Origin of the sequence: Actinomyces ruminis, assembly GCF_002154335.2 — a bacterium.
In the GTDB taxonomy this organism is placed as follows: Bacteria; Actinomycetota; Actinomycetes; order Actinomycetales; family Actinomycetaceae; genus Actinomyces; species Actinomyces ruminis.
This window is the reverse complement of sequence record NZ_MTPX02000035.1, coordinates 57,672-112,139: the sequence shown is the minus strand read 5'-3', so window position 1 is coordinate 112,139 and position 54,468 is coordinate 57,672. Positions and strand designations below refer to the sequence as shown.

Here is a 54,468-nt window from a genome sequence, read left to right as displayed (position 1 = left end):
CGGCCGGGGCCAGGCGCAGGGCGGCGACGGCGGTGCGGGCCGCGCGGGCGTCGTGCTCGGAGGCGATGGGGGCGAGCTCGGCCAGCGGATCGGCGCCACCGCGGGCGAGCAGCATGGTGGCCTCGGCGTCGGCGTCGGGGTAGCCCATGGTAAGGCGGGTCATGAAGCGGTCGCGCTGGGCCTCCGGCAGGGCGAAGGTGCCCTCCATCTCCAGGGGGTTCTGGGTGGCGATGACGATGAACGGGTCGGGCAGGGGCAGGGAGCGGCCCTCGACGGTGACCTGCCCCTCCCCCATGGCCTCCAGCAGGGCGGACTGGGTGCGGGGCGTGGCCCGGTTGATCTCGTCGGCGACGACGACGCCGGCGAACACCGGGCCGGGGTGGAAGCGGAACTCGCGGGTGGACTGGTCGTAGACGCTCACGCCGGTGACGTCGGCGGGGAGCAGGTCGGCGGTGAACTGGATGCGGGAGGAGGACAGGTCCAGGCAGCGGGCGAGCGCCAGGGCCAGGGTGGTCTTGGCGACGCCGGGGACGTCCTCGATCAGCAGGTGGCCGCCGGCCAGGAAGGTGGCCAGGAGGAGGTCGATCGCCTCGGTCTTGCCGACGACGACGCGTCCCATCCGCTCGCGCAACGCATCGGTCAGTTCACGCAGGACGGCGGGGGCCATCGGTGTGTGTGCGTCGGCGACGCCGCGGCTGTCAGCGCTGGTCATGCGCCGATTCTGGCAGAGGTCTCCGAGCGGTGGCAGGGGGTGGTGGGCCCTGGCATCGCGGGACCGGGAGCTTCCCGCAAGGGACAAGTTTGTGTGGCCTGAGCATTGACCTGTGTGCGAATATCGCGCATCCTGAGACTACCGTCACAACGCGGCTCGCATTGCGTGGATGCACGCACAGCGCGCCGCAGAAGGAGCGTGAGTCCCGTGTCCCCGACTGTCCCATTGGCACTCGCGGCGGGTCGGATCCTGATCGGCCTGCTGCTGACCGTAAGCGCCTACGCGAAGCGCGCCGCCCCACGGGAGCTGCAGGTGGCCGACGTCGCCGGTTACCGCCTACTCCCCGGACGAGGCCCGCGGGCCGTGGCGATCGCCCTGCCCGCGGTCGAACTGTTCTTGGCGGGCTGCCTGGTGCTGGGCGGGCGCCTGCCCATCACGGAAGTCATCGCCGCAATCCTGCTACTGGCGCTGGCCGGCGCCTCGGCCAGTGTGCTCGCGCGCGGCATCGAGGCCGACTGCGGCTACTTCGGCTCGCGGCTGCGGTGGCGGGTGAGACCCGGCGTCGTCGTAGCGAATGTGGCGCTGGCCGCGGTGCTCGTGGCCGACCTGCTTGTCACCCCGCAGCGCCTGGTGCTGGCAAGCCCCGGCAGCAACATGGTGGTCATCGTGCTGGGTATCGCCGCGGCCTTCAATCTGCTGACGAGTTGGGACAGGTTCCGCCAGCCGCAGCCGGCCTGAGGACCACCCGCCGGGTCGCGCTCTGTACTGGGCGGCCGGATGGCGCAGTGGCCGTACAGGGCCGCATTCATACTCCGCCCGCATCGTGGCCCACTTCAAACGCCGTTACTGCCGGCACACCGTGGCGAATGGTCACTCCGGCAAGATCGGGATCGAGTAGCCAGCTTGCGAACTGAGGCATGTTGTCCGAGTCGGACAACAGCACCGCGGCGTCGAGATGAGGAGCCCCGGTGGAGTCCTGTTTCATCCATGCGTAGATGGTGTAGGGCTTGCCATCTACGTTCTCGTAGGCGCCGGGTGGAAGCAGTTCTCGTTCATCGAGCTTGGAGTACGCCTCCACCAGAAAGTGCAGCCTCACCGCCTCTGACATTCCGAACTCCTGCACGTCACTCCGGTCAGGTGCGCCGACAATGGGATTCTGCAGCGCGGCCACAGCGTAGGACTGCGCGGTCTGCCGCGCCATACCGCCCCAAGCAGGCCCGGCGGTGCCGGCAACGGCATCGGCGGTGGAGTACACCCCGTCGTCGAAGGCATTGAGGAGCATCTGGTTTGTCGCATCCAGCTGCTCTCCCTCATCACCGCGGCCTTTCTCCGCGGCGCCCTGAATGTAACCAAGCAGACGGCCGTCGGGGTGAAGCTTCTGAAGGACCAGGGCACTCGCGTCCTTCAGAGTCGACTTGCCCGCGTCTTGCGAGTCATCGGAGTCGGCGGGCAGCGTATCCAGCGCATCGTCGAGGCGCAGTGAGGTATATCGCCCCGCCGCGGCGGAGACGGTCTGCAGCGCGACATCATCCTTTAGCGTCTCCTGCAACAAGGACCGAACCTCGTATCTGTGACCTTCCTCCCAGCCCGCAGGCATGGAGGCGTTGAAATCGGACGCCTCCGCAGATCGTTGCCCGCCTTTATTGGCGGCCTCGTCTACCTCCTGCATGGAGTTGGCCAGTACCACGGCCACGTTCTGTCGCGAAGTGTCCGTCCACAGGCCGTCCTTACGCCCGGCCATGTCAACCACAGCCTGCTCCGTGATCCACGCAGCACGCTCATCCTTCGTCCCCGTGGTCAGCTGCCGACGCTCCGACGCACCCGCAAAGGCTGCGCTCAGTGCCTCAAAACTAGTCGAGTCCCACTCGCGTCCCTGCAGCCACTCCCAAGTAGTCCCGTCAACCTCTACCGTCTGCTCGGTAGCACGGCCATCAACCGCCGGCGCCAGGAAATCCAAAGCCGCATCAGGCTGCCGCCCCATCGCAGTCAGAATCCCGGCCATCGGATCCCAGGCGCCCCAAGCGCCTTCGGGAGGTGACGCTTTCATCCGCTGCGACTGCCACGCCGGCAGATCATCGCTGGCCTGCTCGTGTGCTCGTAACGCATACCCCAGGTCCTGGAGGAAGTAGTCATTGAACACCCCGCCAGCGGTCGCCAGCGCCCCACCAAGGTCAGTATGTTCGTCGCCGACCGGTTGGCTCCCGACAGCAGCAGGTTGAAGCCGAGCGGCATGTAGTAGGCTGAGCCTCGTCTGTGACTAGCCCGCTCAGTTTCTCGGCGTAGTCCGAGCGATGCTGTGGAGTCCAGGCCGAGGAGTTCGTCGCGGTGCCGAAACAGATCGACAGCGTCGCCTGAGCGGACAACCACGCATCGTTGGTCCGGTCCCAACGGGTCGCGTATTCGGCGTCGGGATCATTCGGATCGTAAGCGGAGAGGTTCTCAGTCTGCTGCAACCGCCGCTGATTGATCGCATAGGCCAGTTCCGCCATGCCCTCAGGCCCCATGACGTCGGAGAACGCTGCGGCGTAGACCTCATCATTCTGATGGTCTGCCACCGAGCCATTAATCAGTTCCAGCAGTTCATCGGGCTTGGCGTTCTTCGCATCCTCCGCTTCGCTTCGAGCCCGGTCCGATGAATCCGCACTCGCCGCGACCGCTGCGGTCTGCTCAGCAGTGGCGAATGCAGTCGGTTCAGCGCTGGGAGCAGCATCGGCCGGATCATTCCAGTTGGGACCAGGGTCCTCCGTACGCGATGACACCCCATCCAGCACCTGCGACGCGTACTTAATCACCAACTCCTCCAACGCCGCCACCGTCGACTCATCAGCATCCTCGGCAACCACGGTGTACATCGTGAACCCGGAACGACCCTCCAACCAATAAGCATAAGCATCCGGATGGTTTGGGTCGGAGTCGAGATAAGAGAAGACACGCGCATCCGTCCCCGGAATCTCACGCCCCTCGCCCCCAGTAATCGTTTCCAACGTAGTGAACGCATTATTGCCGTTCTGACCGAACCCGACCCACGAGTCAGTAGTACTGGAAGCGACAAGTATGCCGCGCTCACCATGAATCCGACAGCCCATCACGCTAGAACGTTCATCTTCAACACTTTCCACCCGACCCACGATAGACGTGACATCATCCTGCTCAAAAACACCACAATACGGACCCACAACCGAATCACCAGCACATCCGCTCACGCAACCCACCGATGCAACCATAAGCAACACCACTAGAACCGAGCGAAGCGGCACCAAACGGCTTAACCTAGGCGAAAACATTGTCAGTGCTCGGGCGATTCAGTGGACATGGGCACAGCCCCACTGGACGAGTCTGCGGTCGGTGCGGCAGACGGCTCGGGACTGGGAGTGCCCGTAGCCGGATCATCACGGTTACGACCGGGATCCTCAGTACGCGAAGCTACACCATCCAGCACCTGCGGCGCATACTTGATCACCAACTCCTCCAACGCCGCAGCCGTCGACTCGTCAGCATCCTCGGCAATCACCGTGTACATGGCAAACCCGGCGCGACCCTCCAACCAATACGCATAAGCATCCGGATGGTTTGGGGTCGGCCCAAGATAGGAGAAGACACGCGCATCCGTCCCCGGAACTTCGCGCCCCTCACCCCCAGTGATCGCCTCCAACGTCGTAAATGCGTTATTGCCGTAACGCCCAAACGAAACCCACGAGTCGTCCGTACCGCTCGCAACCAGTACAGCCCGCTCACCTTCAATACTACAATAGAACACCCCACTAACCCCTTCCTCGACCTCCGTCACACGACCCACAATAGGACTCACATCCTCCTCCGCAATCAACCCACAGTACGGGCCCGCAACCGAATCACCGCTACAACCACTCACGCAACCCGGAACCCCAACGGCTATCAAAACCAGCGCCAAACGAACGAACTTCCGCGAACCGCCATTGAGCGACTTTTGCATTATCCTTTCCCCCTTTTCACTCCTTCATTAAACCCCGCCGTGGATTCTCGAGCATCACGTGAAACCTTGGAGACGTCCGGATCATTGTTGATCCAGCCGGTGAACTCTCTCATGTTGTCAGGGCTTGAATATATAGTGTCTGCGTCAATATGTAGTTTTCCCTCACGGTCCGGCTTCATCCAATCCTTGTCCGTGTACGGCGCGCCGTCTTCATCCTCATACGCACCGGGCGGCAAGAAGCCCCGTTGATCTAGCTTGACATACGTCTCTACCATAAGACGCTGCTCAGCCTCTTTCTGCATGTCGATCGCCTCGTTCTGGGCCTGCTGCGCATTTGACGGTAGAGCATCGCCAGCCGCATCGAGCGCGTAAGACTCCGCTATGCTTAGAGCCTTCCCGGCCACCGCGGACTGCGGTCCCGGAATGAAGCTCAGCCCTTTGCCGAAGGCGTTTAGGATCATTTGGTTTGTCGCGTCCTTCTCGGCAGCAGCGTCGCCGCGCCCCTTCTCTGCAGCACCCTGGATATATCCGAGTAGTTGGCCGTCAATGCGTCTCGTTTGTGCAACCTGGTCATATGCCTCTTGGTATCCGGCATCCGCGGCGAGCTCATCCAATGAGCTATCCATTCGCGAAGACGTGTATCTGCCTGCCGCGTCGGATACGGTCTGCAGCGCGACATCATCCTTTAGTGTCTCCTGCAGGAGCTTCTTTACCTCTTCCGGATGGTAGCCCTCCCAACCGGCGGGCAAGCTGCCGTTGAATGCCGAGTCCTTTCTCGAATTCTCAGTTTCATTGGCGGACTCGTCTATCTCCTGCATGGAGTTGGCCAGTACCACGGCCGCGTTCTGCCGCGAGGTATTAGTCCACAGGCCGTCCTTGCGCCCGGCCATGTCGACAACTGCCTGCTCCGTGATCCACGCAGCGCGCTCGTCCTTCGTCCCCGTCGTCAGCTGCCGATGCTCCGACGCACCCGCGAAAGCTGCGGTCAGCGCCTCAAAACTAGTCGAGTCCCAGGCACGTCCCTGCAGCCACTCCCAAGTAGTCCCGTCAACCTTCACGGTCTGTTCAGTAGCACGGTCATCAACCGGCGGCGCCAGGAAGTCCAAAGCCGCATCAGGCTGCCGCCCCATCGCAGTCAGAATCCCGGCCATCGGATCCCAATCACCTATACTCCCCTCGGGCGAAGACGTCTTCAGCATCATCTCCCGCCACGCCGGGTAACCTTCGCTGGTCTTCTCATGCGCCTGTATCGCATTCCCCAGATCCTGCAGGAAGTACTTGCTGAACACCCCACCGGCCTGCGCAGCCTCGCCATCCAGCTCAGCCGTATTCGCCGCCGTCCGATTAGCCCCTTCCAGCAGCAGGTTGAAGCCGAGCGGCATGTAGTAGGGCTGATCTTCATCCGTGACTAGCCCGGCCAGTTCTTCGGCGTAGTCCGAGCGGTGCTTCGGAGTCCAGGCCGAAGAATTCGTAGCAGTGCCAAAGCAGATCGACAGCGTCGCCTGAGCAGACAACCACGCATCGTTGGTCCGGTCCCAGCGGACGCCGTAGTCGGTATCGGGATCGTTCGGATCATAGCCGGGAACACTCTCAAGCTGCGACTGCCGCTGCTGATTGATCGTATACGCCAAGTCCACCATCCCCTCAGGCCCCATGCGTCGGCGAAGGCAGCGGCATATACATCGTCATCCTGATGCTCCGCCACCGATCCGTTCATCAGGTCCAGCAACTCATCAGGATCCGCATTCTTCACCTTCTCCGCATCGATCTCCGCCTGCACCACCGAGCTGAGATCCTCAGACGAGTTAATCGTCACGGTGTCCGGCAGGTCATAAGTAATGACGCCGTCCGCGTTCATGCTCGCAATGCCGGACTCATTCAGGCGCACGATCTCATTCTTACAGGACTCAATCTCGTCTGCCCTGAGGTTCAGGTTTTCAATAGCAGACGACGCGTCCGGACTGAAGTTGCTCTCGGAGAGAGTGACTTCAGCACTGTTAAACTGGAAATTGATGGAAGTCCTGGCACCCTCGGCGTCAGTGGCAACCTTACGGATTTTAGCAATGGCTGTTTCTAGTTTCTCAGCGTTGAGGGAGACCTTCGTCATTATTGCCCTTCCCCTTCCTCGGTAGCGACCGGTTGGAACCTCTGACATTCCGACTGTATGTCAGCTGCCCTCATCATCGCTTTCCGCGTTCGCTATTGCTGTCGCGAGATCGTCACTGAGGCCGGCGAATACTGCAATCAACGCATCGATATTGGTCTTTGTTAATTCAGCCTCTTCATCCGCCAGCGGGCCCTCCCAGGTGTCGGACGCGTTTACCCAGCCGTGCAGCCCCTCCACAATAGTGCACGCGTACGGGTTCACCAGGTCTATGTCACAGTTCTTACGATCAACATATTCCTTCAGCTCTGTGAGCTTTTCCTTCTCAGACACTTCTTCCTCCAGGGATCCGCGCCATCTCGGGTGTGACGTCGCATCGCTATCACTGTACCGCAACGAACAGGTGACAGCACCTCCGGATGAAGGCCCTTCGGCTCGCGGGATGCTCGGCGGTCTGCACGCAGCGTGTCAGGACCCCGCCCCGCACGTGCCGCACGTTGCCGACGTCACCAACGCAGCAGCCGGCCTGAGGGCTGCCCTGCCCCACCCAGCCGGTGTCTCGCCTCAGACGCCCGAATGCTCCCTACTACGAACTTTTGCACCCTGGTGTGCGGGAAACTGCCGTACACCAGGGTGCAAAAGTTCGTATCAGGAGGCGAAAGCTCGAGGTCACTCCGCCGTCGGCGCCAGCACCGCGGCTCGGCCCGCCTCCAGGCGCGCCACCGGCACGCGGTAGGGCGAGCAGGACACGTAGTCCAGGCCGGCCCGGTGGAAGAAGGCGATGGAATCGGGGTCGCCACCGTGCTCGCCGCATACGCCCATCTTCATGCCCGGCTTGGTAGACCGTCCGCCGTCGACGCCCAGCCGCACCATGCCGCCCACGCCGTCGACGTCGATGGACTCGAACGGGGAGGTGCCGAAGATGCCCGCCTCGATGTAGCGGCCCACGAAGGAGGCCTCCACGTCGTCACGGGAGAAACCCCACGTGGTCTGGGTCAGGTCGTTGGTGCCGAAGGAGAAGAAGTCCGCCTCTTCGGCGATGTGTGCGGCGGTGACGGCCGCCCGCGGCAGCTCGATCATGCAGCCGATCGGGAAGTTCAGTTCGTAGCCGGACTCGGCGGAGACCTCCGCCAGCACCGCCTCCGCGCGCTCCCGGGCCAGCTGCAGCTCCCGCACCGATCCGATCAGCGGGATCATCACCTCCGGGCGGGGATCGCCACCGGCCTTGAGCCGCTCGACGGCGGCCTCGGCGATGGCCCGCACCTGCAGCTCGATCAGGCCGGGCATGGTCAGCAGCAGCCGCACGCCGCGCAGGCCGAGCATCGGGTTAGCCTCGTGGTTGCGGCGCACCACGTTCAGCAGGTCCTCATCGGCCGGGTCCAGGGTGCCGCGCTCGCGGTCTACAGCGACCTTCACACTCAGCTCTGTCAGGTCGGGCAGGAACTCGTGCAGTGGCGGGTCGATCAGGCGCACCGTCATGGGCTTGCCGTCCATCGTCTGAAGCATCTGCACGAAGTCGCTCTTCTGCAGCGGCAGCAGGGCGGCCAGGGCAGCCTCCCGCGCGGCGTCGTCGGTGGCCAGGATGAGATTCTGAACCAGCTGCTTGCGCTCACCGAGGAACATGTGCTCGGTACGGCACAGCCCCACACCCTGGGCGCCACGGTGGATGGCATGGCGGGCGTCGTCGGGGGTGTCGGCGTTCGCGCGCACCTGCAGGCGACGCACCTCGTCTGCCCGCCGCATGATGCGGTCCACACTGGTGATCAGTTCGCGCGTGTCGACGTCACCGGCCGTGTCCAGCGCCTCGTCCAGGCCGCGGCGCAGGTAGGTCATGACTGGGGAGTCGACGACGGCGACCTCGCCCAGGAACACCTCACCGGTGGCGCCGTCGATGGCAATGACGTCGTCGCTGGTCAGCGGGGTCTCCCGCCCGGCCACACGCACGGTCCGGGACTCGACGTCGATGTCCAGGGCCTCCGCACCACACACGCAGGTCTTGCCCATGCCGCGGGCGACCACGGCGGCGTGGGAGGTCTTCCCACCACGGGCGGTGAGCACGCCGACGGCGGCGACCATGCCGGGCAGGTCGTCGGGGTTGGTCTCGCGGCGCACCAGGATGACGGACTCGCCGGCCTCGGCACGGGCGATGGCCTCGGCGTTGTCGAAGGCGATGTGACCGACGGCGGCGCCCGGGGAGGCGGGCATGGCGCGGGTGATCAGGTCACGGCCGGAGTCGTCCCCGAACTGCGGGAACATCAGCTGGTTGAGCTGGTCCCCGGTGACGCGGGTGAGGGCCTCGTCCATGGTGATCAGCTTCTCGTCCACCAGCTGGGTGGCCACGCGGAAGGCGGCCGCGGCGGTGCGCTTGCCGACGCGGGTCTGCAGCAGCCAGAGCTTGCCGCGCTCGATGGTGAACTCGATGTCGCACAGGTCCCGGTAGTGGGTCTCCAGGCGGCGCATGGCGGCGCGCAGCTCGTCGTAGCTGGTCTGGTCCAGGCGCTCGAGGTCGGCCAGGGACAGGGTGTTGCGGATGCCGGCGACGACGTCCTCCCCCTGGGCGTTGACCAGGTAGTCGCCGTACACGCCGGAGCGGCCGGTGGAGGGGTCGCGGGTGAAGCACACGCCGGTGCCGGAGGTCTCCCCCATGTTGCCGAACACCATGGTGCACACGTTGACGGCGGTGCCCAGGTCGTGCGGGATCTTCTCGCGGCGCCGGTAGATGTGGGCGCGCTCGGTGTTCCAGGAGCGGAAGACGGCCTCGGTGGCCATGTCCAGCTGGGCGCGCGGGTCCTGGGGGAAGTCGATGCCGGCGTGGGCGGCGACGATCGCCTTGTACTCCTCGACCAGTTCCTTCAGCGCGTCCACGTCCAGCTCGTAGTCGAGCTTGACCCCGCGCTCGGCCTTCTTGGCGTCCAGGGCGTCGGAGAAGTGATCGCCGTCGACGTCGAGTACGGTCTTGCCGAACATCTGGATCAGGCGACGGTAGGAGTCCCAGGCGAAGCGCTCGTCGCCGGAGGCGGCGGCCAGGCCCTGCACTGAGGCATCGTTCAGGCCGATGTTCAGGACCGTCTCCATCATGCCGGGCATCGAGAACTTGGCGCCCGAGCGCACGGAGACGAGCAGCGGGTCCTCGGCGGCGCCCAGCTGGCGACCGAGCTCCTCCTCGACCTGCCGCAGGGCAGTGGTCACCTGCACGGCAAGCTCGTCGGGGACGACGCCGTCGCGCAGGTAGGCGCGGCAGGCGTCGGTGGTGATGGTGAAGCCGGGTGGCACCGGCAGGCCGAGGCGGGTCATCTCGGCGAGGTTGGCCCCTTTACCGCCCAGGAGGTCCTTCTGGTCCTTGTCTCCCTCGCTGAAGCGGTATACGTACTTGGGCATCTTCGCCTCTTTCTGGTTCTAGTGAGCTGTGCGCCCGCGCGCGTTGACAGCGCACACTCTAATGTGACTTCAGTCCTAATGCCACTACCTGGCGACGTGTCCTCAGACCGCTCATATTTGTACTGACAATACACGCGTGCATCAATCACATGGGCGCGACGCCACTTCTACCGATCTCGGCGGTAACTTCTACCGATCTCGGCGGCAACTTCTACCGATCTCGGCACGTTACTTCTACCGACCTCGCGAGATTAGGGGACCAGAGCGATAACGCCCTCATGGGGACGCAGCCGCAGCCGCCGGGGCAGTGGCTCGCCGTCGGGCCGGCCCTGCGCCCCCGGACGCACCGCGCCCGGGGGCAGAGTGACCGTGCCACCCGTCTCCCCGTCGAGGACTGCCGCCGCAACGCCGCCCTCGAAGCGCCGCCGCCACACCCGGCCCGACTTGTGCACGGGTCCGCGCGGACGCCCGAGATCGGCGTCCATGGCCGAGAACCAGGCCGTGCGCGAATAGTCGTTGTGGCCGGTGGCCGCATAGGACAGCTGCGGAGCACCGGCGCGACGATCCAGAAGAGGGCCAACCCATACAGCCCTTGCTGTGACCCATCCCACACCCGCCCACGTCCGCCCGACGGCGTGCGCAGCAGGCCCAGTCCCGGGCCGCCGAGCTGCTCCGTCTGTGCAGCCGCCGTCGTCGCGTCGAACATGGCATCGTCGCCCCAGCCCAGCCAGCACTCCTCGAAGCCACCGCCCCAGGCGGCGTGCTGACGCCAGCGTCCGGGTTCGCGCCGCGCCTCGGCGATGTTGGGGACCAGCAGCCGGCCAGCCTCGGTCAGAGCCCGGCCTGCCGCCTCCACCAGCTCGCCCAGCGCCTTCCGCAGGCCCGCGACGTCCACCGGGGCGTCCGGGTCACCGACGGCGATGGCGGGCAGCCCCAGGCCGTAGTAGTCCTCGAAGACGTCGTTGTCCGCCATGACACCGTCGAAAGCTGTGCCGTCAAGGGAAGCAGTGACCCGCTCCGTCCAGGCAGCCCGGTAGGCGGGATCCCAGACACGTGCCTGGAAGTGCCCCGGGTAGGAAGACCACTCCACCGGCTCGCCCGCACGCCGAGCGATCCAGCCGCGGTTGCGGGCCTCACTCCAGCCGATGCCCGACGCGCGCCGCTCCGGCGGCTCAAAGATGCGCACCGAGGACAGGCAGCGGTAGGCAAGCACCGTCATGTCCGGGGCGGCGTCCTTCAACCGGGCGGCCGCCACAGTCTCCCAAGGCTGGAGAACAGCCGTGCGATAGTGGGCGATGGCAAAGTCCACTTCTGCGGGCGCAAGCGGCTCACCGTAGCGCAGCCAGGCACCAACACCCGGTCTGGTGCCAGTCATTTGTCGGCCGCGTGCCTGCTGAAGACGCGGCCGGCCCAGCGCCTGGGGCGCCGCGGGGCCCGATGACGTCCCCGCCTCGGCGCCAGCGGCTGGTTTCCACGAGTCCGCTGCTCACCCGCGGTGCGGATGTGGTCGGAGCGACGACGAGTACCGACTCCACCCTCCAGGTACAAGTCGTGGTAGGCGGCGTTGACCTTAAGCAGATTGAAGGCAGCCTCCGCACGGGCCCGGGCGGAACGGCTCATCCGCTCGAACAGGTCCATGTCACCTGTAACCTGTTGGATCCGGTCGGCCATGAGCGTCGGGTCCCCCGGAGGGATGATGAAGCCGCTCGGGTCCAGCACTGTGCCGTCCTGGGCAGTGATGGCCTCCAGGACGATGGGACGCAGGGCACCCACATCGGTGGAGACGGTGGGAATGCCCGCGCCCATGGTCTCCAGGGACACCATGGGCAGGCCCTCGTTGTAGGACGGCAATAGGAAGAGATCCCAGTCGCTCAGGTGCTCGCGCACATCAATGGTGCCCCGCACCGTGATGAAGTCTTCCAGCCCCAGTTCCCCGATGCGCGCGGCGCAGCGCTCGTAGTACTCGGGAACGTGCTCGGTGGGGCCGCATACATCCAGATGGAAGCGCAGACCGCGCTCGCGCAAAATCCGCATGGACTCGATAAGGTCGAGCAACCCCTTGATCGGCACGACCCTGGCGATGTACACCAATCGCCACCGATGGGAGTCCGCTCCTCCGCCACGCAGGGTAGCGATTGCAGCCTGCCGCTCGGCGTAGGCCGCGTCGAACTCGTCGATGACGATGCCGTTGGGAATGACGCGGACCGCGCCCGAGTTGAGTCCCAGGCCCCGCGCCTCTGTCACGGCGTCCGGATACAGGTAGGTGGTGACATAGGCCTCCGGATAGCACAGGTGCCCCATCTCAATCCACCAGGCCATCCACATGCGGTCTCGTCCGCCGACGTCGAAGGTCCGATAGTCCTGCGAGGTAACTGGTTTGTCCATACGTCGTCCGAGCAGGGTGTTGATCGTGTCGCGCACGTAGAGGTTGTGCTCGGTCAGCAAGAAGGATCCGCCGTTCTCCCGGGCGGCATTGGCCGCCAGGAGGGAAGCGTAGCCGGTGGTGTGAGCGTGATATACGCGTGCCCGCGGCATGGTCTCGCCCAAAACGGCGTACGCCAGGGAGAAGAACTCGCGCAAGCACCAGAACAGCTCGCTCAGTGACATTCCCAGTGTGGGCATACGATCGCGATACGTCTCCATGAACTCGGCGGACCCGAGGAGCGCCCACAGCGGATAGCGGCGCGTTGAAGCCGCCATGCCCTCCGCAATCAGATCCCACACTGGCTTGCCCTCACCGGCCGCCAGGGCCTGAAGGGCGTCGATGAGCCGATGCGCCAGGACGAGCCGCTCGCGGTGATTCATGCGCAGGTCGGCGGGCCGACTGGAGGTGAACTCCGGGTGGTCGGCCATCGACAGATACACGACCTTGACCCAACGCACATTACCCGGCATGCCGTATAGGTCGGTGCGCGGGCAGTCATGATCCCAGGTGATGTGGATGATCCCGAAGGTGAGATCGGGGTTGCCGGTGATGATGTCATGAACCACCGCGGACACCCCGCCCTTGAGGTAGGGGTACGTCGACTCCATGACGATGGCGACGTCGACCTCCTCGTAGCGTCCGTCGGCGGGAACGCCATCCGGCAGAACCGCGGATGCGGGAGTTGCGCCGGGCATTGCCTGGTCTTGAGTGCTGCTCACCATGACAGAGCCTTTCGCCAGAAGAAGGAGTACTCGGGTGAGGACCACCGCGCCTGGTAAACGACCATCGAGACGGCGATCAGAGGGACGTCGACCAGCGCGGTCACGGCGAAGGACGCGGTCAGGCCGCTGACCAGCGTGAATACCACCAGCGCTGCCAGCAGATGCGCGCCGGACAAGGCCATCGCCAGAGCCGGGTCCCCGGCGTGGTCGATCTCGTATGCGAGCAGGGTCAGCACCGCCAGCAGCGCCGATCCGAGCGCAACGGCCAGAGCGTCGGCCACAGATGCCGGATCGACCACGGCGATTACCACCACCACGGCAAGTACCCCGAGGACCGCCACGAGTCCGGCACGCACGAGCGCGCGGTTCAGCAATCTAGTGAGATAGCGGCTGCGGTCGTGCAGTGAGTCAATGCTTTCCGACTCCAGTCCCCGATGGAATTCGGTGAGCACGCCTGTGACCCTGGGGGTGGCAATGGCGAAGTAGAAGCTGTAGCCGAGGACCGCGGGCTGCAGGCACAAGTAGGCCAGGGCAATGCGCCACTGTGTGCCCAGGGTCAGGAACAGTAGGAGTTTGTCCGCCCACAGCACACCGCCGAGAATGAGGCCGCGCCCCATGTCGGCCACATAGTCTCCGAGGCGTACCGGGAGCGGGCGGAGCAGGCCGGACAGGGCCGACCTCATCGGCACGATTTGCGTGAGCGCGGCCAGCAGCGGTGGCAGGTACCAGGCTGTCGGAAGCAGTAGAACCGAGGCGGCATAGGCAAGCCAGCCCAGCGCCCAGTGGTGCCGGCGCCGCAGCAGATCCGCCACCATGAGGGATTGGGCGAAGACCATGTTCTCCAGCAGCAGTAAGAAGTGTGCTGCGATCGTCAGCGCTGGCCAGTGCGTGGACGCCGCCACCAGTGCGCTGACCAGCAGCACCGAGACAACAGAGAAGGCCAGCACGGTCGGCCACAGCCGAGCGAACTGCCGGACGCACTGTCTGGGCTCGGCGTCTGCGACCGGCCCCATGAGCCGGTAGACGGGCCCACAGGTGACCTGGCTCAGCCAGGGGACCGCCACCGCAACGCTGACGATCAGGGAGGCAATGGGTACGCCGGCGACGGTATGTCCCACCATCCGGCTCATGGCCAGCGGATAGGACAGTCCCAGGAGGATGGCGGGCGACATGGCCAGAAACAGGGTCTTGACAACCCAAGTGGCCTTACGTCTCAAGAGGGGTTCATCGGGGCCGGTCAAGGGCCTGATCCACCCGGGAAGCGGAGACGCTTGCCGGGTCGCAACAGGCGCGTTCGCAGTCATGAGAAGTATTTCCTTGGTGCGGGAGGCGGCCTGCCGCGTCAGCGGGCAACGAACCCACTAACACGCGCATAGCCAAGTACCTGCGTGCTATCACTACGCGGAACACATTAGCCGAGAACGCACCGGCCAATAGTGAAAACCGGCAAGTACCACAAAGGTCACATCGTCTTCACAGTCATGTCATAACAAGCGTCACTTGACGCCCACACCGGTGTTCCACCAACCAGCACGGCCAACAACTACAACCTCATGCACAAGCATGAAGGCGGGGCCGCCCTCTGCGGGACGGCCCCGCCTCGTGGTGGAGCTCGTCAGCGACTACGCGCTAGCACACCGGACCGAAGTACCCGGCCGGCATGCCGGGCCCCGGGTCACTGTGCCGGCTCGGCGGCGGCGGAGGCAATCTCCTCGGCCTCGCGCACGGCCTCCTCGGCATCCTCGCGGGGCATGCCTCGGAAGGTGAACTCGCCCAGAATGCCCTCGCCCTCGGCGTCGACCAGGACCTTCTGGCCCCGCTCGATCTCCCCGAAGAGGATCTTCTCGCTGAGGGCGTCCTCGATGTCGCGCTGGATGGCGCGGCGCAGCGGGCGGGCACCGAGCACCGGGTCGAAACCGCGCTCGGCGAGCAGCTCCTTGGCGGCAGCGGTCAGCTCGATGCTCATCTCCTGCTCAGCTAGACGCTCCGACAGGCGGGCGATCATCAGGTCGACGATCTGACGCACCTCATCCTTGGTCAGCTGCGGGAAGACGATCAGATCGTCCACGCGGTTGAGGAACTCGGGCCGGAACTGCTGCTTGAGCTCCCGGTTGACGTGAGCCTTCATCTCCTCGTAGTCCATGGTGCCGCCCTCGGTGGACTGGAAGCCCGTGGCCACGGACTTGCCGATGTCCTTGGAGCCGAGGTTGGTGGTCATGATGATGACGGTGTTCTTGAAGTCGACCACGCGCCCCTGAGCGTCGGTGAGGTGACCGTCCTCCAGGATCTGCAGCAGCGAGTTGAAGATGTCCGGGTGGGCCTTCTCCACCTCGTCGAACAGCACCACGGAGAAGGGGCGCCGCCGCACCTTCTCGGTGAGCTGGCCGCCCTCGTCGTAGCCGACGTAGCGGGGGGCGCGCCGAACAGCCGGGAGACGGTGTGCTTCTCGGCGAACTCGGACATGTCGAGCTGGATCAGGGCGTCCTCGTCGTCGAAGAGGAACTCCGCCAGAGCCTTGGCCAGCTCGGTCTTACCCACGCCGGTGGGGCCGGCGAAGATGAACGAGCCACCGGGACGCTTGGGGTCCTTCAGGCCGGCGCGGGTGCGGCGGATCGACTTGGACAGGGCCTCGATGGCCTTGTCCTGGCCGACGATGCGCTTGTGCAGCTCGTTCTCCATGCCCAGCAGCTTGGCGGACTCGGTCTCGGTGAGCTTGACCACCGGGATCCCGGTGGACATGGCCAGCACCTCGGCCACCAGGTTCTCGTCGACTTCGGCCACCTGGTCGAGGTCGCCGGACTTCCAGGCCTTCTCCTTGGCGACGCGCTCCTCGCCCAGGCGGCGCTCGTCGTCGCGCAGGGAGGCGGCGCGCTCGAAGTCCTGGTCGTCGATGGCCGACTCCTTCTCCTGCTTGACGGCGGCGATCTTCTCGTCAATCTCGCGCAGCTCCGGCGGAGCGGTCATGCGGCGGATGCGCAGGCGCGCGCCCGCCTCGTCGATCAGGTCGATCGCCTTGTCCGGCAGGAAGCGGTCGTTGATGTAGCGGTCGGCCAGCTTGGCCGCCGCCTCGATGGCCTCATCGGTGATCACCACGTGGTGGAAGGCCTCGTAGCGGTCACGCAGTCCGCCGAGGATCTCAATGGTCTCCTCGATGGAGGGCTGCTCCACGGTGACCGGCTGGAAACGGCGCTCCAGAGCGGCATCCTTTTCGATCTTGCGGTACTCGTCCAGGGTGGTGGCACCGATGGTCTGCAGCTCGCCGCGGGCCAGCATCGGCTTGAGGATGCTGGCGGCATCGACGGCGCCCTCGGCGGCACCCGCCCCGACGAGGGTGTGAATCTCGTCGATGAACAGGATGATGTCGCCGCGGGTGCGCACCTCCTTGAGCACCTTCTTCAGACGCTCTTCGAAGTCACCGCGGTAGCGGGAGCCGGCCACGAGCGAGCCCATGTCCAGTGAGTACAGCTGCTTGTCCCGCAGCGTCTCGGGCACGTCCCCGTGGACGATCGCCTGGCTGAGCCCCTCCACGACCGCGGTCTTGCCGACGCCGGGTTCACCGATCAGAACCGGGTTGTTCTTGGTGCGCCGGGAGAGGATCTGCATCACGCGTTCCATCTCCTTGTGGCGGCCGATGACCGGGTCCAGCTTGCCCTCGCGCGCGGCGGCGGTGAGGTTGCGGCCGAACTGGTCGAGGATGGCGGAGCCCGACGGCGTGCCCTCCTTGTTGGAGCCGCCGGCGGTGACGGTCTCCTTGCCCTCGTAGCCGGAGAGCATCTGCATGACGGTCTGGCGGACGGTCGACAGGTCGGCGCCGAGCTTGGTCAGCACCTGAGCGGCCACGCCCTCGCCCTCGCGCAGCAGGCCGAGCAGGATGTGCTCGGTACCGATGTAGTTGTGGCCCAGCTGCAGCGCCTCGCGCAGGGACAGCTCCAGCACCTTCTTGGCGCGCGGCGTGAAGGGGATGTGGCCGGAGGGGGCCGACTGCCCCTCGCCGATGATCTCCACGACCTGGGCGCGCACGGCGTCCAAGGAGATGTCCATCGACTCCAGCGCCTTGGCGGCAACACCTTCGCCCTCGTGGATCAGGCCCAGAAGGAGGTGCTCGGTACCGATGTAGTTGTGGTTGAGCGCGCGGGCCTCGTCCTGGGCCAGGACGACGACGCGGCGGGCGCGGTCGGTAAAGCGTTCGAACATCGCTGATTGCTCCTCGGCACGTGCGGTTGGTGATCGCGTTGCCCGGGTTCGGGCACTGCCCGGATTGGGGGAACGCGGGGCACGCGCTGATAAGGCTAACGGCGTGCGGCCGGCGCCCATGCCCCTGTTCGCAGTGGGCGTGAGCAGGGTTGAGTCGTCCCGACTCAGGAATAAGGGAGGGCGGGTGCACAGGGAGGGCTCTCAGCGCAAGGGCCGCCCGCCCCTGGGCCTCTGTCCCCTCCACGCACACAGTGCGCTCTGCCACGTATAGGCTGACTGCGTCCGCTGTTTCGGCCCGCTCCACGTCTCGCACCCGAGGGAGGCCCAAATGTCTGTCTACACCCGCACGCTTGTCGGCCCCTTCGATGAACTCATGCCCTTCCTTACATCATCCATCACCGGCCAGTCCGTCTCCGCATCCGAGGAGCCCTCCGCCGACGTCAGGACCGCAGCAGGGCGCGTCGCCGTGCGCGCCTTCGAGCGCTTCTCCTGGACCGGGAGCAATCGCGTAGGCATGACAGTCACCGCCGTCGAGGACGGCGGAGCCGTCCACGTCGTCGGTATCACCGTCGGCGGCAGTCAGGCGGTCTTCATGAAGATCAACACGTTTGGCGAGGAGGCCTTCCTCGAGACCCTCGTCAACGCCTGCGCCGCGTGGGAGTCCAAACGTGGCGCTCTCCCGCAGCGCTGACGCCGGACTGCTGTGCAAGGACCGAGCAGGAAGAGCACGGGACGCGGCTACCGCTATCCCCGTGCCTGAAAGTGAGGCCATCTACTACGCCACTTCGCCGTCTACAACGCCACTTCGGGGTTAACAACGCCGGTTAACGGTCTGCTGAAGGGCTCTGAGGCATACAGCAGAACGTTAAGTAGCGTTGTTAACGCCCAACCCGCGTAGCAGCCCCCACCCACCACACACCCGACCCGCCCGACCGGCCTCGTGTGCATCAACGCCTGGCAGGTCTAGCTGGAGCGCCGTCGATCACCGAGCTTCAGGCGTCCAGGGCCGCCTGGAAGGCCCGCAGCAGCCGGTCTGAGAAAAGCACGAAGCGCACCAGTTCCAGCCCGCGCGCCTGCTCCGCAGCGGCGTCGACGACGTCGGTTCCGCATACTTCCACGCCACTGGCCGTGTCCGCTCGGGCCGCGAGCGCGCGGGCCTCGGCCACGGCGGCATGGGCGACGGCGTCGGCATCCCAGCCGTACACGCCGGCGGAGATGGCCGGCACGGCCACGCTGCGGCATCCGAGTTCCTGCGCCAGTTCCAGGCTGGAGCGGAAGGCGGCGCGCAGCAGGGCAGGGTCGCTCTGGCCGGCGTGCCGGTTGGGACCAACGGTGTGGATGACCCAACGGGCGGGCAGGTCGAAGCCGGGTGTGGCCACGGCCTCCCCCACCGGCAGCCCATCGGGCAGGCTCGTGGCACGCAACTCGCGGCAGGCCTGGAGCAGGCGTGGCCCGGCGGCGCGGTGGATGGCGCCGTCGACCCCGCCGCCTCCGAGCAGCCCGGAGTTGGCCGCGTTGACGATGGCGTCCACCTCCTGGGTGGTGATGTCTCCGCGTACCGCTTCTATTCGCATCATGGCTCCATTGTGGCAACGGTGTCGGCGGGGCGGCACCCATCCGGGCGTCGCCCCGCCGACACCGTTGCCTTCGCCGACGCCGGACGCTACTTGGCCAACTGACTGGCGACCTCGAAGCCGTCCCAGATCGCGTACATGATGTTGGCGCACCGGCGCGCATCGCCGATGACGTGGTACGGGATGCCGGCGGCCTTCACCTCGGTCTCCAGTTCGTGGCGCGGGGTATAGCCGATCGCGGTGACCACCGTCTGCGCCGGAATCAGCCGCTGGTCGCCGTCGACGCTCACCAACAGGCCGGCGGCGGTGACATGTTCGGCGCGGGCACCGGCGAGCACCTCAATCCCGCGGTAGGAGACCAGGTCGTGGAGCATGACGTGGTTGGCCATGCACAGCGGGGCGTTCTTCTCCAACACGTCCGCCAGCGCCTCCACGATGGTGACCTCGACGCCGCGCTCGCGCAGCGAGATGGCCAGTTCGCAGCCGGTCAGGCCACCGCCGATGATGACGACCTGTTTGCCGAGGGCATCCTGGTCGAGCAGCGCATCGGTGGCCTCCACCACGGGCACGCCTTCACCGAGGTCCAGCAGCCGCGGAGTGGACCCGGTGGCGACCAGCACGTGGTCGGCCCCGGATGCGCGGATGACCTCGGCATCAACGGGTGAGTTCAGGTGCACCTCGACCCCGAGGTCCTCCAGTTGGCGTTCATACCAGGCAATCAGTGCGAGGTCGTCCTCCTTGAAGGAGGGCTGACCGCCGGCTATGACCACGCCGCCGAGGCGGTCGGAGGCCTCGTGCAGCACCGGGGTGTGGCCTCGTTCGGCCAGGACCCGAGCCGCCTCCATGCCGGCCACGCCGCCGCCGATGATCAGCACGCGCATGCGGGTGCGGTCACTCGCCTGCGGCAGCGGGCGCTCGGTCTCCCGAGCCGCCAGCGGGTTGACGGCGCAGCGCAGCGACGAGTAGTGCTCGATGCGGCCGATGCAGCCCTCCTGGCAGGAGATACAGGGGCGGACCAGATCGCGCCGGCCGCGCTGGAGTTTGTTAACGATCTCCGGGTCGGCCAGCGTGGGGCGGGCCAGGGAGATCAGCGTGGCCGTGCCGTCGGCCGTGGCCGCGGCCGCCAACTCGGGATCATCCATGCGCCCGGCCACGATCAGCGGGATCTCGGGGCAGGCCTCGTGCAGCTGGCGCGCGTAGGGGACGTACAGCCCCTTGGCCTGGTACATCGGCGGGTGGCTCCAGTACCAGGAGTCGTAGGAGCCGACGTCGACGTCGAGCGCCTCGTACCCATAGGACACGAGCAGTCGGGCCGCCTCGATCCCCTCGTCCATATCCCGACCCATCTCGGTGAAGGTCTCACCGGGCATGGCACCCACGCCGAAGTCCTTGATCATGGACTTTGGAGAGAAGCGCAGCTGTACGGGGAAGTCGTCGCCGGCACCGGCGTGGATGGCCTCAACCACCTCGCGGGCGAAACGCAAACGGTTTTCCAGGGAGCCGCCGTACTCATCGGTACGGTGATTGAAGAATGAGATGGCGAATTGGTCGAGCAGATAGCCTCGTGGACGGCGTGCACTTGAATGCCGTCGAATCCGGCCGCGCGCGCGACCGCTCCGGTGACGCGGAATTGCTCGACGACGCCTGGATCTCTTCCACCGTCATTTCGCGGCAGGTGATGGAGGGGTCCCAGCGGTAGGGGATTGCGGACGGCGCCACTGGTGTGCGTCCCCCGAGGATCGCCTTGGTGATCACCCGGCCGAAGCCCGCCCCCGCCTGGAGGACGATCTTGGCGTCGTAGCCGTGCACGCGCTCGGTCAGGTCCCGGCTGGTGGTCATGAACAGGCCGGGGGACTGCGTCGGATTGGGGATGAGGCCCGGCGGTACGCCATCGGCGGGGTTGGTCACCTGGCATACGCCGGTGATGATCAGGCCGACTCCACCCCGCGCCCGCGTCGCGTAGAACTCGATCGCCCGCTGGTTCCAGCCTCCCTCAGGTGTGGCGAATCCGAGAGGGCCCATAGGCCCCATGGCGTAGTGGTTCTTGACCTCGATGCTGCCCACCCGGGTGGGCTCAAATAGCTCCGTGTGTGGTAATTCGGTTTGCAGGGACGTCGACATACCGGTTCCTCCTTGAACTCGGCGCACACATAATTCCGCGCAATTTCAAGGGTAACACCCGGATTTGCCGGCGACCAGACCCGCCCGCGCGCCGACGCCCCGATATTCCGCAGAACCACGGAGCAGGTAATACCAGAGCACACTCGAAAACTCACCGAAAGCGCCGCAGTAGTTGAGCCTTTACTTATCCAATGGTGATCCTGAATACATTAGAGGCGTGTCCGGGCGTCCCTGTACGGTGAACCAATCACCACGACGGCGCTGACCAGCAGGCCCCGGTCCGCGGCCCAGCGGCCGGTCGGATCCGCGCCGTCGGCATTGTCGTCGGTTCCCGCCGCGAGCCGGGTCGCGAAGGTGCCGTCGAGCCGGATGTCCACGACGGCGTCCGCGAAGCGCAGGGGGTGGCGCGCCTGGGGAAAGCAGGCCTTGTAAACCGCCTCCTTGATGCTGAACAGCAGCCGGTCCCCGGCCACGTCCGGCAACGTCGCGGCCAGCTCGTCAACGTTCTCCCGCTCCGTCGGGGAGCCGATCCGTTCCAGCACGCCGCGTGCGAGCGGCCGGTTCGGTTCGGCGTCGATGCCGAGCGCGACCACCTGGCTCGCGCGGGCGACCGCGGCCGCCCGGTAACCCGCACAGTGGTCAGTGAACCGACGACGCCGTCGGGCCAGGTGGGCTCCCCCATCGGCCCCGGCACCATGGCGGGCCGGGCCACCCCCAGTTCTGCCAGCGCCCGCCCGGCCAGGTGGCGCACCGTGGTGAACTCAGCGCGACGACGCACCGAGGCACCCGAGATATGGGCACACTCCGCCGGCAGCAGCGGAGCGTCGATGTCGTGTCGCGCCTCGGCGACAATCACCGACGGCGGGACGAGCCTTGCCAGCAGGGGACCCTGTGCCTCCCGCACCTCCGCCCTCGGCATCAGGCCTCGACGAGGATGGTGACCGGACCATCCAATTCGGCGTCGATGTCCATATGGGCGCCGAAGCTGCCGGTGGCCACCTCCAGGCCGCGGCCGCGTAGTTCGGCAATGACTGCCTCCACCAACGGTTCGGCCACCTCACCCGGAGCCGCACCGTTCCAGGAGGGGCGGCGTCCCTTGCGCACGTCGGCGTATAGGGTGAACTGGGAGACAACCAGCACCGGCGCCCCCAGGTCGGTGATCGAGACCTCCTGGCCCGGGGCGCCGTCGTCGTCGCCGGGGCCGTCGAAGAGCCGCAGCTCGGCGATCTTGCGGGCCACGGTGGCCACCTGCGCGGGACCGTCGCTGTGAGTGACGCCGACCAGGGCCAACAGCCCGGGGCGGTCGATGGCACCGACCACCTCGCCGTCAACGCGCACCGCCGCCCGGTGGACGCGCTGCAAGACGGCGCGCATCAGCGGCCGGGAGTCCAGTCGCGCGGACCCCGACCGCCCCGAGATCCGCGGCCGTTGCCGGGGAAGCGGATCGAGGAGCGCACCCGCACCGGCGCGTAGTACCGCAGGGCGGGACGGACGTCGGCCAGGTAGACGGCGTTGGCGACCACGCCGAGCAGGCCCAGCATGGAGGTCGCCCCCATCAGCAGGACCACGGCGACGCCGGCGGCGTTGGCACCGAGCCAGAAGCCCTTGGTGCGCTTGCCGGCCGCGATGAAGTGCGACGGGTCATGGGTGAGGGTGTCGATGAGCGCCCAGATGCCCAGGCCCACGGCGGTGAACTGCGCGGCCCGCCAGATCCAGGAGACGGCCTGCGCGAGGTAGGAGGCGATTAGCACCAGAATGTCCACGAATCAACTGTAGCCGTCGCCCCGACGCGCTGCGAGCACCATTCCCCGTGGGCGAAAGCGCACCACCGCCACACATGCATGATATGGTTCAGGTCACACTTGGTGGTCACTCCCCTGTCGAACCGCCCCGCCACCCACCTCCACACCTCACCCCGACGCAGACCGCATCACCGCCGATCCGGGAGCTCCTATGACGGCCCTGCCCGAAACGAACGAATCAAACAAGTCCGCATCCCCCGCCTCCACCAAGATCCTGTATCCGGGCGCCACCATGCTCCTGGTCGCGGTCATCGGCTGCTTCACCGCCTGGGGTATCGCCGCGGACCTGACCACCCCCATGGTCTCCGGGTTCAAGCGCATCTTCGACATGTCCTCCTTCCAGGCGTCGCTGGTGCAAATGGCCTACTACGGCGCCTACTTCCTGCTGGCGATCCCCGCGGCCTGATCAACTCCCGCTGGGGCTACAAGGCGGGCATGGTCTCCGGCCTGGCCCTCGCCTCCCTGGGTGCCTTCGGCTTCTGGCCCGCCTCTCAGGTGATGACCTACGGGGCCTTCCTGGCCGCCCTGTTCGCCATCGCCGCCGGCTGCTCGCTGCTGGAGACCTCCGCCAGCCCCTATGTCATCTCCCTGGGGCCGGAGGAGACCTCCACCCGGCGGCTGAACCTCGCCCAGGCCTTCAACCCACTGGGCACCAACATCGGCGTGTTGATCGCCTCCACCCTCATCCTCCCCAAGCTCGACACCCCGGTGAACCTGGCCGACGTCAGCCCCGAGACCGAGCGGGCCATCCGCGCCGAGCAGCTGCGCGCCGTCACTGGCCCCTACATCGGGCTCGGCGTCCTGCTGGCCATCATCCTGGTCATCATCTTCGTGCAGAAGGCGCCGCCCACCGCCGTGGTGGAGGACGACGCCGCGCGGCCGGCCAGTCCGCTGGCCACCCTGTGGCGCTCCAAGCGCTACCGCTACGGGGTGATCGCCCAGTTCTTCGACGTGGCCGCCCAGGTGTGCTGCTGGACCTACATCATCCAGTACACCCAGCAGGCACTGAACGGCTCCCTGCAGCTGGGCTCGCAGATGCTGCAGATCAGCCTGATCGTCTTCCTGATCGCCCGCTTCCTCATGACCGCCGTCATCGCCCGCATCCGAGCCACCAAGGTGATGGCGGTGCTGGGAGCGATCGCCGTGGGCCTGTGCATCTACGCCTCGTTGCGCCCCGACATCACCGGTGTCATCGCCATTATCTCCGCGTCCTTCTGCCTGTCGCTGATGTTCCCCACGATCTACGGCGTGGCTCTTTCCGGACTCGGGGACGCCACCAAGTTCGGCGCCGCCGGCCTAGTCATGGCGATCGTCGGCGGGGCGATCATGCCGATGGTCCAGGGCCGAGTAATGGACGCCACCAGCGCGTCCACCTCATTCATCGTTCCGGCGGCGTGCTTCGCCATGGTCACCGCCTACGCGATCTACGACCTGCGCGCGCCCACCCAAACAGCCACCGCTGCTGCGGCGTCGGACACGGCCTCCGGCACGGCCTCAGCCAGCACAGTCTCCGGAAGGAAGGCCCAGTCATGACTTCCCTGAGAAAACGCGCCGCCGCCCTGATCGCGGCGGCCAGCACCGCCCTCGCCCTGACCGCCTGTGGGGGCTCCTCCGCCCCGTCCGACTCCATCGAGGTGCTGTCCTGGTGGACCTCCGCGTCGGAGTCCGTCGCCCTGGACACGCTCGTCGACGCCTACCAGGAGCGCAACTCCGACGTCTCCGTGGACCAGTTGGCCGTCGTCGGCGGTGCCGGCTCCCAGGCCCACGTGACCCTGGCCTCCCGCATCGCCCGCGGCGACGCCCCCGACGTGTGGCAGTCGCTGACGGCCGGGAACGTCACAGCCTGGCGGGACGCCGGCGTCGTCGGCGATGTGTCCTCCCTGTTCACCGATGAGGTCACCGCCCAGCTCCCCGAAGAGATCCTCGCCTCGGTCACGGTGGGTTCCAGCCAGTACGCGGCCCCACTGTCCGTGCACCGGGCGAACATCCTCATGTTCAACCGCGACGTGCTGCGGCAGGCGGGCATTGACGAGCCGGGGTCGGGCTACTCCCTCGACGATCTGCTCGCCGACCTGGACACCCTGCAGGAGCAGGGGACCACGCCGCTGTGTATCGGCGGCGCCGACTCCATCACCACGGCGGGCCTGTTCGAGTCCGTGCTGCTGGCCACCGTCGGCGAGGAGGGATGGGCCCAGATCGAGGCAGACCGCTTCGACTGGTCCGGTCAGCAGGTGACCGACGCCCTGGAGACCTTCGGGAAGCTCATGGATTACACCGATCCCGACGACGCCGACCGCACCTGGGATGAGGCGGCCGGCCGGCTGGCGGACGGCGAGTGCGGCTTCTACCAGATGAACGACGGCGCCCTGACCGAGTCCGAGGCGCTGGCCGGATCCACCACCGGGGAATCACCCGTCTCCTCGGTGGTCTTCCCGGGCACCGAGGGAACCTTCCTGATCGTGGTGGACACCTTTGTCCGCTCCTCGACGTCGGCGAACGGTGAGGATGCCGACGCCTTCCTAAGCACCGTGCTCGACCCGCAGGTGCAGACCGCCGTATGCGAGGTGAAGGGCTGCGTGCCGGTGCGCAATGACGCCGACGTCTCCACGCTCACCCCCTACCAGCAGCAAGCCGCCGAAGACCTGCGCAGTCAGACGGTGCTCAATGCGATCTCCTACGGCGAGGTGATCTCCCCGGCGATGCAGGACGGCTTCTTCAAGGCCGTCAAGAACTACCTGTCGACGGGCGACGCCTCGGCCTCGACCTTCGCCCGCATCCTCGCCGAGCGGGTCAACGAGGGCGCGGCCGGCCCCAACCTCTGATCAGGACAGCCCGCGCAGGTAGGTCGGCTCCTGGCCCGACGCCAGATCGCCGCGGGCCCATCAAGAACAGGGCCGTCAACCACCGGCGGTGGTTGACGGCCCCGCCCGTTCCGGCGGCGCAGACGGTCTCAGCCGATCTGATCCAGGAAGGTCAGCACCGAGTGCGGCTCCTCGATGCGCTCCTCCAGGCGGGCGTTGAAGGGGCCGCCGTAGGGCATGCCCAGGTGGGTCTGGAAGGCCTCCTCGTCCACGTAGGCCTCCATAACGAAGAACTTCGCGGGGTCGTCGCTGTGGCGGTAGACGTCGAAGACGCGGTTGCCGGGCTCGGTGCGGACCTTCTCACCGAAGTCGCAGATCATCTGGCGACCTCATCCTCGTAACCGGGCTTGGCGGTGAACTGTGAGTGCAGGATCTTCATGGTTTCTCCTCAGGGAGTACGGGCAACACCACGGCGATTCTATGGCGTGCATCACGCTGGCGGTAGAGGGGGTGTAAGCACGGGCCCGGCCGCTCCGGCAGCGCCGGGATATGTTCTGAGTCGGCGCACCGATGATCCTCGTCACGGCCCTCGCCTCAGCCCCGGGTACGACGCCGCAGGCCGTGAAGCATGCCGTGTGTCATGAGCCGGGCCACCGGGCGAACGGCCCGCACCATTCGGTACGCGGCCAGCGTGTAGGGCATGTACCGCTCACGCACCGTTAGACGGCAGGCATGCAGTCCCGTCGGGGTGAGGACGAATGCCCAAGTGAAGTCGAAATCCATACCTGCCTCAGCGGGCGCACGGCCGCCCTTGGATGACAGGACCAGGCAGCGCTCCGGCTCCGCACGCACGACCACCAGGCGACCTCTTCGGCTAGGTGCACCACTTCGCCCTCGGTGAGGTTCTGCCACGCCGGGTTGATCACATCCGCATTGGAAATGCTCACTCCGGCCAACCGCTCAAGCACGTCGAAGCTGTAGAAACCGCCACGCCCATAGCCCATCTGGACCAGCCAGGGCCATACGTCGGCCACAGGCGCCTGCAGCACCGTCTCGTGCGTCTCGACGATCTCGGCGTCGGGCAGGAGTTCGTCTCCGGGTAGGGGCTCTGCGTCGTCGCCGCGCGGACGCAGGCGCCCATTCACATAGGCGATACCAGCGGCCCCGAGGGCGATGGGCACGATCCAACGGCTGCGGTCGCTCATGCGCCCATACTTCCACAGCGGCAGCATTCCCACAGAGACCACAACACCAAGTCATGGCGGGCGCCGTACACTCAAACTCCGCGGCCCCACCAAGGGGTACGAGGCGAGGGCACCGGCGAGGCCGCCCCGGCTAGCCGCACTTTGCCGTTCCCCCGCCCCTGCCTCTACGAGTGTCGGCGTGAATGTGGTGCTTCGGATCAGGGTTTTGGCTGGTGTGATGCGGGAAAGTCAGGGCGATGGTCCAGCAGGCTAACCCCGGGGGGGTGTGTCAAGCCCTGGGTTTTGTGGAGGGTGTATTTATCTGGCGCCGGTGGTTGCCGGCTGGGGTTGGTTGGTGGTCTGCTCGCCGACGTCCACGGCCTCGGGTTCGGTCTCGGGCTCGGCGATGGTGTTGGTGTCTTCCCGTGGTGGTGGGGTGTAGGCCTGCTCGTGCTGGATAGGGGCGTGCATGCCTGTGGCGGAGTGAGGCCGGACGGTGCCCGACCAGTTGCGCCCACTCGGCGGTGGCGAACTCGACATCATCAATGCCCTCCCAGGGCCCGTGCTCATCCAAATACTTGTGATTGCGGATGAGCTCCGCCTTGTACAGCCAGTATCAGGGCCTCGGCCAGCGCGTTGTCATAGGAGTCGCCCTTCGACCCCACCGAGGCGACCGCATCGCAGTCCGAGGGGGCCTGCCCGTAACGTATCGCCCGGTACAGCCGCACCCCGGTCGGAGTGATGAATCAGCCCCTTCAGGTCAGTGCCCTCACGCCGGGTGCTGCCAGATCCCCATCCTCAGGGCGCCCCTGGGCCAGGTCGGTGTACAAGCTCGTGGACGTCTGCCAGCCGACGATCCGACGCGAGTACACGTCAGCGGGCGAAAGCCACATACACCCAGCCCGACAGGGTGCGCACATAGGTAATGTTCGCGACCCACAACTCGTTGGGTCTGAACGCGCTGAAGTGCCGATTCACCAAATCCGCCGAGCACTGCTCCCTTGGGAGCCGAACGGGTCGTCCTGGGCGATTTGGCGCGGCGAATACCATGCAGGCCCATGGCCCGCATCAACCGCACCCGCGGTACAGCGGGCACCGCATGCCCCAGCCCATGCCGCTCACAGGCCTCAGGACGGCCCCGCATCGCATGCATCTTCCTGGCCCCAAGCACGCAGTAGTTGTTCTCATGCACCCGCCTGATCTCGGCCTTCAAAGCGTCATCGCGTCTACTCCTTGCTGATGGGGGCCGGGCCTTGGCCGCGTAGTAGGTGCTCGGGGCGATCCTCATGCCTGACTGTGTCAGGACCTGGCAGATCGGCACAGGCCCCGCAGCTCCTCCCTGTGTGGGAGTCGATGTACTCACAGATCAGCGGGACGGGCGCTGCGGGCACCGGCCGCGAAAAAAGCCGACGCACTCCTCAAGATGGCGTTCGCCCTGCGCAGCTCGCGGCTTGTCGGCCTCCAGCTGTCTGATCCGCTCGGCATCCTCGCTGGTGGTCCCCGGCCTGGCAGCCGCGTCAACCTCGGCCTTCCTGTGTCCCAGGTACGCAGCGCCTCGGGGCGGGGCACCCAGCTCATCGGCGATCCTGCGGATCGCTCCCTTAGACCGCTCGGGGTCCCGGCGGGCCTCCACAGCCATCACAGCCATCCTGGTGGCCCGCTCCCGCAGCTCCTCGGGGTACTTCCTCTGAGCACTCATGACAGTGATCCTTCCGTGTATTCACTGCCTCCATCAAACCCGGTGCAGTTCACGGTGACGTACCGGTCGCCCTTGCGGGTGTGCCGCCAGACGTGCCCGTCCACCCCTATGACCTCTACACCCTTCAAACGGTCTGGGTCCTTCAGGAGCGTGTTCTTAGCGTGCTCCAGGACCGCGCCGTTGGCGGTGTCCCACGACACCCCCGGAGCTGCTGCTACGCGCGAGATGGACATGAAGTCCACCCCCACAGCCCGCAGGCCCCAGTCCACGGCCGCCCGAGTCAACACAGCCCGCTTGGCGGCGGGTCGAGAGGCATCCTGCCACCCGCACGCGTTCGCAGCCCTGGCAGCGCCACCGGCGCAGCCGCACCAGCAAGTGGGTTGGCCGCCAGCCCACCGGAACATGCGCCAGGCGCCGGGCCGCGGTCCCCACCGAGGCGCCCTCGGCCCCGCAGAACGCATCCTCCTCCGAGGCTTCCAGACGGCACTCCACCAGCGCCCGCTCCTGCTCCAGGCACACGCCGGTGGCTGTCAGTCCCAGGGCGCCTCTGGCCTAGGAAGCTAGCAAGGTCAGGGGCAGTGAAGGTAGTCTCGGTCATGTCGAGGTCTTTGTGATCGGTCGTGTTTAGTAGCCCATCAATCATCGGGGACCTCGACCCACACCCACCACCCCGACACGCGCACCCCGCGCTACCCCACCACCACACCCTCAAACGCGAAGAGCCGACAACCCGTGCCGGAAGCGGCTGGCCCGGCCCCGGACAACCCGGAACCACCAACAAAGTAACGGGCGAACCTGCAGGATCGCCGAGGAGCTGGGCAACCCGGGGCTTGACATGCCCACCCAGATCTGCGCGACAATGCGGGAACAAACAGATGCGGAGCGGGTGTAGTGCGCATGCGGCACCGCCCTGCATTGTCCTGGGCCTTCCCAGGTCATCACACCAATTCTGGCCAGCTCGGGGGCTTCCTGGCGAGAAACGCTCGTTCCCCTTTCGCAATCGAGCTCCACCACACCCGGAGGGGACGAGCTATCACCGTGCCAAGCGATACAGTCATACGCAACTACTAACAAACAAAGAGCCTCCATCTATTTATCCACTATACGGACTCCCTTGACACATTGCGATTCCTCGCAGGAAGATGCGATTGCTAGCTATCACTAGCAATACCCTGACAATCTGAAGGAGCTCTACACATGACCTCTTACGATAAGGCACGCACGATCACTGCAACCATTAGCGAGTCCAGATCCGCTATGTTCGGCGACATGACGATGGTGTGGAACCACATAGTTCCGGTAGCACGCTGACGTCAACAACGCAGGCGAACGCCGGGGAAGGACATGGTCGATACCTGATGGATACCGATTACCTCATCGAACATTTGGACGAATTGCTAGATCGGATCAACGGACGTCCAACTTCTCCGGCGTTCGCTGAACGCTACAACGTCACATCCGCTCTTCTATTGGGCCACACACCCCCTCCCGTCAGGACCGTAGCAGCCCCTCTCTACGTAACAGATTTAGGAATTCGCTTCGCGCCAGACCCAGCAGTCTTTTATTCGACACATATAAAGATCGCCGGTATGACGCCATTAAATCCGGTCGATATTCGCGACTACCTTGTCGCTTCCGAACTGACCAGCCTCGCCGAGCGACTCGACGCGGTAACGCTGTTTTTCGGCGATTACGCCAGCGCATTTCAGGCGATCACGGCACGCAAGGCCGACGTAATAGGGTCCAATGATTATCGGTTGCTTATTTACAGTGGGGTAATTGCTGGGGCGCTAGGCAACCACGACGCCCTAGAGTACTTCGCAACCGCCACGATGTGCACAAACTCTAAGACCGACCGCTACGCGGCCCAACACCGCGCCGCTACATTCGAAATCAAACGTCAATCGTCTTTCGAGGCTGGACTTAGACGCTTATTTCATGCCGAAAAGGCATACGTAGATTCTGGAACTTTAGAGGGCCAGCTGGACCTCGCAATCATGTATAATCTCGTGGCGCTAGCCTATTCACGGTTGCGGGACAGGGATCCGGAGTCTGCACTGCGGAGCGCCGATGAGCACTTGGTCTCGTTTATGCGCAACGCATCGGGTGACATTGAGCTAATGTCGAGAGCTGGTCGCTACCGTAGTCAAGTAGCAATCAATGCCGCTCAGATTAAGGCGTTTTCCTCAAACAATGCCGAAGCTAGCAAGATCCTCAAGACGAATCTGGAAACAACAAGGCGACAGGCATTTGAATATCTCCCGGAAGCGATGGGCGAATATGCGTACAGTCTATACCTTGACGGACGCTACGATGCTGCGGCACGGCATGCTTCGGACGCTTTTTGGCGCTACTATCAAATTGGCTCGACTCAGGGCATCCGAGCGTCACGAGAAATTGTGACTGCGTGCCTGTACAAGCGGCGCTTGTTTGACGACGCGGAACACATTGCTGAACTTTGCGAGTCTGATCCTATAGGAATTCGAGGATTCGACAATATTGTCTGACAAGACCAAAGTTCTAATGGCCTCCGGCCTGCGCCGCGTCTTCGGCAAGGAGGAGTTCGTTGCCGTCGACGACGTCTCCTTGAGCGTCGAGCCCAGTCAGGTGCATGCACTGCTCGGCCCCAACGGCGCCGGCAAGACCACCACCGTGCGCATGTGCGCTACCCTGCTGACGCCCACTACTGGCGAGATCCAGGTCGACGGCATGGACGCCGTCCGCCACCCCGAGGCGGCACGCGCCCGCCTGGGACTGGTGCTCGGCGGCGAACTCGGTTTCTATCCGCGCGCCACCGCCCGGGACAATCTGCTGTTCTTCGCCGACCTGCAGGGGCTGGCTCGACGCCGCCGTCGACAGGCGGTGGACGAGGCACTGGAACGGGTGGGCCTGGCGGATGTGGCCACCCGCAAGGCCGGAGCGTTCTCCCGCGGCATGTTGCAGCGCCTGCACCTGGCACGCGCCCTGCTCGGTTCTCCCCCGCTGCTCCTGCTGGATGAGCCGACCACCGGTTTGGATCCCGACGTGGCCCTCCAGGTACGCAACCTGATCCGGGAACTGGCCGCAGACGGCACCGGGGTGCTGTTGACCTCCCACTCCATGCCGGAGGTGGAGGAGCTGGCCGACACGATCAGCGTGATCGGGGCGGGGCGGATCGTCACTCGCGGTGCTGTGAGCGACGTCGCCGCCTACGCGGGCATCGCAATGACCAGTGTCTTCTCCCTGCCTGCCCAACTGGCCGACGCTGCCGCCCGGGTGCAGGAGCAACTGGGGGACGTCGCCGTCGTCGTGCAGCGTCCCGCGTCCGGCCGCTGGGCGGTGACCGTCTACTGGGCTGCGGACGACTCACACGCGGATCGGGAGACCCACGACACCGCCCTGGCCGGGGCCCTGGCCGAGATCGGGGCGGATGCGCCCGCCGATCTGGTCACCCGCCCGGCGTCGCTGGAGGAGGCCTACCTGGCCCTGGCCGACAGGCTCGCACGATGATTCGGCAACTGCGCATGACGGCCTTCCACGTACGCCAGTTCATGTCCGTCCCCTACTTCATCCAGCTAATGGTCTTCACCACCATCGCCACAACGCTGGTGCAGTTCCTCGCTGCCCGCGCCTGGGGCGGGATCACCCCCACCCAGGGCTGGGTGCGTGGCGGCGTGATCGGCATGTGGGCCACCGCTACCTGCGCCGCGGGCATCATCGGCTTCGAGCGGCACAAGGGGACTCTCGCGCACCTGGTGATGGCGCCGATCGGCGCTCTACGGTCTCTAGCGGCCGTCGTCTGTGCCGCCGGCTCCTTCGGGATGGCGGCACTACCGGTGGCCTGGTGCACGTGGGCAGTGGCCTCCGGATCGGTGGACTTCACCGTCCCCGGGTGGATGGGGGCCGGGCGCATGGTGGCGGCTGCGCTCCTACTGCTGGCGGGCTGCCTGGCCCTGAGCCTCGTGATCGCGGCGCTGTTCGTGCTCACGCCCAACGCGATCGCCTACGAGGAGTTGCTGCTGGTGCCGGTGTTCATCGCCTCCGGCATCCTGTTCACCTCCACCGCGCCGCCGTCCTGGCTGGCCGGGATCAGCCGATTCCTGCCCCTGTCTGTGCCCTTCGACATGCTGCTGGGGCGCGCTGTATGCCCCGCGGACGTGGTCGGCTGGTGCGTGTGCGTGGCCGCCTGGCTGGGCCTGGCAGCACTGCTGGGGCGGCGGGCGCTGTGGCTAGCCACGCGCGCTGGCACCCTGGAGGTGATCTGATGGAGCTGTTCATCCGGCGCCTGGCCTCGGGGGTGCGCGTGACGTGGGCGTCATCAACTGCCTTCGCCACATTAGGCACAGCCGTAGTGACGCTGCTGGTGCTGCCGCTGCTGAGCATCATCTACGACGTCCTGCTGGGCGCAGACCTGTCCGCACCCAACCTGGTGCGCACCGGCTACGCCGCCGCGCTGGTGGCCCTGGCGAGCTCCGTGTGCGCCGGGGTTGTAGGCACCGTCGCCACCGACCGCAACCTGGGCGTCTTCCAGGAGGTACACACGCGCCGCCGTGCGGACCTGGCCTACTGGCTGGCAGTCGCGGTCGTGCCCGCGCTGCTGGCCGTGCTCACCGGGGCCGCCGCCATCGGCGCGGTGTTCGTCCTCTCCCCCGCCCATGACGCCGCCATGCTGGGGCGGGTCATCGCCCTGGCGCCTATCGCCGTCGTCTGTGGGCTGCTGCTGGGGGTCGGCGCAGCAGGCATCGGAGTCGACCTACCCGACCCCTACCTGGGCGCGACCATTGTCTCCACCTTCCTGCCGCTGCTGGCCGGTGTGATTGTGCCGCTGTCACTGTGCCCGGCATGGCTGCGCGTGCTCGGCGGGATAGTGCCGCTAAGCGGCACCGTGACAGTCCTCGACTCGGGGGCCGATGACGTCGTACCGCTTCTGGCCCACGACCTGCTGGTCGCGCTCGTGTGGGCGGGAGTCGGCCTGGCTGCCACCCGGCACGCCGTCACCCGGCTGCGCGCCGGACTGCGCCGGGACGTCGTGTGACCCATACCGGCCTCTACTGCGACCCCTTGCGCCCTGGTACGAGCTTTTGCCCTCTGGTGTGCACTAATTGGCCGCACATCAGAGGGCAAAAGCTCGCAGTAGGCGAGGCGCCACACGCCACGCATAACGCCCGAGCGGTTCCGCCGCATCGGGCGGCCGATTCTCAGTTCTCGGGCGGCTGCTTGTCAGTTGGAGGCCTGGGCCATCGCGGTTGCGTACTCGCCGGATCCCGACGAACTAACGGGCTCGTTGTCGTCAATGGCGATGGAAGCGGTGATGTCCGTTCCATCCTTGGCCTGAGCAAGGATGTTCGCGTTCGAGGCATCGAAGACGAAGGACCCATCAATCTCAACCGTCTTGCTGAACGGAAGCGCTTCATCGCTCAACTGTTCCTGGCTGATGTTGCCATTCGCATCCAGGCTGGTCAGCGTGATGTCCGCAGTGCTCGCCGTGTCACTGGTGACTTCAAATACGATCGTGTGCTTATCCGCGTTGCTTCCAGAGGAGGCATCGGATTCCTCGGTGGTCTCCTCGGAGGCAGGCGATGCCTCCGTATCACTCGTTGATCCTCCGTCAGCGTTGCTGGAGGAGTCCGAGGAGTCCGAGGAACCGCATGCGGAAAGCGCGACGGCGGCGACGGCGCCCATGGTTCCCAGCGCGAAAACCCGGCGCGATATGGCAGTCATGGAAGTGATTCTCCTATGAATCAGGATTGCTAGGACGGGCTGTACTGTGCCACCCCCCCCGTTTTGTCAAACGGTTTCAGAGTTCGTTCACGCCGGGCAGCCAGCATCACACCCGTAGACGGGCAACAGTCACCACGCCATCGCTCCGCCGCCGCTTCAACCGACCTCGGTGTGTTACTGGTGCCGGTCTCGGTGGAGGGAGACGCCGCGCAGTCCGGCACCGGGGCGCTCGGAGGGGCTCGCCTGGGCTCGGCCCTCGGGGGACACCAGAGGCTCCTGGGCCGCAGCAACCCGGGTGACCACCTCCTCGGATGCCGCAGTCGCGGCCTCCTCCGCATCCGCGTCGGTGACCTCCACGGTCAGCGGCGCATCCGCGGGCACGCCCCGGCGCAACAGCGCCAGCGCCATGGGGCCGTAGTCGACATGACGCACCACAGAGGTCACCGCTCCGACGATCCGCTCCCCCAGGTACACGCTCGCACCCGGCGCTGGTAGCTGCCCGGTGAAACCGTCCAGCTGCAGAATCGTCAGTCGCCGCGGCGGACGACCCAGGTTGAGGGTACGGGCCACGGTCTCCTGCCCCGGGTAGCAGCCCTTGTTCAAGTGCACGGCAGTGCGCAGCCAGTCCAACTCATGCGGGATCGCGCGCGCATCCACCTCGCGGCCCCACCGTGGCCGCCCCGCCTCCACGCGCAGCGCCTCCCAGGCCAGCGAACCGGCCAAGCACCGTCCCGGCGCGACGCCACCGGCCAGGAAGGCCTGCGCAACCTCCCCCACGGCCTCGGCAGCCACCAGCACCCAGGTGGCCTGGTACCCCGCACCCGGGTGTTCCCGATCCACGCCGACGTCGTAGCTGGTGCCGCCCTCGGCCACACCCGGCCAGGGGTCGCGCCAGGTGGCCACGTGGGCGCCCGCGGCCCATGCGGCCTCCTCCAGAGCCGCACCGCCCTCGCCCAGCGCCGCCAGCACGGCCACGTCCTCGCGCACGGTGACCTCCACGCGCAGCATGAAACGCATGGACTGCAGGAACTCGGCCAGCGCCCGACCGCGTCCGACCTCCGTGACCAGCAGCAGCACCTCGCCGTCGTCGACGCAGACCAGGGCGTGGGTGATGTGCCCCTGGGCGTCCAGCAGCAGTGCCTCCACACCGCCGTCGCCGGGGAGCAGACCGGTCAGGTCCTGGCTGGACAGGGAGGTGAGCCAACTGAGCCGGTCGGGGCCGGTGACGGCAACGACGTCGCGGGCCAACGCGGTGGCGGCACGCCCGTCGACCAGCGCGTTCTGCTCGCGCAGCGGGTCGTCATAGCGGGCCGGTACGGCGGCATCCAGGTCGCCGGCGGGATTGGCGACGGCGTCGGACCGGTCTAGGAGGGGGCTGCGGCGCATCAGGCGGGGGCGTCCGTTGCGGTGGCCGCCGTGTCGGTGCCCGCCGCGCGGGCGGCCTCGTCGGCCGCGATGGCCTCGCGCAGGGCGGCCCCGGGGTCGGCCTCCCCCGCGTCCTCCACCCGGCCCAGGCGCCCGGAGGCGTAGGACTTGGGTTCTTCCTCGCCGAAGGCGGCCATGTCCTGAGTCCACATGAGTTCCCCGCCGACGAGCCCGAACATGCGGCTCATCTCGGTGACGGTGGCGGCGGTGCGGGTGCGGCCCACCGCCTGGGTGCCGACCTGGGCGCGCGGCCCCTGGATCCACCCCTCCCAGACGCCGACGTGCCCGGCAGGGTCGGTGGAAACCAGTTCCAGAGAGGTGATCGGGGTCTTTGAGGCGGGTGCGGACGCAGCACCATCGCCATCGGCAGCCTCCGGCAGCTCCTGGCCGACGGGCCGCCAGAAGGTGGTTTCGGTGGACCAGATCTGGGCGGGGGTCAGGCGCGAGGCGCCTTCCAGTCCGGGCATTTCGAAGTCGAGGTCCTGGCTGCGGGTGGCGTCCACGGTCCAGATGGTGCTGGTCTGCCGCAGGTAGGGGCCGCCGTCGTGGTCGAAGGTCATCTCCTGATAGACGGCCTGCTCCGGCACGGTCTCCCCGTAGGTGAGGATGCCGTAGCCGCGCCAGGTGCCCACCAGCCAGGCCAGCGGGTACAGCTCGGGGGCGAGGTCGTCGGGAATCGTAAACGCCATGGGTGCAGGGTACGGCCGGGGCGCTGCCGGACGCCACGGCGTCGGCGTCAGCCGCGATGAAACTGCCCATGACGCGAGCGATGGCGTACACGGGGGCGCCCAGCGACAGGATCGGCACGATCGCGCTGGCCACGGCGGCCCGACCACCGGGAACCCAGCGGTGAGTCCACAGGACGCGATTGGCCGCGGCCATGAGTACCCCGGCCACGAATCCGGCCACCAGGCACGCCGCCGCCGACTGCAGGGCCGGCTCCGGCCCGACGTGGCTGGCCCCGAAGAAACCGACCATGGCTAATGCCCCGCCGGCGGCACCCGCCACCAGTGCCGGGATGGTGACGGTGAGTACCTCCAGCACATTCGCACGCACGTTCAGGGTGGTCAGCAGGGCGCCGATGAACAGGGCCAGCGTGCAAGGCACGATAACGGCGGGATCGGCGATCCCGGTGTGTAAGGCGCACCAGCCGGCGCCAGAAATCATGACCAGGTTTCCGGTGACGGTGGAGGACAGGTCCTCCACCAGGTGCTGGCGGCCGTCGCGCCGCGCCATCTGCGCGATGAAAGCCGCCGGCACGCTGAGGGCCATGACCACCCCGGCCATGCCGAAGTCATTGGTGATGGCCACCAGCACCGCGGCGGTCAATCCGGTCAGGGTAATGACGGCGGTGGCGCCCTGGTCGTGCCGCGTGCGCACGAGCGCCGGCCAGCCCTGGGCGGTCAGGGGCACCAGCAGGACGACGACGATCAAGCGCGCCCAGGCGGGCAGGGCCGCGGAGATGGCCAGGAGCACGGGCACGACGCTGGCCACCGCCAGCCGAGTCCAGGCCGGGTCGACCAGCCCCACCTCGATGGGGCGGTTGCCGCCGCGGCGCGTCCCATAGCTCCCGGGGTCCACCATGCCGGGCACATCCTGCGTGTTCACGGTCGCATCGTCCCACACCCGCGCGCCGCGCATGTACCAGCGCGCACCAGGTCGTGTAATCCGTTCGCAAATACGAATGTGGTTCACTGAGCCTCAGGCCCTGCTGGGGCCGGAAGGAGGCGACAACCGTGCGCGTCATCATGTTCACCCGTGAGCACAGCGCCACCGCCGTCGTCCCCGCAATCTCATTCCTCGACTGCCGGATCGACTGCCTGGCACCGGTGCCCGCCTCCTATGCTTCGGCGGCCGAGGCGGATGTGGTCATGATCGATGCCCGCGGCGACCTGATGCGCGCACGTGCCTTATGCCAGCTGTTGTCTGGGCCCATGGACTGCCCACCGATCATCCTGGTGCTGGAGGAGGGCGGCGCCGCCGTCGTCCAGCCCGACTGGGGGGCCGCTGACTTCGTCATGGCCGGGGCCGCACCGACCGAATTGGGTGCGCGGCTGCGGCTGGTACGCGTGCGTACCACCGAGGCGGAGCCGATTGCCGAGGACCGTATTGAGGCCGGCGATCTGGTTATCGACACCACCGCCTACACCGCTCGCATCCGCGGCACGCTGCTGGACCTGACCTACAAGGAGTTCGAGCTGCTCAAGGCGCTGGCGCTCAACCAGGGGCGGGTGCTCACCCGGCAGGCGCTGCTGGACGAGGTGTGGGGTGAGGACTATATCGGCGGTTCGCGCACGGTCGACGTCCATATCCGCCGCCTGCGCGCCAAGCTCGGCACCGAGTACGACCACCTGATCGGCACGGTCCGCAACGTCGGTTACCGCCTGGACGCCTCCGAGGAAGAGCAGGACTAGGGACGACGACGTCGGACGGCCGTCAGGCTTCGGCCACCTCAGTGGCGGGCTCTCCTGCGGGGATCGCGGCTTGATCAGCGCCGTTGTCGGCCTGTTCGGCGAGCTGGTCGCGGCCGAGTCGGGAGGCCCGCTTGGCCGCGGCGGCGGCCCGCTGCTGCTCCTTCTCCCCACGGTCGCGCACGCCGAAGGCGCCTAGCACATTTGCCGCTAGCGCCACGACCACGATCGTGACGCCGAAGGCGACGCCGGAGCCTCGCCGCTCAGTCCCACCAGCGGGCTGGCGATGCCGCCGAAAACGAACTGAATGAAGCCCAGCAGCGCCGATCCGGTGCCGGCCCAGCGGCCGGTGCGGCCCAGGGCGACGGCCGGCAGATTACCCATGCAGGTACCCAGCATCATGACATGGATGATGAACAGCGCGACGGTGGCGACCGTAAGCGCCGTCGAGGACACGGGACCGGTCAGGCGCGTCAGGCAGAACGCGGCGAAGACGGCATCGACAACGAGGATGGCGATGAGCCCCATGCGGATCTGCCGCTCCGGCGAGACCCGCTTGGCCGCAGCGCCGCAAGCCGCCACAGTCGGCGTCACCACCAGGCCGCAGACGGCGAAGACGGTGGTGTAGGCGGCGGTGCCCATGCCGAGTACGCCCTGCATGATGAAGGGGGCGGCGGAAAGGAAAGAAGTGAGCAGGGCGTAGACGAGCGCGTTGATGAGGATCAGCCGGACGAAGACATGGTCCTTGGCCAGCGCGCGCGTGCCCTCGACGAGTATGCCGAAGCCTCCCTCGTGGCGCTGCTGCGCGGGCAGGGTCTCGGGCACCCACGCGATCACCAGCAGCACCAGCAGCCCCTGGAAGGCAGCGACGACGCCGAGGATGCCGCGCCAGCCGACCGGGCCGACCAGCGCCCCGCCAAGGATCGGGGCGGCCACGGGGGCGATGCCCTGGATCGCCATCACCAGGCTCAGGGCCTGTGCCGCAGTGATACCGCGGGAGCGGTCGGAGATGACGGCGCGGCCCAGCACCATGCCGGAGGCCGCGCCAAGGCCCTGCAGGAAGCGGGCAGCCAGCAGCAGTGCGGCGCTGGGGGCAAGCACGGTGCCAATCCCGGCGATGAAGGCCAGCACGCTGCCCCACAGCAGCAGGGGGCGGCGGCCGAAGCGGTCGGAGAGCACGCCGATGCTCAGTTGGCCCAGCGCCACGCCAACGAGGAAGGCGGTCAGGGTCAGCTGGGTGGTCGAGGCGGACACACCCAGGTCGGCGGCCATCTGGTTGAAGGCCGGCAGATAGGCGTCCATGGCGAGCGGGGCGATGGCCGCGAGCGCCGCCAGGGAGATCAGCAGGGTGGGCGCGAAGGAGGTACGCAGGCCGCGTCGGGTTCTGGGGTGACCCCCTTCCCCTGCTGAGCAGAGGCGGGTCCGGTCGAAGGGGAGGTGGTCATGGAGCGAGACTATGAAACCGGATGCCGTGAAGTCATGCATGCAGGGTGCGTGAGATCTTGCACCCGCTCCGTCCGCAAGGCTTACCGCCAGAGCGCCGCCTCGTCCTGGCGCAGGCTCCCGATCAGCGCAGCAACTGGTCGGATACGAGGCGCCACTGGGCCAGTAGGTCGATACTGCGATCGCGCAGCCACCGCAGTTGCAGGCCGTCCATCAATGACAGCGCAAGACGTCCGCGTACCTGCGGGTCCAGGGGCAAGTCGGAGGCGGTGCGTGCGAAGCTCTCGATTACCAGCCGCTCGCGCTCCTGGAAGTACTGATGCGCGGGATGGTCGGGGTTGAGGGCCTCGGCGTCGAGGACGGCGTACAGGGCGACGATGGCGGGTTGGGAGGCATTGCGCTGCACGAGTGCATCGCAGAAGTCGACCAGGGCGACCTCCGGGAGTCGGTCGTAGAGCTCGCCGCGGGCCAGCCCGAGCAGGTCCGCCAGAGCCCTTCGGTCGCGCTCGTCGCGACTTTCGAGCACCGCCAGCAACAGGGACTCCTTGCTGCCAAAATGATGCAGCACGGCGGTATCGGTGATGGCACACCGGGTGGCGATGTCCTGGATGGAGACGCCCCAGTAGCCGCGCTCGCCGATGAGGTCGGTGGCGACGTCGATGATCTGCGCCTTGCGCTCCGGTCCCCTGAGCCTTTGCCCCTTCACCATACTCACACGTACTCCCCTCCCTGCGGCCGAATGCCTGGTCGGTAACTCAGGCTATCGCGCCGCTGCGCCCCGTACTTGCAGACCGACTCCTCGCCGCTTGTCTCACGGGAGCTAGACCCTGTTCCAACAGCCACTGCCGGCAGCCCACCGCTGGTTCCCGGGGACTGGCGCCGTATGCCGTGACCCGCTACACTCAAGCTAACTTGGTGGTCGCCAAGTACTCAGTTCCTCAATGTCGAGGAGACAAACCATGTCTGTATACACATCCACCTCACCCCAGCCCGCGCCCGATTCCCTGCCCGGCCCGGACCCAAATACCGGAGGCGCCGTCCCGGGTCCGGATCTGGTGCCCGGCACACCCTTCGCTCGAGCCGTCGACCGGGTACGCGACGGCGGCGATCCCGACGCCGAGGCCGCCTCCCTGCTGGACCTAATGACGGACGCCGAGCAATTGGCGCTCCTGCACGGCAACATCCCCTTCTGGCAGGGGCGCCGCAGCATCATGCAAGACGGCTATAACCACTTCCCCTATCCTGCCGGGGCCAACGCACGGCTGGGCATCCCCGGCATCCATTTCATCGACGGGCCGCGCGGCGTCGTCGTCGGCTCCGCCACCGCCTTCCCCGTGTCCATGGCCCGGGGCGCCACTTGGGATCCTGACCTGGAGGAGCGGATCGGCCAGGCCATCGGCGAGGAGGTTCGGGCCGCAGGCGGCAACTTCTTCGGTGGAGTGTGTATCAATATGCCCCGCCACCCCGCCTGGGGACGGGTGCAGGAAACCTACTCGGATCAGAGCGTGCTGCTCGGCGCCATGGGAGCCGCGCTCACCCGCGGCGTCAGTGTCAACGCCATCGCCTGCGTCAAACACTTCGCCCTGAACTCCATGGAGAATGCCCGCTTCGACGTCGATGTGCACTGCGATCCCGAGGCACTGCACGAGGACTTCCTCCCCCATTTCCATGAATGCGTACGTGCCGGCGCGGGCTCAATCATGTGCGCCTATAACCGGGTCAACGGGCAATGGGCGAGCGCCTCCCGAGAGCTGCTGACGGAGGTTCTGCGGGAAGAGTGGGGATTCACCGGCTTCACCATCTCCGACTTCATCTGGGCCATCCGCGACGCCGGGGCTTCCCTGGCGGCAGGACTTGACGTGGAGATGCCCTTCGCCCAGCTGCGCGCCGAGCATCTGCCCACCGCGCTCGCCGCGGGAGAAGCGAGCCGCGACGCGGTCCGTGTTTCCGGTCAACGCCTGCTGCGTACCCTGCTGGAGCATTACGCACGACGCTCCGAGGCGCGCCCGCCCGCGGCCGTCATCGCCAGCGATGAGCATCGGGCACTGGCCCGGGAGGCGGCCTCCCGCTCCATGGTGCTGCTGCGCAATGAAGCGGTGGGCAACGCCCCCGCCCTGCCTCTGGATCCGAAGTCGCTGCGAACCATCGCCGTCGTCGGGCGCATCGCTGATGTCGAGAACCTCGGTGACCACGGCTCCTCGAACGTGCATGCGCGCCAGGTGACACCCCTGGCCGGTCTGCGTGCAGCCCTGCCCGAAGCCCGAGTCGCTCATGACAACGGCGCCGATCCCGCCCAGGCCGCCGTGCTGGCCACAGATTCCGATGCCGCCGTGGTCATCGTCGGCTACACAGCCGCCGAAGAGGGCGAATGGGTCAACGGACGCATCTACGCCCGTGACGACCTCATGCAGCTCTACCCCGAACCGCATACCGCGGATGATCAAGCGGTGCTCAACGAGATGCTGGCCCGCCTTCGGGCGGCGGCCGGCAAGCCGGAGATCGGCGGTGACCGCTCGGATCTGCATCTGCCGCAGGAGGATGTCGCCCTGATCCGCGCCGTGTCGGCCGTGCAGCCTCGCACCGTCGTCGTGATTGTGGCCGCGGGCGCCGTGCTCATGGAGGAGTGGTTCGAGTCTGTGCCTGCCGTCGTCATGGGCTGGTACTCAGGCATGGAGGGCGGGCACGCCCTTGCCGACCTGCTACTGGGGCTGGAGAACTTCAGCGGTCGCATGCCCTACGCGATACCGCGCAGCGACGATGACCTGCCCGAGTTCCGAGCAGATGCCACCAAAGTCTCTACGACCGTTGGTACGGGCAGCGACTGCTCGCACATAAGGGCGCCGAGGCGCTGATTCCCCTCGGCCGGGGCCTGAGCTACACCACCTTCACCCTGACGGGGCTTGATGTCGCCGTCAATGCCGAACGGGTACGGGCCTCCACCGTCGTGAGCAACACCGGCGGGCGCGCCGGGATCGCAACCGTTCAGCTGTACGCCAGCCGCCTGGACGGCGACCGTGCCGGACAGCGGGAGCTGATCGGTTTCATTCGGGTGGGTCTGGAACCCGGGCAGAGCACCACCGCCGCCGTCGAAGCCTCGCTGCGACCGCTGTCCCGCTGGGACCGGAACCGGCGCGATTTCGTCCTACCAGCGGGCGCCGTCCGCTTCGAGGCGGCCCAGTTCTGGGGCGACCCGGCCGCCGCCTGCCGCACCGTCGTCATCTGAGCTCAGTGAAGCCCCTTTCCCCATCGTCTTGCTCTGAAACGTCCCGAATCCAACACAACCGGCCAAATACAAGCAATGGAGCAACCATGGCCAACAACGAAACACCCACAGCCGTACCCACCGCACCGGAGTGGTCGGGCACCACCACCGACGCCGAGCAGCCCCGGCTTCCGGTCCGACTCGTGATCGGACTGGCGATCGGCGCCTTCTGCTGGATCGTCGCCTACCTGGGCGCCGTCGGCGTCCTCCTGCCGGCACGCATCGCCGAGATCGCGCCGGACGACAAGGCGGCGGTGGTGGCACTCAACTCGACCATCTCGATGATCGTGGCGGCAATCGCGAATATCCTCATCGGCGCCGGCTCGGACCTGACCCGATCGCGCCTCGGCCGCCGCACCCCCTGGATCTGGGTGGGAGCCGTCGGCTCCCTCGCGTCATTGACGGTGCTCGGTCATGTCCAAAGCGTGTCGGCCCTGGTGACCACCTGGGCGGTGTACCAGATCTTCCTCAACTCGATCATTGCCCCGCTGCTGGGCACGCTCTCCGACCGGATCTCCCCGCAGTTCCGCGGCACCGCCGCCTCCGGTTATGCGCTCGGCAACGGATTGGGCACCGGCCTGGGACAGGTCATCGGCGCCCAGTTCTTGGGCAACACCGCCACGGGCCTGCTCGTCCTGGGGATCCTCACCGTGCTGGTGGCACCCGCAACCTCGCTGTTCTTCCGTGAGGCCTCCTCGGTGGACATGCCCAAACGCCCGTTCACCAAGGACATGGTGCTGGACCACTTCGTGTTCGCGCGCCACAACGCCCGCGACTACTACCTGGCACTGCTGGGCAAGTTCTTCGTCATTCTCGCCAAGTTCGCCATCCAGGGGTACGTGCTGTACATCCTCACCGACTACATGCTGCTCGGTGAGGATGACTCCTCCCGCTACATCTCCATCGTCTCGCTGATCATCATGGTCGCGGGCATCGTGATGGCCTTCGTCGCCGGACCAGTCGCGGACAGGTTCAAGATGGTCAAGCTGCCCGTGATTGTCTCCTCCCTACTCATTGCCGTGGGCGTGCTCGTGCCGTTCTTCTCCGCCACGCCGGTGATGATGGTGCTGTACGCGGTGATCGCCGGAACCGGGTTGGGAATGTTCAACGCCGTCGACCAGGCTCTCAATATCGCGGTCCTGCCCGATCCGGACACGGCGGCGAAGGACCTGGGGATTCTCAACCTGGCGAACACCGGCGGGCAGATCGCCGGGCCGCTGGTGGCGGCCGCGGCCATCAGCGCCTTCGGATACCACATGCTGTTCGTCGTCGCCGCAGCCGCCGCACTGATAGCCAGCATTCTGTTCGCGCTCATCCGTTCGATCCGCTGACGCCGGGGCCGCCCCGGACCTCACAGCCGCCGGTTTCACAGGCGGCCCACAACCAGGACCGGGGCGACGCACACGGCCGCACGCGAGGGTTGGAGCATGCTCAATGCTTCGACCCCTGGATCCGACGGCGCCGACGAGGCCCGAGCGGCCGACCGCCCAGGTGCGGCGCCGTCGGACCAGCTGTCCGTGTCCCGAACTCCGCAGCCCGGCACGCAAGTCGGCTCCAAGCCCGCAGCGCCGCGCCGTCACTCCCGGCGGCGCGTCCTGCTGGGCGGCGGCGCCCTGCTCGGTGCCGGCCTGGTCGGCACCGCCGCCTGGGCGCTGAACCGGTTCGTCATCGACCACGTGGAGGTCGACGACGTGGCCGCCTACGAGGCCATGAACTCCTCGGTCTCCGCCACGGCCGCGGCAGCCGACGCAACCGTCACGGACAACAGCTACACGTCCTCGCTGACCTCCATCAAGGTCGAGCAGGTCTCCACCGGCTCCGGGAACGACACCATCACCTACTACGTCGCCGACATCCAGGTGTCCGACGCCACCGCCGTGCGCAGCGCCTTCGCGAACAACGCCTACGGCACCAACATCACCGCCCTACCCTCAACGATGGCTACCGAGAACGGCGCCGTCCTAGCCGTCAACGGCGACTACTACGGCTTCCGCACCGACGGCATCCTCATCCGCAACGGCGTCATCTATCGGGACGACGGCGTGCGCGACGGCATCGCCTTCTACACCGACGGCCACGTCGAGGTCTACGACGAAACCAGCACCGACGCCAGGCGCTTCTGGACGACGGCGTGTGGAACACCCTCTCCTTCGGGCCGGCTCTGGTGCGCGGCGGCTCCGTGCTGGACGGCATCGACTCCGTGGAGGTGGACACCAACTTCGGCAACCACTCCATCCAGGGCACTCAGCCGCGCACGGCGCTGGGCGCCATCGCGGACGGGCACTACGTGTTCGTCGTCGTCGACGGGCGCGATAAGGGCTACTCGCGCGGAGTGACCATGACCGAGCTGGCACAGATCATGGCGGACCTGGGCTGCGAGAGCGCCTACAACCTCGACGGCGGCGGTTCCTCCACCCTGTGGTTCAACGGCTCGGTGGTCAACCAGCCGTCAAACGGCGGGGAGCGGGAGACCTCCGACATCCTCTACATCGCTCAGGGGGCCTGAGATGGGCGCCCCGACGCGTGCCGACACCGGTTCCTTTCCACGACGACGGCTGCGGCCCGACGACGGCAGTGGACGGAGGGCGGCCTCCGGGGTTCGGCCGGCGGCGGCCCGGCGGGTGCCCTCTCGGGTGGGGCCGGTTGTGCTGATTCCGGCTTATCGGCCCGACGGGCGACTGCCTGAGCTGGTCACCGACCTGGTGCGGGAGCTGCCCGGATGCCGGGTGCTCGTTGTCGACGACGGCTCCGGTCCGCAGTACACGCAGGTGTTCCGGGCGGCGAGTGCGCGCGGGGCCGACGTCGTCGGCTACGAGTCCAACCGCGGCAAGGGGGCGGCGCTGCGCACCGGGCTGGCGCAGGTGGCCGAGCTGTGGCCGCAGGCGGACGTGGTGTGTGCCGACGCGACGGGCAGCACCGGCCCGCGGACATCGCGGCGGTGGCGCAGCGGCTGCACGCCACCGGACACATGGCGTTGGGGGTGCGGCGCTTCACCGGGCGGGTGCCGCTGCGCAGCCGGATCGGAAATGGGGCTACGGCGCTGCTATTCCGCCTGGCCACCGGCTGGCGCCTGGGCGACACCCAGACGGGTCTGCGCGGTTACCCGGCCGGGCAGACCGCCTGGTTGGCGGACGTACCCGGGGACCGCTACGAGTGGGAGCTCAGCGTGCTGCTGCGCGCCCACGAGCTCGGCCTGGAGGTGGAGGAGGTGGAGATCGCCACGGTGTACGAGCCGGGCAACGCCTCCAGCCACTTCCGGCCGCTGCGTGACTCGGCGCGCATCTACACGCCGCTGCTGGGCTTCATCGGGGCGAGTATGTCGGCCTTCGTCATCGACTGGGTCGGCGTGATGGCGCTGCACCTGCTGACCGGGAACCTGCTGACCAGCGTGGTGGGGGCGCGGCTGGTCAGCGGGACGGCCAACTTCTTCATGAACCGGCGGGTCTTCCGGGCGGCGCCCGGCACCGTCTGGCGGACGGCGGTGCGGTATGTGGCGCTGGCGCTGGTGCTGCTGGCGGCCGGGTATGTGCTGCTGCGGGCGCTCACGGGGATTGGGGTGCCGCTGTGGTTGGCCAAGCCGCTCGGCGACGGCGTGCTGTACCTGGTCAGCTACCTGGCCCAGCGGCGGGCCGTGTTCCGGGAGAAGCGGTGAGGGCGGGCCGCCGCGATTCATCCACGCCCGCATCGATCCTCAGCCGGATGGTGTTCACCATGTTCCACGACCCCGGGCCGCATTCCACGACCCTCGTGCACGTTCCACGACCCCGGGGTGGTCGTGGAATAGACACCAAGGTCGTGCAATGCCCCCAAGGTCGTGGAACTGGCGACCTATTCGTCGCGGGGACGCTCCAGGCGGCGCGGCGGGCGGCCCAGCAGCCAGGCCACGCCCATTCCCACGGCGACGAATACGGCCAGGCCCGCCAGCTGCCAGCCCCACAGACCCTCCAGGCGTAGCAGGGCCCCTCCAGGAGCACATGCCGGTTCCAGAGGACCACATAGGCGGCCACCGCCCAGCCGCACACCGCCCCGGCGGGCACGCCCAGCGCCAGCACCACGGCCGCGTGCGCGGCCATGAGCCGCCGCAGGAAGCGGGGCGAGGCTCCGACCGCGTGCATGGTGACCAGGTCCCCGCGCAGCTGGGTGCGGGCCAGCAGCAGGTTCAGTACCAGCGCCAACAGGGCCACACCGGCAAGCACCGCCAGCACGGCGAAGTCGGCGGTGCCGCCCCACGGGGGCAAGTCCCAGTTGAACCCCACGGTGACGAGGTCGGTCCGCTCTTCGATGACACGCCGAGCGGTGGCTGTCTCCGCCGCGGTCAGCGGCCGCGACAGCTGCACCATCTCACCGACGTATATCGCGCCGCGGCGCCGGTCAGGCCCAGTTCGGCGGCGGTTGTGGGCGACACCGTAATGCTCGCCGTCATCCGCGGCAGGAAGTAGGCATCCCGGCTCTGCGGGTCATGGACCGCCGCGGAAGAGCTGAAGTAGGCAAGCCCCACCCGTACCTTGCCATCCGTGCTGATCCAGGTGGCGTTATTGACCACCACCCCGCCCGCCTCCAGGACCTCTGCGGCCTCCTCCGCCCCGTCCAGACCGGTGGCACGCAGGGCATCGCCGTCCATGACGAAGACCTCATCACCCATCATCCAGGGGGCGGAAATACCCGGCTGGTAGCCCTGCCCCTCGGGGACGCAGGTCACGGTGTCGGTTAGTCCCAGGGCGGCGGCCACGTCCGGCTCGGTGAAGTCGGGGCAGCGGCTAGCGGCAGGCGGTTCAATTGCGAGGCTGCGCGGCGAGGACTCCGACCGAAGCTCCACCGATCGAACCGGCGCGGAGCCGGTGACAGGCAGGCCCGCTTGTTGCAGCGCCCGCACTCCGTCGGCGAGGACGGCGGCGTCGAAGTCCTCGGAGACCGGCACGCGCGGCCCCAGGGCAAGATAGCCGGGGGCCACCAGGACCGTGGAAGTGTCCTTGACGTTGGCGGCGAATGAGGCGAGATAGACGGTCTGTCCACAAGCAAGCGCGGTGACGACACCAATCGCCCCGGCAACCGGCAGGGCCCGCCCCCGGTGGGCGACAACGTCCCGTGCGGCCAGGCGCACCGCCAGCGGTCCCTTGGCCAGCATCCGAGCTGCGGCGTCGAGCACGACCGGTGCCAGCATGAACAGTCCGACCGCGCCGAGCAGCAGAGCCGCCACCAGCAGGGGTACAACCGCACCTCCCGGCAGGAGGCCGGGGGTCGGCGGTATCTCCGCGGCTGCGTCGTAGGTGGGCAGGGGCGCCCGCAGCGAGGCGAGACCGCAGCCGATCGCCGCCGCTAGGATCACCAGGCCACCGAGCAGACGCCACCTGCGGCCGGCTCCACGCAGCCTCGGACCGCTGGCGTCTGCCGGCCGGTTCCCGCGTTTGAGCGCCTCGACCGGTTCCATGCGCACCACCCGTCGGGCAGGGGCGAGTGTGGCCAACCAACCGGCCAGGGCGGCGCCCGCCACCGCGAGCGCCGGCAGCCACCACGGCAGACCCGCGAGTGCCTGCACCTCGGGCTGGAAGATGCGGTAGGCCGCCCAGGCGGCGGCGAGTCCACCACCGGCGCCGAGGACCCCGCCCAGGCAGCCGATGGCGGCTCCTTGCAGGGTAATGGTGCGGGCCAGCTGCCGCGGTGCGGCACCGGCGGCCGAGGCGAGGGCCAGAGTGCGGCGCTGCTGCTCGGCGGCGACCACGAAGGCGGGGGTGATTAGCCCCAGCAGCAGACCCACGGCGGCGGCGCAGGCGATCACGGTCATGACCAGGGCAGTGACGACATAGTCGGCACTGACGGCTACCGGATACAGCTCGGAGGCCTCCGGGTAGTTGGTGAGCACGTGGCGCGAGACGGCGAAGGCCATCTCGCCGTTCAGCTGCTTGGCGGTCTCCCACGTGACCGGGTCGGGGCCGGTGACCAGGAAGTGGGTGTCGACGCCGGCCGGGTCGTCCTGCACCGCCGGTGCCAGCCAGGTCGGAAGCGCCCAGGCGCGGGCGTCGTCGGCGTCGACCAGGCCGGTGACGCGGTAGGTACGCCGGGAGTCCTGCAGCACCTCGGCGATGCGTCCGTTGGTGGAGTACCCGCCGCTGAAGGGCGGGGCGATCAGCGCGAGCGTCTCCCCCACGTCCACGCCGGTGCGCTCGGCCAGGGCGGTGGTGATGACGACGTCGGCGTCGTCGGCGGGTGCAGCGCCGGCGGTAAGCGGGGGCAGCAGGAGATCCAGCCCCTCGGTATCTGCCTCCCGCAGGGTGAAGGTGCCGATGGCGCCGGAGTCGACCCCCCGCAGGTCTGCCTCGGTTGCGGTCGTGCTCACCCCCGGCTCGGCGTCGGCGTCGGCCAGGGCGAGCAGGTCCTCAGAGTCCCAGAACTGCAGGAGGCGATCGCGCCCCGGTAGGTAGTCGGCCAACTCGTCCGCGGTCAGGGGCACGGTCTCCAGCGAGTCCATCCAGGGTCCGGGCGCGCCCTCGGGCACCTGCCGGAACGGGGCCTCCACGGGGTCGACGGCGGTGCCGGTGACTAGGGCCTGGGCGCCGTCGGGGATGGAGCGAGCGCGGCCTGCCGGGTGGGTGGGGTGGACAGCCGCGTGCCTAGAAAGCCGACGATCACTACCAGGGGAGCGGCCACCAACAGGATCGCCAGCAGGCTGCGGGCCTTGTGCGCCCGCGCGTCGCGCGCGGCCAGGCGGACGACCGGACGCAGGGCCCGCAGCCGGGCCGCACTCACCGCCCCTCCCCCGGTACGGGCAGCAACTCGTCGACGTCGACCGGGTCGGAGGACCCGACCATGCGGCCATCACGGAGGAAGACCGTGCGGTCGGCCCAGGCGGCAAAGCGAGGCTCATGGGTGACCATGAGAACGGCGACGCCGTCGTCGGCGCGCTGACGCAGCACGCCGAGACGGCGGTGCCGGTGGCGGAGTCGAGGGCGCCGGTGGGCTCGTCGGCGAGCAGCAGGCGGCGCGGGCCGACTATCGCCCGGGCGATGGCGGCGCGTTGGGCCTGGCCGCCGGACATGTCGTCGGGCAGGCGGTCGGCCAGGTCGGACAAGCCGACCTGTTCCAATGCGGTCAGGGCGGCCGCCCGGGCGCGGCGTGCCGGCCAGCCGTCGAGCTCGAGGGGAAAAGCGACGTTCTCGGCGGCGGTCAGGGAGGGCAGGAGGTTGAAGTCCTGGAAGACGAAGCCGATGGCGCGGCGGCGCACCTCGGCCAGGGCAGTGCGGTCCAGGCCCGCCAGGTCCTGGCCCGCGATGATCACGCGGCCAGTGGTGGGGCGGTCCAGGGCACCGGCGAGGTTCAGCAGGGTCGACTTGCCGGATCCGGACGGTCCCATGACGGCGACGAATTCGCCGGGCGCGACCGTGAGGTCGATCCCGTCGAGAGCGGTGACGGCGCGGGCACCGCTGCCGTGGATGCGGCCGACGCCGCGGAGTTCGAGTATGGGTCGCTGGGTGTCTTCACACATTAGGACCGCCGCCCATCGGCTGCGGCGCGGGCCAGGCGGCCCTCGGCGTCGTCGAGCCAGCGCAGCTCGGCCTCGACGGTGAACACGTGGTGGTCCAGGACCAGGGCGGCGGCCAGGTCCTCGTCCCCGGCGGCGCGGCGGGCGCGGTTGATCTCGTGGAGGACGGTTTGCGTGGCCTGGCGCTGGCACTGGATCAGCGCGACGACGTCGACGCCCGAGGAGGCGGTGGCCAGCGCGAGTTTGATGACGAGTTCGTCGCGTTCGGGGGCGCGGCGAGCCACCGGGCTGGCCCACCAGTGGGCGAGCTCCTCCCGGCCGGCGTCAGTGAGCGCCCAGGCGGCCACGTCGCGGCTGGAGGCGGTCAGCGCCGTCATCTTTGGTGAGACGGTTACGGCAGCCGTGTCCGCGTTCGCGGCCGTGGGCTCGGCGTCGGGTCTGTGCGCGGGCCGACCGGGCTCGAGGCGCATCACCAGGCCGTCACGTTCCAGCCGGGCCAGCGTGGTGGCGACCTGGCCGATGTTGAGGGGCCAGCTGGTTCCGGTGGCGGACTCGAAGTCCTTGCGCAGCTGGTAGGTGCCCGCGGGGCCACGCGCGAGCAGCGCGAGCAGGGCGTGTTTTACGGCCATTCCGGTCTCCCGGGTCGAGAGCTGAAGGCAAGCAACAACACTTACCGAGTAATGATTACTCGGTAATCATAGAAGGTTGTGCTACTGCTCGCAAGCATGCCGAGACGCGTCGGCAAGACCTAGACGGGCACGAGGCTGGGAGGGCACCGCGCGACGAATGCACAACTGGCACAAAATGCACCACTTTCCCTGGGAAACAGACCCGCTTCTGACACAACAGGCGCGGAATCATGCGGTTCAGCTACTCGCCGAGAGCGACCGACCCTGGAAAGTGGTGCATTCCATGACAGCTACGCCGCTATGACCCCTGCTATGCGAGCCTCACCAGTCCGGCCTCGTAGGCAGCGATCACCAGTTGAGCCCACCCCTGGGTCACGCTCCACGACCCTCGTGCGCGTTCCACGACCCCAGGGAGGTCGTGCAACACACCCCAAGGTCGTGGAACGCTGACCAGAGATTCGACTCGCCAACACAGTCCGCGCCGCCCAGCACAAGCACGTCACCCGTGCCAGTCTCGACGGGAGCCCGCTGTCAGCCGCCACTTCGACCGACCTCGGCACGCAACTCTGGCTGACCTCGGCGAAGGGGGCGGGGCTGGAGTGGGCGTCTGCTCTCAGGCGGGGCGGTAGGTGAAGCGGTCCCAGCCGAGGGCCTCGATCTGGGCGGCCATGCGCTCGCACTCGGCGTCCCAGCCGGGCGCGGCCACGGCGAAGTCGCCGGTGGTGCCCTCGCCGCGGGCCTGCTGCAGGGCGTAGACCCGGGCGCCGGCGTCATGGACGCGGCGGGCGACCTCCACGGCGTCGGCGGCGGTCACATCCCCGGGGACCACAGTGGTGCGCACCTCGAAGTCGACACCCTTGCCGCGGGCGGCCGCGTCAACCAGCACCTGCAGGCACTCCCAGGCCTTGGCTGCGGAGTTGGGGCGGCCGACCACGCGTCGTAGTGCTCGGGCAGCGCCTTGATGTCGAGCCCGACCCAGTCGACCAGTCCGCGCTCAACCATGTCGCGCAGGCGGCCCGGGTAGGGGCCGGCGGTGTGCAGGCCGACCTGGAAGTCCATTTCCTTGACCTCGGCGGCGGCGTCGGCGAGGGCGTCCTGGCGCAGCGCCTCCCCGCCGGTCAGCACGACGCCGTCGAGCAGGCCGCGGCGGCGGGCCAGCAGGGTGCGTACCTCATCCCAGGCGACGACGCCCGGTACGCGGGTGGGGATGAGGGCCTGGTTGTGGCAGTAGAAGCAGTTCCAGGGGCAGCCCTGCATGAAGACGGTCGCAACCAAGTGGTCGGGCCAGTCGACGGTGGACATAGGCACCAGGCCGGCGATCTGCAGATCGTCGGCGGGGCGATGCACTGCGCCTTCCTTGAGGTTCTCAGTCATCGAGTCCGAGGCTCGCGGCGATCTCATTGAGGCGGCGGGTCTTGACCTCACCGCGCCTGACCGCCTCCGCCTCCGCCTTCAGCGTGTAGGCGTACTCCAAGTCATCAATGTAGGACTCAACGGCCTCACGCACATAGAACGTCGCCGGACGACCGGTCCGATTCCCCAGGTCATCGAGCCGACGCTTGAGCTCCTCCGGCAGACGCACGCTCAGAACTGCTGTAGACATGTATACAGCATAGAAGCCGACCACCGCACCCCACAAGCTCTCAGCCCACATGGCAAGAAACCCGGTGACCCCTTAGGTTGAGCGCCGAGGCCCCGCCGCAGAAGCGGCAGACACCCCGGCGCCTGTACAGCCAACTCGTGCTAGCAAGCCCGGCTATCTCACCGATAGACCGTGGAGCGATGACCGACGTCGATTGCGAGGATCACGCAGCGCTCATCCTGGACGTCGATGATCACCCGGTAATCCCCGACCCGGAGCCGGAATTGCCCCTTAAGCGGGCCCGTCATCGGTTTCAGGAAGTCCCGCGGATCGTCAACCCTTTGGATCTCCCGCAACTTGCCGACCAGACGCACCTGAACACTGCGGTCGAGCCCACACAGAGCGCGCTACGCACGCGGAGTGAATTCAACGGTCCACTGTGTTCCCGACATAGTCTCCTGCTGTCCGCTCCTCCATCTGGACGCCGCTCAGGCACTGATGGAGGTCAGGCGGGAGGTGGTCTTGCCGTGGGCGCTGGCCGCGGCCTCGGTGAACATCTGCCGCTCCATGTACTCGCCCTTCTTGCCGATGTTGAAGGACTTCACGGGGCGGAAGTAGCCCATGACGCGGGTCCACACCTCGCACTCGACCGGCTCGGCGTCAGGGTGCAGCTCGGCGCACTTGGGGCAGGTGAAGTGCTCACCGGCCAGGTAGCCGTGGGTCGGGCAGATCGAGAAGGTCGGGGTGATGGTGATGTACGGGGTGCGGAAGGCGGTCAGCGAACGGCGCACCAGCTCCTTGCAGGCCTGGGCCGAGGAGATGTGCTCGTTCATGTACAGGTGCAGGACCGTGCCGCCGGTGTACTTGGTCTGCAGCTCCTCCTGCATCTCCTGCGCCTCGAAGGGGTCGTCGGTGTAACCGACGGGCAGCTGGGAGGAGTTGGTGTAGTACGGGTTGGAGTCGGTGCCGGCCTGAAGGATGTCCGGGTAGCGCTTGCGGTCCTCCTTGGCGAAGCGGTAGGTGGTGCCCTCGGCGGGGGTGGCCTCCAGGTTGTACAGATGGCCGGTGGCTCCTGGATCTCGACCATGCGCCCGCGGACGTGGTCGAGGATGCGCACGCACATGGCGTGACCGCGCGGGTCGGTCAGGTCGTAGGCGTCGTGCGTGAAGTTGCGGACCATCTCGTTCATGCCGTTGACGCCGATGGTAGAGAAGTGGTTGTCCAGCGTGCCGAGCCAGCGCTTGGTGAAGGGGAACAGGCCGGTGTCGATGTGGTGCTGGATGACGGTGCGCTTGAGCTCGAGGGTCTCGGAGGCAATGTCGATGAGGCGGTCCAGGGCCGCCACCAGGGCCTCCTCGTCACCGGCGTGCAGGTAGCCCAGGCGCGCCATGTTGACGGTGACCACACCGACGGAGCCGGTCTGCTCGGCGGAGCCGAACAGGCCGTTGCCCCGCTTGAGCAGCTCGCGCAGGTCCAGCTGCAGGCGGCAGCACATGGAGCGGATCATGCCGGGGTCGAGCTCGGAGTTGATGAAGTTCTGGAAGTAGGGCAGGCCGTACTTCGCGGTCATGGTGAACAGCCGGTCGGCGTTGGGGCTGTCCCAGTCGAAGTCCTTGGTGATGTTGTAGGTGGGGATCGGGAAGGTGAAGACGCGGCCGTCGGCGTCGCCGGTGGTCATGACCTCCATGAAGCGCGGTTGATCATGCCCATCTCCTCGGCGAGGTCGCCGTAGGTGAAGTCGCACAGCTCGTCGCCGATCAGCGGGTGCTCGTCGGCCAGGTCCGCCGGGCAGGTCCAGTCGAAGGTGAGGTTGGTGAAGGGCGTCTGGGTGCCCCAGCGAGAGGGGACATTGAGGTTGAAGATGAGTTCCT

The 54,468-nt window shown here is 67.3% G+C and carries 46 protein-coding genes and 8 pseudogenes (1 of these 54 cut by a window edge); 17 read left to right on the top strand and 37 right to left on the bottom strand.

Annotation, left to right across the window (positions count from 1 at the left end; genetic code table 11):
• A partial coding sequence (locus BW737_RS05950; protein WP_257210526.1) for an AAA family ATPase occupies window positions 1-712 on the bottom strand: 712 nt, incomplete at its 3' end.
• 207 nt (window positions 713-919) lie between these two features.
• Between BW737_RS05950 and BW737_RS05945 the strand changes: the two genes are divergently transcribed.
• Window positions 920-1,450, top strand: a complete 531-nt coding sequence (locus tag BW737_RS05945) for a MauE/DoxX family redox-associated membrane protein (protein WP_180272086.1) — start codon at window positions 920-922, stop codon at window positions 1,448-1,450.
• A gap of 67 nt (window positions 1,451-1,517) precedes the next feature.
• On the opposite strand, the gene BW737_RS05940 is transcribed toward BW737_RS05945, so the two are convergent.
• From BW737_RS05940 to BW737_RS05900, 10 genes and pseudogenes are all read right to left on the bottom strand, one after another.
• A complete protein-coding gene (locus BW737_RS05940) occupies window positions 1,518-2,852 on the bottom strand; it encodes a DUF6571 family protein (RefSeq protein ID WP_086614790.1) in 1,335 nt (444 codons plus the stop codon).
• Between the two features lie 31 nt (window positions 2,853-2,883).
• Entirely contained in the window at window positions 2,884-3,831 is a 948-nt protein-coding gene (locus BW737_RS05935) for a DUF6571 family protein (protein WP_143233301.1), read from the bottom strand.
• Window positions 3,832-3,998: 167 nt separating this feature from the next.
• A complete protein-coding gene (locus BW737_RS16720) occupies window positions 3,999-4,256 on the bottom strand; it encodes a hypothetical protein (protein WP_218961801.1) in 258 nt (85 codons plus the stop codon).
• A gap of 407 nt (window positions 4,257-4,663) precedes the next feature.
• Window positions 4,664-6,771, bottom strand: a pseudogene (locus BW737_RS05930) (DUF6571 family protein).
• Window positions 6,772-6,831: 60 nt separating this feature from the next.
• Complete coding sequence (locus BW737_RS05925) at window positions 6,832-7,101, bottom strand: hypothetical protein (RefSeq protein WP_086614793.1); 270 nt, start codon at window positions 7,099-7,101, stop codon at window positions 6,832-6,834.
• A gap of 336 nt (window positions 7,102-7,437) precedes the next feature.
• Window positions 7,438-10,146 (bottom strand): pyruvate, phosphate dikinase, encoded by a 2,709-nt coding sequence (ppdK, locus tag BW737_RS05920; protein WP_086614794.1) that lies wholly within the window; start codon window positions 10,144-10,146, stop codon window positions 7,438-7,440.
• A gap of 211 nt (window positions 10,147-10,357) precedes the next feature.
• Window positions 10,358-11,521 carry a putative glycoside hydrolase gene (locus BW737_RS05915; protein ID WP_257210525.1) on the bottom strand — a complete coding sequence of 388 codons (1,164 nt, stop codon included), beginning with the start codon at window positions 11,519-11,521 and terminating at the stop codon, window positions 10,358-10,360.
• Window positions 11,518-13,293, bottom strand: a complete 1,776-nt coding sequence (gene pelF / locus BW737_RS05910; RefSeq protein ID WP_086614795.1) for a GT4 family glycosyltransferase PelF — start codon at window positions 13,291-13,293, stop codon at window positions 11,518-11,520. The genes BW737_RS05915 and pelF overlap by 4 nt, the downstream gene beginning before the upstream one ends.
• Window positions 13,287-14,510 carry a hypothetical protein gene (locus BW737_RS05905; RefSeq protein WP_143233298.1) on the bottom strand — a complete coding sequence of 408 codons (1,224 nt, stop codon included), beginning with the start codon at window positions 14,508-14,510 and terminating at the stop codon, window positions 13,287-13,289. The genes pelF and BW737_RS05905 overlap by 7 nt, the downstream gene beginning before the upstream one ends.
• A gap of 458 nt (window positions 14,511-14,968) precedes the next feature.
• Window positions 14,969-17,487: pseudogene (locus BW737_RS05900) on the bottom strand (ATP-dependent Clp protease ATP-binding subunit).
• Between the two features lie 328 nt (window positions 17,488-17,815).
• Here BW737_RS05900 and BW737_RS05895 point away from each other — a divergent pair.
• Window positions 17,816-18,178, top strand: coding sequence for a DUF6054 family protein (locus BW737_RS05895; protein ID WP_086614797.1), 363 nt, complete (start codon window positions 17,816-17,818; stop codon window positions 18,176-18,178).
• A gap of 301 nt (window positions 18,179-18,479) precedes the next feature.
• Here BW737_RS05895 and BW737_RS05890 read toward each other — a convergent pair whose 3' ends face one another.
• The 7 genes and pseudogenes from BW737_RS05890 to BW737_RS05870 form a co-directional block, all read right to left on the bottom strand.
• The gene (locus BW737_RS05890; protein WP_086614798.1) at window positions 18,480-19,061 is read right to left on the bottom strand and encodes an O-acetyl-ADP-ribose deacetylase; all 582 of its coding nucleotides are present in this window, start codon (window positions 19,059-19,061) and stop codon (window positions 18,480-18,482) included.
• A gap of 89 nt (window positions 19,062-19,150) precedes the next feature.
• On the bottom strand, window positions 19,151-20,599 hold the full coding sequence (locus tag BW737_RS05885) for an FAD-dependent oxidoreductase (RefSeq protein WP_257210532.1): 1,449 nt from the start codon (window positions 20,597-20,599) through the stop codon (window positions 19,151-19,153).
• Window positions 20,571-21,182, bottom strand: a complete 612-nt coding sequence (locus BW737_RS16715; RefSeq protein WP_218961799.1) for an oxidoreductase — start codon at window positions 21,180-21,182, stop codon at window positions 20,571-20,573. The genes BW737_RS05885 and BW737_RS16715 overlap by 29 nt, the downstream gene beginning before the upstream one ends.
• A 209-nt stretch (window positions 21,183-21,391) precedes the next feature.
• Window positions 21,392-21,775: a 4'-phosphopantetheinyl transferase superfamily protein gene (locus tag BW737_RS17890; RefSeq protein WP_257210524.1), complete on the bottom strand. Its 384-nt coding sequence runs from the start codon at window positions 21,773-21,775 to the stop codon at window positions 21,392-21,394.
• Between the two features lie 104 nt (window positions 21,776-21,879).
• A pseudogene (locus BW737_RS19875) lies at window positions 21,880-22,101 on the bottom strand (4-phosphopantetheinyl transferase); the annotation flags it as partial.
• The gene (dtd, locus tag BW737_RS05875; protein ID WP_086614799.1) at window positions 22,101-22,556 is read right to left on the bottom strand and encodes a D-aminoacyl-tRNA deacylase; all 456 of its coding nucleotides are present in this window, start codon (window positions 22,554-22,556) and stop codon (window positions 22,101-22,103) included. The gene dtd and the pseudogene BW737_RS19875, both read right to left, overlap by 1 nt.
• Complete coding sequence (locus tag BW737_RS05870) at window positions 22,556-22,945, bottom strand: DUF2516 family protein (protein ID WP_086614800.1); 390 nt, start codon at window positions 22,943-22,945, stop codon at window positions 22,556-22,558. Before BW737_RS05870 ends, dtd begins: the two co-directional genes overlap by 1 nt.
• Before the next feature lie 190 nt (window positions 22,946-23,135).
• Here BW737_RS05870 and BW737_RS17885 point away from each other — a divergent pair, with 190 nt between their 5' ends.
• The 3 genes from BW737_RS17885 to BW737_RS05860 are packed head-to-tail and all read left to right on the top strand — an operon-like array spanning window position 23,136 to window position 25,806.
• On the top strand, window positions 23,136-23,390 hold the full coding sequence (locus BW737_RS17885) for a hypothetical protein (RefSeq protein WP_257210523.1): 255 nt from the start codon (window positions 23,136-23,138) through the stop codon (window positions 23,388-23,390).
• 29 nt (window positions 23,391-23,419) lie between these two features.
• Window positions 23,420-24,517: an L-fucose:H+ symporter permease gene (gene fucP, locus BW737_RS05865; RefSeq protein WP_257210522.1), complete on the top strand. Its 1,098-nt coding sequence runs from the start codon at window positions 23,420-23,422 to the stop codon at window positions 24,515-24,517.
• The gene (locus BW737_RS05860) at window positions 24,514-25,806 is read left to right on the top strand and encodes an ABC transporter substrate-binding protein (protein ID WP_086614801.1); all 1,293 of its coding nucleotides are present in this window, start codon (window positions 24,514-24,516) and stop codon (window positions 25,804-25,806) included. The genes fucP and BW737_RS05860 overlap by 4 nt, the downstream gene beginning before the upstream one ends.
• Window positions 25,807-25,934: 128 nt before the next feature.
• On the opposite strand, the gene BW737_RS05855 is transcribed toward BW737_RS05860, so the two are convergent.
• The 6 genes and pseudogenes from BW737_RS05855 to BW737_RS15630 all read right to left on the bottom strand — a co-directional run.
• Entirely contained in the window at window positions 25,935-26,165 is a 231-nt protein-coding gene (locus BW737_RS05855) for a putative quinol monooxygenase (RefSeq protein WP_257210521.1), read from the bottom strand.
• Window positions 26,166-26,504: 339 nt separating this feature from the next.
• Complete coding sequence (locus tag BW737_RS05850; protein ID WP_143233297.1) at window positions 26,505-26,990, bottom strand: hypothetical protein; 486 nt, start codon at window positions 26,988-26,990, stop codon at window positions 26,505-26,507.
• A gap of 297 nt (window positions 26,991-27,287) precedes the next feature.
• Window positions 27,288-27,440 carry a hypothetical protein gene (locus BW737_RS16125; RefSeq protein ID WP_180272085.1) on the bottom strand — a complete coding sequence of 51 codons (153 nt, stop codon included), beginning with the start codon at window positions 27,438-27,440 and terminating at the stop codon, window positions 27,288-27,290.
• A gap of 284 nt (window positions 27,441-27,724) precedes the next feature.
• A complete protein-coding gene (locus BW737_RS16120; RefSeq protein ID WP_180272084.1) occupies window positions 27,725-27,862 on the bottom strand; it encodes a hypothetical protein in 138 nt (45 codons plus the stop codon).
• Window positions 27,863-28,335: 473 nt separating this feature from the next.
• On the bottom strand, window positions 28,336-28,668 hold the full coding sequence (locus BW737_RS05845) for a hypothetical protein (RefSeq protein WP_086614803.1): 333 nt from the start codon (window positions 28,666-28,668) through the stop codon (window positions 28,336-28,338).
• Window positions 28,669-28,718: 50 nt separating this feature from the next.
• A pseudogene (locus BW737_RS15630) lies at window positions 28,719-28,877 on the bottom strand (ISL3 family transposase); the annotation flags it as partial.
• Window positions 28,878-30,026: 1,149 nt separating this feature from the next.
• Here BW737_RS15630 and BW737_RS15625 point away from each other — a divergent pair.
• Genes BW737_RS15625 through BW737_RS05825 form a run of 4 tightly spaced genes read left to right on the top strand, consistent with a single transcriptional unit; the run spans window position 30,027 to window position 33,682 of the window.
• Window positions 30,027-31,175 (top strand): hypothetical protein, encoded by a 1,149-nt coding sequence (locus BW737_RS15625; protein ID WP_143233295.1) that lies wholly within the window; start codon window positions 30,027-30,029, stop codon window positions 31,173-31,175.
• Window positions 31,168-32,157, top strand: a complete 990-nt coding sequence (locus BW737_RS05835) for an ABC transporter ATP-binding protein (protein WP_338063874.1) — start codon at window positions 31,168-31,170, stop codon at window positions 32,155-32,157. Before BW737_RS15625 ends, BW737_RS05835 begins: the two co-directional genes overlap by 8 nt.
• A complete protein-coding gene (locus BW737_RS05830; protein ID WP_257210520.1) occupies window positions 32,154-32,912 on the top strand; it encodes an ABC transporter permease in 759 nt (252 codons plus the stop codon). Before BW737_RS05835 ends, BW737_RS05830 begins: the two co-directional genes overlap by 4 nt.
• Window positions 32,912-33,682, top strand: coding sequence for an ABC transporter (locus BW737_RS05825; protein ID WP_086614806.1), 771 nt, complete (start codon window positions 32,912-32,914; stop codon window positions 33,680-33,682). Before BW737_RS05830 ends, BW737_RS05825 begins: the two co-directional genes overlap by 1 nt.
• A 185-nt stretch (window positions 33,683-33,867) precedes the next feature.
• Here BW737_RS05825 and BW737_RS05820 read toward each other — a convergent pair whose 3' ends face one another.
• The 3 genes from BW737_RS05820 to BW737_RS05810 all read right to left on the bottom strand — a co-directional run bounded on the left by BW737_RS05820 (window position 33,868) and on the right by BW737_RS05810 (window position 36,482).
• Window positions 33,868-34,368: a hypothetical protein gene (locus tag BW737_RS05820; protein ID WP_086614807.1), complete on the bottom strand. Its 501-nt coding sequence runs from the start codon at window positions 34,366-34,368 to the stop codon at window positions 33,868-33,870.
• A 174-nt stretch (window positions 34,369-34,542) separates the two neighbouring features.
• Complete coding sequence (ygfZ, locus tag BW737_RS05815; protein ID WP_086614852.1) at window positions 34,543-35,754, bottom strand: CAF17-like 4Fe-4S cluster assembly/insertion protein YgfZ; 1,212 nt, start codon at window positions 35,752-35,754, stop codon at window positions 34,543-34,545.
• Entirely contained in the window at window positions 35,754-36,482 is a 729-nt protein-coding gene (locus tag BW737_RS05810) for a heme-binding beta-barrel domain-containing protein (RefSeq protein ID WP_086614808.1), read from the bottom strand. The genes ygfZ and BW737_RS05810 overlap by 1 nt, the downstream gene beginning before the upstream one ends.
• Before the next feature lie 581 nt (window positions 36,483-37,063).
• On the opposite strand from BW737_RS05810, the gene BW737_RS19435 reads away from it, so the two are divergent.
• Both BW737_RS19435 and BW737_RS05800 read left to right on the top strand, forming a co-directional pair.
• The gene (locus BW737_RS19435; RefSeq protein WP_180272082.1) at window positions 37,064-37,360 is read left to right on the top strand and encodes a hypothetical protein; all 297 of its coding nucleotides are present in this window, start codon (window positions 37,064-37,066) and stop codon (window positions 37,358-37,360) included.
• Between the two features lie 169 nt (window positions 37,361-37,529).
• The gene (locus BW737_RS05800) at window positions 37,530-38,207 is read left to right on the top strand and encodes a winged helix-turn-helix transcriptional regulator (RefSeq protein WP_086614809.1); all 678 of its coding nucleotides are present in this window, start codon (window positions 37,530-37,532) and stop codon (window positions 38,205-38,207) included.
• Between the two features lie 22 nt (window positions 38,208-38,229).
• Here the strand turns inward: BW737_RS05800 and BW737_RS17875 are convergent, their stop codons facing one another.
• The 3 genes from BW737_RS17875 to BW737_RS05790 form a co-directional block, all read right to left on the bottom strand.
• Window positions 38,230-38,424 carry a hypothetical protein gene (locus tag BW737_RS17875; protein WP_257210519.1) on the bottom strand — a complete coding sequence of 65 codons (195 nt, stop codon included), beginning with the start codon at window positions 38,422-38,424 and terminating at the stop codon, window positions 38,230-38,232.
• The gene (locus tag BW737_RS05795) at window positions 38,415-39,689 is read right to left on the bottom strand and encodes a Bcr/CflA family efflux MFS transporter (RefSeq protein WP_257210518.1); all 1,275 of its coding nucleotides are present in this window, start codon (window positions 39,687-39,689) and stop codon (window positions 38,415-38,417) included. Before BW737_RS05795 ends, BW737_RS17875 begins: the two co-directional genes overlap by 10 nt.
• Window positions 39,690-39,771: 82 nt before the next feature.
• Window positions 39,772-40,356, bottom strand: a complete 585-nt coding sequence (locus tag BW737_RS05790; protein ID WP_086614810.1) for a TetR/AcrR family transcriptional regulator — start codon at window positions 40,354-40,356, stop codon at window positions 39,772-39,774.
• Window positions 40,357-40,606: 250 nt separating this feature from the next.
• Between BW737_RS05790 and BW737_RS05785 the strand changes: the two genes are divergently transcribed.
• The 6 genes and pseudogenes from BW737_RS05785 to BW737_RS05770 all read left to right on the top strand — a co-directional run bounded on the left by BW737_RS05785 (window position 40,607) and on the right by BW737_RS05770 (window position 46,561).
• Window positions 40,607-42,499 (top strand): glycoside hydrolase family 3 protein, encoded by a 1,893-nt coding sequence (locus tag BW737_RS05785; protein WP_218961796.1) that lies wholly within the window; start codon window positions 40,607-40,609, stop codon window positions 42,497-42,499.
• Between the two features lie 92 nt (window positions 42,500-42,591).
• Complete coding sequence (locus BW737_RS16710; protein WP_218961795.1) at window positions 42,592-42,870, top strand: fibronectin type III-like domain-contianing protein; 279 nt, start codon at window positions 42,592-42,594, stop codon at window positions 42,868-42,870.
• 86 nt (window positions 42,871-42,956) lie between these two features.
• A complete protein-coding gene (locus BW737_RS05780; protein ID WP_086614811.1) occupies window positions 42,957-44,240 on the top strand; it encodes an MFS transporter in 1,284 nt (427 codons plus the stop codon).
• Between the two features lie 96 nt (window positions 44,241-44,336).
• A pseudogene (locus BW737_RS05775) lies at window positions 44,337-45,415 on the top strand (phosphodiester glycosidase family protein).
• Between the two features lies 1 nt (window position 45,416).
• Window positions 45,417-45,713: pseudogene (locus BW737_RS19430) on the top strand (glycosyltransferase family 2 protein); the annotation flags it as partial.
• A gap of 89 nt (window positions 45,714-45,802) precedes the next feature.
• Window positions 45,803-46,561, top strand: coding sequence for a GtrA family protein (locus BW737_RS05770; protein ID WP_338063873.1), 759 nt, complete (start codon window positions 45,803-45,805; stop codon window positions 46,559-46,561).
• Here the strand turns inward: BW737_RS05770 and BW737_RS05765 are convergent.
• The 7 genes and pseudogenes from BW737_RS05765 to BW737_RS05725 form a co-directional block, all read right to left on the bottom strand.
• Window positions 46,515-47,249 carry an FtsX-like permease family protein gene (locus BW737_RS05765; protein ID WP_099330343.1) on the bottom strand — a complete coding sequence of 245 codons (735 nt, stop codon included), beginning with the start codon at window positions 47,247-47,249 and terminating at the stop codon, window positions 46,515-46,517. The two genes, BW737_RS05770 and BW737_RS05765, sit on opposite strands and share 47 nt — an antisense overlap.
• Complete coding sequence (locus tag BW737_RS19425; protein ID WP_338063872.1) at window positions 47,225-50,389, bottom strand: ATP-binding cassette domain-containing protein; 3,165 nt, start codon at window positions 50,387-50,389, stop codon at window positions 47,225-47,227. Before BW737_RS19425 ends, BW737_RS05765 begins: the two co-directional genes overlap by 25 nt.
• Window positions 50,389-51,015: a PadR family transcriptional regulator gene (locus BW737_RS05745; RefSeq protein ID WP_086614814.1), complete on the bottom strand. Its 627-nt coding sequence runs from the start codon at window positions 51,013-51,015 to the stop codon at window positions 50,389-50,391. Before BW737_RS05745 ends, BW737_RS19425 begins: the two co-directional genes overlap by 1 nt.
• Window positions 51,016-51,628: 613 nt before the next feature.
• Window positions 51,629-52,389: pseudogene (locus tag BW737_RS05740) on the bottom strand (anaerobic ribonucleoside-triphosphate reductase activating protein).
• Window positions 52,382-52,618: a type II toxin-antitoxin system RelB family antitoxin gene (relB, locus tag BW737_RS05735; RefSeq protein WP_086614853.1), complete on the bottom strand. Its 237-nt coding sequence runs from the start codon at window positions 52,616-52,618 to the stop codon at window positions 52,382-52,384. The pseudogene BW737_RS05740 and the gene relB overlap by 8 nt, the downstream one beginning before the upstream one ends.
• Window positions 52,619-52,776: 158 nt before the next feature.
• On the bottom strand, window positions 52,777-52,971 hold the full coding sequence (locus BW737_RS05730; protein WP_257210517.1) for a type II toxin-antitoxin system RelE family toxin: 195 nt from the start codon (window positions 52,969-52,971) through the stop codon (window positions 52,777-52,779).
• A gap of 114 nt (window positions 52,972-53,085) precedes the next feature.
• Window positions 53,086-54,468 (bottom strand): annotated as a pseudogene (locus BW737_RS05725) (ribonucleoside triphosphate reductase); it runs 505 nt beyond the window's last position.

What these genes read in the sequence shown, in the direction of transcription:
- ppdK (WP_086614794.1), bottom strand. Translation starts at nt 10,146, where the DNA reads ATGCCCAAGTACGTATACCGCTTCAGCGAGGGAGACAAGGACCAGAAG.
- BW737_RS05915 (WP_257210525.1), bottom strand. Translation starts at nt 11,521, where the DNA reads ATGACTGGCACCAGACCGGGTGTTGGTGCCTGGCTGCGCTACGGTGAG.
- pelF (WP_086614795.1), bottom strand. Translation starts at nt 13,293, where the DNA reads ATGGTGAGCAGCACTCAAGACCAGGCAATGCCCGGCGCAACTCCCGCA.
- BW737_RS05895 (WP_086614797.1), top strand. Translation starts at nt 17,816, where the DNA reads ATGTCTGTCTACACCCGCACGCTTGTCGGCCCCTTCGATGAACTCATG.
- BW737_RS05890 (WP_086614798.1), bottom strand. Translation starts at nt 19,061, where the DNA reads ATGCGAATAGAAGCGGTACGCGGAGACATCACCACCCAGGAGGTGGAC.
- BW737_RS16715 (WP_218961799.1), bottom strand. Translation starts at nt 21,182, where the DNA reads ATGTCGACGTCCCTGCAAACCGAATTACCACACACGGAGCTATTTGAG.
- dtd (WP_086614799.1), bottom strand. Translation starts at nt 22,556, where the DNA reads ATGCGCGCCGTCTTGCAGCGCGTCCACCGGGCGGCGGTGCGCGTTGAC.
- BW737_RS17885 (WP_257210523.1), top strand. Translation starts at nt 23,136, where the DNA reads ATGACGGCCCTGCCCGAAACGAACGAATCAAACAAGTCCGCATCCCCC.
- fucP (WP_257210522.1), top strand. Translation starts at nt 23,420, where the DNA reads ATGGTCTCCGGCCTGGCCCTCGCCTCCCTGGGTGCCTTCGGCTTCTGG.
- BW737_RS05860 (WP_086614801.1), top strand. Translation starts at nt 24,514, where the DNA reads ATGACTTCCCTGAGAAAACGCGCCGCCGCCCTGATCGCGGCGGCCAGC.
- BW737_RS05855 (WP_257210521.1), bottom strand. Translation starts at nt 26,165, where the DNA reads ATGATCTGCGACTTCGGTGAGAAGGTCCGCACCGAGCCCGGCAACCGC.
- BW737_RS05850 (WP_143233297.1), bottom strand. Translation starts at nt 26,990, where the DNA reads ATGAGCGACCGCAGCCGTTGGATCGTGCCCATCGCCCTCGGGGCCGCT.
- BW737_RS16125 (WP_180272085.1), bottom strand. Translation starts at nt 27,440, where the DNA reads ATGCACGCCCCTATCCAGCACGAGCAGGCCTACACCCCACCACCACGG.
- BW737_RS16120 (WP_180272084.1), bottom strand. Translation starts at nt 27,862, where the DNA reads ATGTGGCTTTCGCCCGCTGACGTGTACTCGCGTCGGATCGTCGGCTGG.
- BW737_RS05845 (WP_086614803.1), bottom strand. Translation starts at nt 28,668, where the DNA reads ATGAGTGCTCAGAGGAAGTACCCCGAGGAGCTGCGGGAGCGGGCCACC.
- BW737_RS15625 (WP_143233295.1), top strand. Translation starts at nt 30,027, where the DNA reads ATGGATACCGATTACCTCATCGAACATTTGGACGAATTGCTAGATCGG.
- BW737_RS05830 (WP_257210520.1), top strand. Translation starts at nt 32,154, where the DNA reads ATGATTCGGCAACTGCGCATGACGGCCTTCCACGTACGCCAGTTCATG.
- BW737_RS05825 (WP_086614806.1), top strand. Translation starts at nt 32,912, where the DNA reads ATGGAGCTGTTCATCCGGCGCCTGGCCTCGGGGGTGCGCGTGACGTGG.
- BW737_RS05820 (WP_086614807.1), bottom strand. Translation starts at nt 34,368, where the DNA reads ATGACTGCCATATCGCGCCGGGTTTTCGCGCTGGGAACCATGGGCGCC.
- ygfZ (WP_086614852.1), bottom strand. Translation starts at nt 35,754, where the DNA reads ATGCGCCGCAGCCCCCTCCTAGACCGGTCCGACGCCGTCGCCAATCCC.
- BW737_RS05810 (WP_086614808.1), bottom strand. Translation starts at nt 36,482, where the DNA reads ATGGCGTTTACGATTCCCGACGACCTCGCCCCCGAGCTGTACCCGCTG.
- BW737_RS19435 (WP_180272082.1), top strand. Translation starts at nt 37,064, where the DNA reads ATGACCACCCCGGCCATGCCGAAGTCATTGGTGATGGCCACCAGCACC.
- BW737_RS05795 (WP_257210518.1), bottom strand. Translation starts at nt 39,689, where the DNA reads ATGCATGACTTCACGGCATCCGGTTTCATAGTCTCGCTCCATGACCAC.
- BW737_RS05790 (WP_086614810.1), bottom strand. Translation starts at nt 40,356, where the DNA reads ATGGTGAAGGGGCAAAGGCTCAGGGGACCGGAGCGCAAGGCGCAGATC.
- BW737_RS05785 (WP_218961796.1), top strand. Translation starts at nt 40,607, where the DNA reads ATGTCTGTATACACATCCACCTCACCCCAGCCCGCGCCCGATTCCCTG.
- BW737_RS05780 (WP_086614811.1), top strand. Translation starts at nt 42,957, where the DNA reads ATGGCCAACAACGAAACACCCACAGCCGTACCCACCGCACCGGAGTGG.
- BW737_RS05765 (WP_099330343.1), bottom strand. Translation starts at nt 47,249, where the DNA reads ATGGTGCAGCTGTCGCGGCCGCTGACCGCGGCGGAGACAGCCACCGCT.
- BW737_RS19425 (WP_338063872.1), bottom strand. Translation starts at nt 50,389, where the DNA reads ATGTGTGAAGACACCCAGCGACCCATACTCGAACTCCGCGGCGTCGGC.
- BW737_RS05745 (WP_086614814.1), bottom strand. Translation starts at nt 51,015, where the DNA reads ATGGCCGTAAAACACGCCCTGCTCGCGCTGCTCGCGCGTGGCCCCGCG.
- relB (WP_086614853.1), bottom strand. Translation starts at nt 52,618, where the DNA reads ATGTCTACAGCAGTTCTGAGCGTGCGTCTGCCGGAGGAGCTCAAGCGT.